The 40,642-nt window shown below is 62.8% G+C and carries 44 protein-coding genes and 3 pseudogenes; 12 read left to right on the forward strand and 35 right to left on the reverse strand.

Translation table 11 applies throughout. The features are described 5' to 3' along the window. Together AC1DRE_RS23670 and AC1DRE_RS23675 are read right to left on the reverse strand one after the other, a co-directional pair. The coding region (locus AC1DRE_RS23670) for an NADP-dependent oxidoreductase (protein WP_476986925.1) at positions 1 to 890 on the reverse strand (890 nt) is incomplete at its 3' end. A 339-nt stretch (positions 891 to 1,229) separates the two neighbouring features. Further along, on the reverse strand, positions 1,230 to 1,682 hold the full coding sequence (locus AC1DRE_RS23675) for a DUF5709 domain-containing protein (RefSeq protein WP_476986926.1): 453 nt from the start codon (positions 1,680 to 1,682) through the stop codon (positions 1,230 to 1,232). Positions 1,683 to 2,346: 664 nt separating this feature from the next. On the opposite strand from AC1DRE_RS23675, the pseudogene AC1DRE_RS23680 reads away from it, so the two are divergent. The 3 genes and pseudogenes from AC1DRE_RS23680 to AC1DRE_RS23690 all read left to right on the forward strand — a co-directional run. Then, positions 2,347 to 2,694: pseudogene (locus tag AC1DRE_RS23680) on the forward strand (GNAT family N-acetyltransferase); the annotation flags it as partial. A gap of 132 nt (positions 2,695 to 2,826) precedes the next feature. Next, on the forward strand, positions 2,827 to 3,204 hold the full coding sequence (gene trxA / locus AC1DRE_RS23685; RefSeq protein ID WP_476986968.1) for a thioredoxin: 378 nt from the start codon (positions 2,827 to 2,829) through the stop codon (positions 3,202 to 3,204). Positions 3,205 to 3,879: 675 nt separating this feature from the next. Beyond that, positions 3,880 to 4,542, forward strand: a complete 663-nt coding sequence (locus tag AC1DRE_RS23690) for an RraA family protein (RefSeq protein ID WP_476986927.1) — start codon at positions 3,880 to 3,882, stop codon at positions 4,540 to 4,542. Positions 4,543 to 4,731: 189 nt separating this feature from the next. Here the strand turns inward: AC1DRE_RS23690 and AC1DRE_RS23695 are convergent, their stop codons facing one another. From AC1DRE_RS23695 to AC1DRE_RS23735, 9 genes are all read right to left on the reverse strand, one after another. After that, entirely contained in the window at positions 4,732 to 5,811 is a 1,080-nt protein-coding gene (locus AC1DRE_RS23695) for a sodium:calcium antiporter (RefSeq protein WP_476986928.1), read from the reverse strand. Next, positions 5,808 to 6,272, reverse strand: coding sequence for a hypothetical protein (locus AC1DRE_RS23700; protein WP_476986929.1), 465 nt, complete (start codon positions 6,270 to 6,272; stop codon positions 5,808 to 5,810). Before AC1DRE_RS23700 ends, AC1DRE_RS23695 begins: the two co-directional genes overlap by 4 nt. A gap of 24 nt (positions 6,273 to 6,296) precedes the next feature. Beyond that, entirely contained in the window at positions 6,297 to 6,572 is a 276-nt protein-coding gene (locus AC1DRE_RS23705; RefSeq protein ID WP_476986930.1) for a DUF6510 family protein, read from the reverse strand. Then, positions 6,572 to 7,297, reverse strand: coding sequence for a ferredoxin reductase (locus AC1DRE_RS23710; RefSeq protein ID WP_476986931.1), 726 nt, complete (start codon positions 7,295 to 7,297; stop codon positions 6,572 to 6,574). The genes AC1DRE_RS23705 and AC1DRE_RS23710 overlap by 1 nt, the downstream gene beginning before the upstream one ends. After that, positions 7,294 to 7,875 carry a sulfite oxidase-like oxidoreductase gene (locus AC1DRE_RS23715; RefSeq protein ID WP_476986932.1) on the reverse strand — a complete coding sequence of 194 codons (582 nt, stop codon included), beginning with the start codon at positions 7,873 to 7,875 and terminating at the stop codon, positions 7,294 to 7,296. The genes AC1DRE_RS23710 and AC1DRE_RS23715 overlap by 4 nt, the downstream gene beginning before the upstream one ends. A gap of 38 nt (positions 7,876 to 7,913) precedes the next feature. Next, complete coding sequence (gene msrA / locus AC1DRE_RS23720) at positions 7,914 to 8,435, reverse strand: peptide-methionine (S)-S-oxide reductase MsrA (RefSeq protein ID WP_476986933.1); 522 nt, start codon at positions 8,433 to 8,435, stop codon at positions 7,914 to 7,916. After that, positions 8,432 to 8,893 carry a peptide-methionine (R)-S-oxide reductase MsrB gene (gene msrB / locus AC1DRE_RS23725; protein WP_476986934.1) on the reverse strand — a complete coding sequence of 154 codons (462 nt, stop codon included), beginning with the start codon at positions 8,891 to 8,893 and terminating at the stop codon, positions 8,432 to 8,434. The genes msrA and msrB overlap by 4 nt, the downstream gene beginning before the upstream one ends. Before the next feature lie 86 nt (positions 8,894 to 8,979). Further along, on the reverse strand, positions 8,980 to 9,345 hold the full coding sequence (locus AC1DRE_RS23730) for a hypothetical protein (RefSeq protein ID WP_476986935.1): 366 nt from the start codon (positions 9,343 to 9,345) through the stop codon (positions 8,980 to 8,982). A gap of 55 nt (positions 9,346 to 9,400) precedes the next feature. Beyond that, complete coding sequence (locus tag AC1DRE_RS23735; protein ID WP_476986936.1) at positions 9,401 to 10,321, reverse strand: ferritin-like domain-containing protein; 921 nt, start codon at positions 10,319 to 10,321, stop codon at positions 9,401 to 9,403. Between the two features lie 442 nt (positions 10,322 to 10,763). Between AC1DRE_RS23735 and AC1DRE_RS23740 the strand changes: the two genes are divergently transcribed. After that, the gene (locus tag AC1DRE_RS23740) at positions 10,764 to 11,453 is read left to right on the forward strand and encodes a sigma-70 family RNA polymerase sigma factor (RefSeq protein WP_476986937.1); all 690 of its coding nucleotides are present in this window, start codon (positions 10,764 to 10,766) and stop codon (positions 11,451 to 11,453) included. Positions 11,454 to 11,728: 275 nt separating this feature from the next. After that, positions 11,729 to 12,382, forward strand: coding sequence for a peroxiredoxin-like family protein (locus AC1DRE_RS23745; RefSeq protein WP_476986938.1), 654 nt, complete (start codon positions 11,729 to 11,731; stop codon positions 12,380 to 12,382). Between the two features lie 96 nt (positions 12,383 to 12,478). Here the strand turns inward: AC1DRE_RS23745 and AC1DRE_RS23750 are convergent, their stop codons facing one another. The 14 genes from AC1DRE_RS23750 to AC1DRE_RS23815 all read right to left on the reverse strand — a co-directional run bounded on the left by AC1DRE_RS23750 (position 12,479) and on the right by AC1DRE_RS23815 (position 24,616). After that, positions 12,479 to 13,147, reverse strand: coding sequence for a TetR/AcrR family transcriptional regulator (locus AC1DRE_RS23750; protein ID WP_476986939.1), 669 nt, complete (start codon positions 13,145 to 13,147; stop codon positions 12,479 to 12,481). Then, complete coding sequence (locus AC1DRE_RS23755; RefSeq protein ID WP_476986940.1) at positions 13,147 to 13,503, reverse strand: hypothetical protein; 357 nt, start codon at positions 13,501 to 13,503, stop codon at positions 13,147 to 13,149. The genes AC1DRE_RS23750 and AC1DRE_RS23755 overlap by 1 nt, the downstream gene beginning before the upstream one ends. 415 nt (positions 13,504 to 13,918) lie before the next feature. After that, complete coding sequence (locus AC1DRE_RS23760) at positions 13,919 to 14,908, reverse strand: Ldh family oxidoreductase (protein WP_476986941.1); 990 nt, start codon at positions 14,906 to 14,908, stop codon at positions 13,919 to 13,921. A 9-nt stretch (positions 14,909 to 14,917) separates the two neighbouring features. Next, on the reverse strand, positions 14,918 to 16,417 hold the full coding sequence (locus AC1DRE_RS23765) for an NAD-dependent succinate-semialdehyde dehydrogenase (RefSeq protein ID WP_476986942.1): 1,500 nt from the start codon (positions 16,415 to 16,417) through the stop codon (positions 14,918 to 14,920). After that, a complete protein-coding gene (locus AC1DRE_RS23770; protein ID WP_476986943.1) occupies positions 16,414 to 17,187 on the reverse strand; it encodes a carboxymuconolactone decarboxylase family protein in 774 nt (257 codons plus the stop codon). The genes AC1DRE_RS23765 and AC1DRE_RS23770 overlap by 4 nt, the downstream gene beginning before the upstream one ends. Before the next feature lie 114 nt (positions 17,188 to 17,301). Then, a complete protein-coding gene (locus AC1DRE_RS23775; RefSeq protein ID WP_476986944.1) occupies positions 17,302 to 17,994 on the reverse strand; it encodes a GntR family transcriptional regulator in 693 nt (230 codons plus the stop codon). Between the two features lie 42 nt (positions 17,995 to 18,036). After that, positions 18,037 to 18,927: an NAD(P)-dependent oxidoreductase gene (locus AC1DRE_RS23780; protein WP_476986945.1), complete on the reverse strand. Its 891-nt coding sequence runs from the start codon at positions 18,925 to 18,927 to the stop codon at positions 18,037 to 18,039. Beyond that, positions 18,924 to 19,328, reverse strand: coding sequence for a 4-carboxymuconolactone decarboxylase (gene pcaC, locus AC1DRE_RS23785; RefSeq protein ID WP_476986946.1), 405 nt, complete (start codon positions 19,326 to 19,328; stop codon positions 18,924 to 18,926). The genes AC1DRE_RS23780 and pcaC overlap by 4 nt, the downstream gene beginning before the upstream one ends. Before the next feature lie 2 nt (positions 19,329 to 19,330). Then, entirely contained in the window at positions 19,331 to 19,735 is a 405-nt protein-coding gene (locus AC1DRE_RS23790) for a cupin domain-containing protein (RefSeq protein ID WP_476986947.1), read from the reverse strand. After that, positions 19,732 to 20,670, reverse strand: coding sequence for an NAD(P)-dependent oxidoreductase (locus tag AC1DRE_RS23795; RefSeq protein ID WP_476986948.1), 939 nt, complete (start codon positions 20,668 to 20,670; stop codon positions 19,732 to 19,734). Before AC1DRE_RS23795 ends, AC1DRE_RS23790 begins: the two co-directional genes overlap by 4 nt. After that, positions 20,667 to 21,524: an SDR family NAD(P)-dependent oxidoreductase gene (locus AC1DRE_RS23800; RefSeq protein ID WP_476986949.1), complete on the reverse strand. Its 858-nt coding sequence runs from the start codon at positions 21,522 to 21,524 to the stop codon at positions 20,667 to 20,669. The genes AC1DRE_RS23795 and AC1DRE_RS23800 overlap by 4 nt, the downstream gene beginning before the upstream one ends. Further along, positions 21,521 to 22,339, reverse strand: a complete 819-nt coding sequence (locus tag AC1DRE_RS23805) for an N-acyl homoserine lactonase family protein (protein WP_476986950.1) — start codon at positions 22,337 to 22,339, stop codon at positions 21,521 to 21,523. Before AC1DRE_RS23805 ends, AC1DRE_RS23800 begins: the two co-directional genes overlap by 4 nt. Before the next feature lie 15 nt (positions 22,340 to 22,354). Further along, complete coding sequence (locus AC1DRE_RS23810; protein ID WP_476986951.1) at positions 22,355 to 23,707, reverse strand: MFS transporter; 1,353 nt, start codon at positions 23,705 to 23,707, stop codon at positions 22,355 to 22,357. A 714-nt stretch (positions 23,708 to 24,421) separates the two neighbouring features. Further along, positions 24,422 to 24,616 carry a hypothetical protein gene (locus tag AC1DRE_RS23815; RefSeq protein WP_476986952.1) on the reverse strand — a complete coding sequence of 65 codons (195 nt, stop codon included), beginning with the start codon at positions 24,614 to 24,616 and terminating at the stop codon, positions 24,422 to 24,424. 352 nt (positions 24,617 to 24,968) lie between these two features. On the opposite strand from AC1DRE_RS23815, the gene AC1DRE_RS23820 reads away from it, so the two are divergent. After that, positions 24,969 to 26,225: an MFS transporter gene (locus AC1DRE_RS23820; protein WP_476986953.1), complete on the forward strand. Its 1,257-nt coding sequence runs from the start codon at positions 24,969 to 24,971 to the stop codon at positions 26,223 to 26,225. Positions 26,226 to 26,927: 702 nt separating this feature from the next. On the opposite strand, the gene AC1DRE_RS23825 is transcribed toward AC1DRE_RS23820, so the two are convergent. The 4 genes and pseudogenes from AC1DRE_RS23825 to AC1DRE_RS23840 all read right to left on the reverse strand — a co-directional run bounded on the left by AC1DRE_RS23825 (position 26,928) and on the right by AC1DRE_RS23840 (position 31,366). Next, complete coding sequence (locus AC1DRE_RS23825) at positions 26,928 to 27,164, reverse strand: hypothetical protein (protein ID WP_476986954.1); 237 nt, start codon at positions 27,162 to 27,164, stop codon at positions 26,928 to 26,930. 40 nt (positions 27,165 to 27,204) lie between these two features. Continuing rightward, a complete protein-coding gene (locus AC1DRE_RS23830) occupies positions 27,205 to 28,680 on the reverse strand; it encodes a C69 family dipeptidase (RefSeq protein ID WP_476986955.1) in 1,476 nt (491 codons plus the stop codon). Continuing rightward, the gene (locus AC1DRE_RS23835; RefSeq protein WP_476986956.1) at positions 28,677 to 30,089 is read right to left on the reverse strand and encodes a purine-cytosine permease family protein; all 1,413 of its coding nucleotides are present in this window, start codon (positions 30,087 to 30,089) and stop codon (positions 28,677 to 28,679) included. Before AC1DRE_RS23835 ends, AC1DRE_RS23830 begins: the two co-directional genes overlap by 4 nt. A gap of 21 nt (positions 30,090 to 30,110) precedes the next feature. After that, positions 30,111 to 31,366: pseudogene (locus AC1DRE_RS23840) on the reverse strand (glycerate kinase). 502 nt (positions 31,367 to 31,868) lie between these two features. Here AC1DRE_RS23840 and AC1DRE_RS23845 point away from each other — a divergent pair. After that, positions 31,869 to 32,021 (forward strand): hypothetical protein, encoded by a 153-nt coding sequence (locus AC1DRE_RS23845; protein ID WP_476986957.1) that lies wholly within the window; start codon positions 31,869 to 31,871, stop codon positions 32,019 to 32,021. Positions 32,022 to 32,217: 196 nt separating this feature from the next. Here the strand turns inward: AC1DRE_RS23845 and AC1DRE_RS23850 are convergent, their stop codons facing one another. The 4 genes from AC1DRE_RS23850 to AC1DRE_RS23865 all read right to left on the reverse strand — a co-directional run bounded on the left by AC1DRE_RS23850 (position 32,218) and on the right by AC1DRE_RS23865 (position 34,827). Next, a complete protein-coding gene (locus tag AC1DRE_RS23850) occupies positions 32,218 to 32,613 on the reverse strand; it encodes an MmcQ/YjbR family DNA-binding protein (RefSeq protein ID WP_476986958.1) in 396 nt (131 codons plus the stop codon). Between the two features lie 117 nt (positions 32,614 to 32,730). Further along, positions 32,731 to 33,378 (reverse strand): nitroreductase family protein, encoded by a 648-nt coding sequence (locus tag AC1DRE_RS23855; protein ID WP_476986959.1) that lies wholly within the window; start codon positions 33,376 to 33,378, stop codon positions 32,731 to 32,733. An 80-nt stretch (positions 33,379 to 33,458) separates the two neighbouring features. Continuing rightward, a complete protein-coding gene (locus AC1DRE_RS23860) occupies positions 33,459 to 34,283 on the reverse strand; it encodes an isocitrate lyase/PEP mutase family protein (protein WP_476986960.1) in 825 nt (274 codons plus the stop codon). Position 34,284: 1 nt separating this feature from the next. Next, entirely contained in the window at positions 34,285 to 34,827 is a 543-nt protein-coding gene (locus tag AC1DRE_RS23865; protein ID WP_476986961.1) for a carboxymuconolactone decarboxylase family protein, read from the reverse strand. Between the two features lie 107 nt (positions 34,828 to 34,934). Here AC1DRE_RS23865 and AC1DRE_RS23870 point away from each other — a divergent pair, with 107 nt between their 5' ends. From AC1DRE_RS23870 to AC1DRE_RS23880, 3 genes are all read left to right on the forward strand, one after another. Further along, the gene (locus AC1DRE_RS23870; protein WP_476986962.1) at positions 34,935 to 35,582 is read left to right on the forward strand and encodes a TetR/AcrR family transcriptional regulator; all 648 of its coding nucleotides are present in this window, start codon (positions 34,935 to 34,937) and stop codon (positions 35,580 to 35,582) included. Between the two features lie 94 nt (positions 35,583 to 35,676). Continuing rightward, on the forward strand, positions 35,677 to 35,991 hold the full coding sequence (locus AC1DRE_RS23875; RefSeq protein ID WP_476986963.1) for a DUF4192 family protein: 315 nt from the start codon (positions 35,677 to 35,679) through the stop codon (positions 35,989 to 35,991). 815 nt (positions 35,992 to 36,806) lie between these two features. Further along, positions 36,807 to 37,295 (forward strand): hypothetical protein, encoded by a 489-nt coding sequence (locus tag AC1DRE_RS23880; RefSeq protein ID WP_476986964.1) that lies wholly within the window; start codon positions 36,807 to 36,809, stop codon positions 37,293 to 37,295. A 665-nt stretch (positions 37,296 to 37,960) separates the two neighbouring features. Here the strand turns inward: AC1DRE_RS23880 and AC1DRE_RS23885 are convergent. Continuing rightward, the gene (locus AC1DRE_RS23885; protein ID WP_476986965.1) at positions 37,961 to 38,209 is read right to left on the reverse strand and encodes a hypothetical protein; all 249 of its coding nucleotides are present in this window, start codon (positions 38,207 to 38,209) and stop codon (positions 37,961 to 37,963) included. A gap of 396 nt (positions 38,210 to 38,605) precedes the next feature. Between AC1DRE_RS23885 and AC1DRE_RS23890 the strand changes: the two genes are divergently transcribed. Both AC1DRE_RS23890 and AC1DRE_RS23895 read left to right on the forward strand, forming a co-directional pair. After that, positions 38,606 to 39,007, forward strand: coding sequence for a DUF7793 family protein (locus AC1DRE_RS23890; protein ID WP_476986966.1), 402 nt, complete (start codon positions 38,606 to 38,608; stop codon positions 39,005 to 39,007). 571 nt (positions 39,008 to 39,578) lie between these two features. After that, positions 39,579 to 40,370: a response regulator transcription factor gene (locus AC1DRE_RS23895; protein ID WP_476986967.1), complete on the forward strand. Its 792-nt coding sequence runs from the start codon at positions 39,579 to 39,581 to the stop codon at positions 40,368 to 40,370. 32 nt (positions 40,371 to 40,402) lie between these two features. Here AC1DRE_RS23895 and AC1DRE_RS23900 read toward each other — a convergent pair. Next, positions 40,403 to 40,642, reverse strand: a pseudogene (locus AC1DRE_RS23900) (Hpt domain-containing protein); the annotation flags it as partial.

The following is a 40,642-nucleotide window of genomic DNA, read 5'->3' on the forward strand; positions in this document are numbered from 1 at the left end:
CCGCCCCGTCGTTCGGTCGGGTTGAGGGCAGCGACGGCATCGTCGAGGTTGGCGATGTTGCCGATGTTCGTCCGCAGTCGTCCGTCCCGCACCCGCTGTACGATCTCACCGAGTTGTGCACGATCAGACTCGACAACGAAGTCGACTGCCAGGCCATCCGTAGGCCGCGCTTCGACCGGCCCAGTGACGCTCACCAGCGTTCCTCCGGGCCGAATCAGACCCGCGGACTGCTTCTGGATGTCACCACCAATCACGTCGAACACCAGATCGACTCCCCCGACGTCTTCCAGGGTGTCGTTGGCGAGATCGACGAACTCGTGTGCGCCGAAGTCAAGTGCCTTCTGACGGTCGGCGGCGCGCCCGGTGCCGATGATGTAGGCGCCGGCCTCGCGGGCCAGCTGCGTCACCATCGACCCGACAGCGCCGGCCGCCCCGTGCACGAGGAGGCTCTGCCCCGACTGAAGACGGCCGTGTACGAACAATCCCTGCCACGCCGTCAGGCCCGAGATCGGCAGACTCGCACCCACTGTAAAGTCGACGTCGCCCGGCAACGGCGCGAGATTGCGTGCCTCGATCGCCACATACTCCGCCAGGGTGCCGTCTCGATGCCAGTCCGAGAGGCCGAAGACCCGCTGTCCCACAGACAGCCCCGTCGTACCATAGCCGAGCGCGGTCACCACCCCGGCCAGCTCGTGCCCGAGGATCGACGGTGTTCGATCACGGTCGGCGCGATCAGTCCAGGTCGAGGACCACTCGACCTCCGTCGGGACGAACCCCGACGCATAAATCTCGACGATGACGTCGTTTATCGCTGCCGACGGCTGGGGGCGCTCCACCAACGTCATCCCCGCCGTTCCCCCGGCCTGATCCGTCACCACAATTGCTTTCATCAAGTACCTCCCTGTATCAAGACCTTGCCTACACGGCCTTTTTACACCGCATTTTTTGGTCCGTTACGTTAGCGGCACCAAATCTCGTTGTCTTACCACCCACGTCGTTAGAAGTTCTGGCACGAGAGCCCGCTCAGGAGCGACACCTCGACGCTGTCCGGCGTGTTGAGCATTTGACACGTCTTCCGCTGCCGGTCCGCCGTCGTGGAAGATTCAACAGTACGGCACACAAAAGGGCTGATGACGCTGAATTCGATGCGGACCAGCCGACTGAAGAGTTCGCTCGGACGCCCAGCAAATACCCTAGACGAACGTCCGCGGGGCAAGTGCGAATCTTTGTCAGCGCAGGTCGTCTTGATCTATAACGACGTGGACTGCGGCTTCTTCCGCTGATGCACCTCCCCCGTCAATGCCGATGTCATTCGCCCAGTAGTCCGTCGCCGGGTCATAGCTCTCCGGGGAAGCCCAGGCCAGACGGCCAGCTCGGACCGAACCGACCTGATCGTCGATAACCTCACCGTCAGTGTCAGTGGTGTCTCCGATACCATCTCCGAGAATTTCTTCTGTCTCGTCGGGGATCTCTCGGGCAAGCCGGGCGGACAGGGGCTCGTGGGTCCGGGCCTCGCGTTGTGTGAACCCCCAGGAGAGGTCGGCCGGCCAATCCAACGGGGAGTACCCGGTTTCGTCTATGTCGTCGCCAAGTTCATCGGTGTCGAGGCTCTCGTCGGGTGGAAGCAAGCCGTAGTCATCGGCCGCATTCTCGAAGCCGTTGCCATCATCGGTGCTGTTCATACTCCATCGCCTCCCTCATCAAGTTCTTGAAGCGTTAGCGGCGCAAAACCGCGGCGTCTTACAACGCTGGTCGGACGGGGTTGTGGCAGACGTGGTTGGCGAGGACAACGCGATAAGGGTCTTTGGTAAGACGGCGCGAAAGATCGACGCTGATGAGGTAGGTGCAGGTGACAGCTGTTGTGCTTCTCCTTCATCGGACCGCGTGGAGCGCCATGTGGTCCTGGTAGGCCGTGCTACACATCGCGTGAAAGGAACCTTCAATCATGACAGCTGGTCTTGCTGGCAAGACCGCACTGATCACCGGCGCTGGCCGGGGCATCGGCGCAGCGATCGCGACCGGGCTTGCCCAGCCGGAGCCTATGTAATTCTTCTCGCCCGTACTCCCGACCAGCTCGACGAGACGGCCAACACGATCAGAGCGAGTGCGTCGTGTGTTCAGGTCTACCGGCCAAGGGGTGCCGACACCGACACTGCTATGCAGGGTGGATCCGTAGCCAGGGTCCTGAACGCACCGGTGCCGGCCTCGCGACCGATTCGTCAGCAGGTACGGCGATCGGACAGGCGCCATCTGGGACCTCGGCGACACCGCCACGTAGAAGAACACGTCATCCGGGTGGTCGGGTGCCCCCGGACACGCCCGCAAGCCGAACGACTAGGAGCCAGCATGGCAGGAACGGATGAGAGCAGCGTCACCACCCTGACCGGCACAGAGGAGGAGGGTGCGGACGTGGATCTTTCCACCGCGTCCGGTCCGGAAGATCTCATCATCATCGAAAACAGTGCTCTCAGCATCTATGAAGCCGTATTGGGAGGTGAAATCGTCGCTGGCGCCATTTACAGCAAAGCGGCCAATGGAGTCGCACTGCTGGCGACCTCTGTGTTCCCCGAGCACCGGGGTAAGGGGATCCCTGCAAGGCTCCTCAGCGGCATCTTCGACAGGCTTCGGGCGCAGGGAGCGACCGTCACTATCACCTGCCCGTTCGCCGCAGAATTCGTTATTGCCCATCCCGAGTATGCCGATGTTCTTGATTTGGCCGTCCCGGGGCAGCAGCGGCGCGAGGCGCGGGCTGAACTTACACCCGATTTCACATCCAACAAACGTGAAGACCGCTTGTATGACAGATGTATCGAAGAGAGGAACATTATGACAACCGTCGAGCTCACGGACGACAATTTCGAGACCACTATTAGGGACAACGACATAGTCCTCGTTGATTTTTGGGCCACGTGGTGCGGCCCTTGCCAGCAGTTCGCCCCGATCTTTGAACGATCTGCAGAAGTTAATCCTGACATCGTTCACGGCAAGCTCGACACCGAGGCCGCGGAACGCATTGCGGCGGCCGCTGGGATCGCGGCGATTCCGACTCTGATGGCGTTTCGTGAGGGGATCCTCGTTTTCAGCCAGCCGGGCGCTCTTCCGGCCACGGCCCTCGCGCAGGTCGTAGAGTCCGTTAAGCGCCTCGACATGCGCGAGGTTCGCAAAAACGTAGCCGTTCAGAACAATAAGTCTGCGCCGGAATGACGTACTCGGGTAGGGACGCGTTTCCCTTCTGGACAAGGCTCTTCCGGAAGCGTGGAAGGCGGCGGCCTATACGACCGAGGTTTCGGGCGAAGCCCTCCCGCAGGGGCTGGCTCGCACCGAAAGCTCACTCATCAAGCTGTGCGTGTCACAGGTCGGTGACGGGACGTTCATGGCGGCGGAGTGGGTTGCTGGAAGGATCAACGCGTTCAACGGAACCTCGATCCTGAGTGAGCACCTGGTAAGCCCTCGTGACGCGGAAGGAAACTGCTCTGACAATCATCCGTGCCGTTGCACTATGTCTGCGGGCGGGGTGGCGGCTTCATGTGGCTCCGTTGAATCCGTGTTCGCACGGCGGCTTGATTTTGCATACTGCCGTCGCGCGGAATATGGGTCTGAACCCGGCCAAGGCCAGCTCACCTTGCGAGCTGGCGAGAGAGCACTATGTTCGCTGAAGACGGGGCGCGGCTCTCGCATACACGGAGGCGCTCACGGCATTCGACGTGTCCGCTTTCGCTGAACATCACGAGCGATCGCCCGATTTTTTAATGACAAGTCTGTCGCTGAATCCGCTGCTGTGGATATCTATACAAATGTCTGGACTAGGTTGAAACTTGCCCAGGAGGCTGTACCGGTGCTGGACAAAGTGGCGCCGAACGACGTGAGGCGGACCGGACGGTGACCGATCTTAACGGTCCGCGGAAGGGCGGCGTATCCGCGGCATCGCTGACGGATGCGCTCGGCCGCGTCTCGACACATAGGGCGCATGTTCTCGATCTGGTATCGCCCACACCGGGGCGCGTATTGTGCGGGAGGGCTGTCACCATCCGGTTTGTTCCGTTTCGGCAGGATGTTTTTGACGCACAGGTGAACAGTTTCGGGCGCCTCTTCTATGAGGCGGTTCCCACTGATCCGGAGGGGATAGTGTTGGTGCTGGACAGCGGCGGCCTGCCTGATATCTCCGTCGGTGGTGGGACGAAGTTTTCGCGGCTACAGAATCTGAAACTTGCGGGGCTTCTCACAGACGGACGGCTTCGGGATTTTGGTGAGCTCGAACGGTATGAGCCTGTTTTCTACTGCACCGGCGAGACCGTGAAGGCGGGTACGGCTGATCTGATGCCCATCGCTGCGAACGTGCCCGTGGTTGTTGGGGGTGTGACCGTTCTCCCAGGCGATTTCGTCTATGCCGACGCCGCGGCGGCCGTGATTATTCCATCCAGGCTTGTTGACGAAGTATTTAAGCTCGCAGCAAGGATTGAGCTTGAGGACGTTGCCTTTCTGACAAGTATCCGCGCCGAAGACCCCGATGAAATACGTGTTCGCGGAAGTCGGGAGACCTGAGTTGTGCCCACGTGTTCGGGTGGAGATCAGATAACCAGAGCGAAACGGACGTCCTTCTGATATCGCATCGAAGTGTCGCTGGCGCAGTTCGAGCGTTGACTCAGGCTGCTCGTAGGTAGGGGGTGGGTCCTTCGGAGAGATGTGGGCTGTGAGGTCGTCAAGGGCGGCGCTCGAGAGTCCCTGACGCGGTCAAGTTCTGCTGATTGCGAAGAGTCCGGCCGTGCCGACCGCGTAGAGGATGAGGACGAGCAGCGAGTCGATTCCCATTCCGAAGACTTTCCGGCGGGGGCGAAACGCGATCCCCAGCAGGTATACGAGGGTGAGCAGGATGGCCAGTGCGGTGAGGTAGATATCGGTAGCCTGCGCTGAGGGCAAGACAGCCTTCCCTGAGATGGCGGTCGCGAGGAGGAACAGCACGGGCAGGAATGCGTTGCCGCCGAAGATGTCGCTGACGGCGAGTTTGAAGTCTCCCATCTTGACTGCGGCGAGCCCCGTCGAGATCTCGGGAAGGGACGTGGCAAGAGCCAGTACTGTGGCTCCGAAGAGGATGCCGGAAAGGCCGGACTGGTCGGCCATGGCGCTTCCGCTGCGTTCGAGCGCGATGCCGGCTACGAGGGTGAGGAGCGCCGCGCCGATGAAAATCGCGGCTGCCTTGGCAGTGCTGGTGCCGGTTGAGGTTGCGATCTCTTCCTGCATCGCACGGCTGTGTCCCATCGGTTCAGGTTGGGAGCCGGGCGCGTGGCCGTCGTCGTACCACGACATGCCTCTCCCGGCGCGATTGACCAGCAAGAGGCCGGTGACCCAGATCGCTGCGATGAGAACGGTGTCTGGGGTAAGACGGAAGAATATGAGGTCCGCTGGCATCTGGCTGCCGGCGATGACGACGGACAGGATCGCGATGACGAGCGCTGCTTCGACGATGAGCGATAGCGACCCGGCCCGGTAGGTCAGCGATTTAGCGCCGCGTACCCCGACCAGGTCAAGAAATGCCAGCACTGCGGTCTGGATGGCGATGCCGCCGAGGATGTTGCCGACAGCGATCGAGAGATCACCTTGGATCGCGGCGCTGACGGTTATTGCCAGCTCGGGAAGGTTTGTGGTGATGGCGAGAAGGATCAGGCCGCCGAGTGCCGCACCGAGATGTAAACGTTCGGCCAGAACGTCGGTGTAGCGACTGAGTTGAATGCCGGCGACCCAGATCGCGCCGACCGCGGCGAGGAAGACCAGGACAAGGAGCCAGAACGGAAACAACAACATCGGCCGCTTCACCCCGCCGAGGGCAGCGAAAACTGAACGGGCGCACAGTAGCAATGGGCACCGTGCTCAGCGAGAACCTGGCATAGTTGCTGCTCGCCGAGGCCCGCGGAGAATTCGCGCGCGAGCTTGCGGTACGCAGAACCGGTCGCGAAGATCAGCGAGAGAACTCCGTACACATCACCCTTGCCAAGGATGACGGGCTTGACATCGCCTTCAAGTTGAAGGTCCACGACATCGTCCAGAACAGCCTCGGTGCCAAACCTTTCGGCTTGGGCTTTGATGTTGACCACGAGGTCAGCGGCCCAGGACGCCGTCCGGAAACCCGGAAAAATTCTCGACCTCAATGGTCTTGACCAGCGCGCCGCCGGCGTCAACTGAGCTTGCGAGGAGTAGCGGATCGAGGTTGGCGCGGCCGGTGTAACTCCCGGCTGTGTAGCCGGCGGGACCGGAGCGTTGATGATGGTCTGGCGCACCGGGAACTCCTTCTACTGATGGGTTTAGATGCGGTTGTGCTCGACGGGGTCCGCAACCCGCAACCAGCGGAGCCCTCGCATGTTGAGAGATTTCTGTCCAGCGTGTTCGACGACGACGAGGAGGACGTTGTCGCAGTTGCGACAGCGCGCGACGAAGCCCATGGGCTGGCCATACACCATCGCTTGTCCCAACGCGGCGATGTCGGCGCAGGACTGGCATTGGCCCTGGGCCGTTGTCGGTTCGAAGGCGAAAAGATCGGTGGTCGGTCCAGCGAGGACATTGCCGTCAAGGTGGTCCATCAGGTTCCTCCGAATCGCTCGGTGCGGATGGCCTCGGGTGCGTGCCCGAGGCTGATTAGGGCACGGGAGACGGCTTCGACGAATCCAGTGGGGCCGCAAATATAGGTCAGCGGGGCCTTTTCCGGGGGAAGTGTCTCCCTTTGCAGGTCCTCAACCGTCAGCCGCCCGGCTGAGCGAGACCAACCCGGCGGCACAGCACCGGTGTAATGCCACGTCGTTCGAACGGTTGCTGTGGGTTGGGAGAGCTCGTCGCGGAAGAACGCGTCCTCCGGCGTCCGCAGCGAATAGAGAAGCTGCATAGGCACGGTGCTGCCGACGCTGGCGTGAGCGCGGGTCATCGCGACGAACGGCACGACACCGGAGCCGCCAGCGATCAGTTGGACCGGTTGGGTCTGTTCCGGCCGCCACACGAACCAACCACCCAGTGGGCCCCGGAGCTCGACCGTGTCACCGAGTTCGAGGTCGTCGACGAGGAATGGGGAGACTTCACCGTCTGGCAACCGGTCGATGGCTAGTTCGATCTCCTCACCTACGCCAGCACTGGCGATGGAGTATGAGCGGACAGCCTGATACCCGTCCGGCGCGGTGAGCCTAACATCGACGTGCTGCCCCGCATCGTTACCTGGCCATCCGGGCACTGTTAAGGTGGTGCTGCGCGCAGAGGCGGTCAATGGGTGTGCACTCGTGAGACTGCCGGTGAGCCAGCCGACGGCCCGGCTGGTCACGCGTAGCGCTCTTCCCGCCAAGGGTCCCCGTGCAGGTTGTAGCCGTACTCTTCCCAGAAGCCTGGGTTGTCTTCGCTCTGCATGACAAGTCCCCGCACCCATTTGGCGCTCTTCCAAAAATAGAGATGAGGCACCAGGAGACGTGCCGGGCCGCCGTGTTCGGGGTCAAGCTCGCTGCCTCCGTACTCGTAGGCGATCCAGGCCTTTCCGTCGAGAAGTTCCTCAAGTGGGAGGTTGGTGGTGTAACCGCCGTACGAGTGCGCCATCACGAAATCAAAACCCGTCTCGACCTCACCGAACAAGGTGTCCAGTGACACGCCCCGCCATCGGGTGCCGAACTTTGACCAGCTGGTCACGCAATGGATATCGACGGTAATGTCCTCGGAAGGGAGGGCGAGGAATTTGTCCCAACTCCACCGATGGGTCTGTCCTGTTTCGGTTTTGATGAAGAACTCCCAGTCCTCCGTATCGATCGACGGGGTCGAGCCTGCCGACAGCACGGGGAATGACGCCGTCAGGTGTTGCCCAGGCGGGAGCCCAGGGTTGTCGTCGCCGCGGCGACCTCCGAAAACTGCCATCTTTTCTCCTTTCAGCGGATCAGCAAGTCTCTCGCCGACTACCGGGTTAACGCGGTCTGGTCCTCGCGGTGCGGGAGCTTCCAACCAGGGCGGACGTAGTGACAGGTGTAGCCGTCGGGGTACTTCTGCAGGTAGTCCTGGTGCTCCTCTTCTGCCTCCCAGAAATCTCCGGCTGGTTCCACCTCGGTGACGACTTTCCCTGGCCAAAGCCCGGACGCGTCGACGTCCTTGATGGTGTCCAGCGCGACCTCCTTCTGCTCATCACTGGTGTAGAGGATCGCTGACCGGTAACTGCGGCCGACGTCGTTGCCCTGCCGGTCCAGAGTCGAGGGATTGTGGATCTGGAAGAAGAACTCGAGCAGATCCCGAAACGAGATGATGTCGGGGTCGAAAACGATCTCCACGCTTTCAGCATGATCGCCGTGGTTTCGGTAAGTGGCATTCGGTGTGTTGCCACCGGAATAGCCGGCGACGGTGGAGATCACGCCCGGCTTCTTCCGGAGCAGCTCCTGCGCGCCCCAGAAACACCCGCTGGCCAAAATGGCCCGGTCGCGGCTCATGATGCTGCCTCCGTGGTGAAGAGACTGAGAAACTGCCCATAACCGGCGGTCTCGAGCTGGTCCAGAGGGACGAACCGCAATGCTGCCGAATTGATGCAGAAACGGAGGCCGCCTTCCGCGGTTGGTCCGTCATCGAACAGGTGGCCGAGGTGGCTGTCGCCATGCTTGGAGCGCACTTCGGTACGGACGATGCCGTAGCTGCGGTCTTCGTTCAGCACAACGTTGTCCGGGTCGATGGGGACGGTGAAGCTGGGCCATCCGGTATGGCTGTCGAATTTGTTGATCGATGCGAAGAGTGGCTCGCCGGAGACGATGTCGACGTACAGACCGGTATCGTGGTTGTTCCAGAACGCGTTGCGGAACGCGGGTTCGGTGGCCGCCTGTTGGGTGACCTCGTACTGATCTGGGGTGAGTTTCGCAACCTTCTCTGGATCTTTGCGGTACTCGGTGGCGGACATGTGGTCCCTTCTTTCTCTGAGCGGTTACTAGAACGTGGATCGCGCGCCCGGGTCAAAGACGCGTCTGGTCTCTGGCGTGCAGGCTGCTACTGGTGAGCCTCATCCCGGCTTGAGGTGAGCTGGTGCGCGTATCGTCCTTCGGACGTCGCTCCGCGATTGAGTTCGGCGAACCGGACGCCGACGACCTCACCATCGGCATCTGTAATCCAAAAGAGGTCGTAGGTAGCGTGATAGGTCGGTGGCCAGAAGGACCAGAACTGTCCCTGATCGTCTACTCCCCACTCTCCGGATGTAGGGCTCGCATTCTCGGTGTAGGTCGTGCGACCATCACGAGTGAACACCTGCGTTGCCTCGTCGGTGTAGGTGAATGGTGCTCTTGTCAGGGCCTCCGCTATGTCGCGTGCGTCAATGCGGTCGCCGTTCTTGACGGTAGGTTCCTCAGCTCCGGACATGGGATGCTCCCTTCGAAGGGTGTGTTCGGCACTGCTGATTGGCGATGGCACACAATCAGTCCGCGGTTGGTCCGGTGCCGTGAACGATGTCTCCGTTGAGCCCATCCGGGTAGAAGCCTCCGGCGCTTCCCGCTTGGGCGTCGAGGTAGACGATGTTGAGGATCTCCGCTGTGCTCCGTCCGAATGCCCGGCCGTATTCGTCGGTGGGAACGAGGTTGGCTGCGTCCTTGGTGCCGAGGTCCTGATCATCCTCGGCTGGGCCGCTCACTGCGTTGCGAACCGCGGAGATCTTGTGCACGACGTCGAACACGGAATCGTCCGCGAGTCCTTCGTTGAACAGCGTGGCGCGCACGATTCCGGCGTGGTAGGCCTCGGTGGCCAGCAGGCCTGCTGCTGCGTCCAGATAGGTCTTGTTGGAGATGAACGGTGCCGCACCCTTGAAAGCGGTGACTCCCACGTCTTCGAAGAGGAAAGCAGCGAAGAGGAAGTTGCGGTCGTTCGCGTAGGCGTCGAAGGTCTCTCCGGGCTTGATCAAGCCGGCAGCCAGCGCGGCCGCGGTAAAGCTGTGATCGAGAGAGATCCGTGGGCGCGCAACGGCCGCGTTACCGAGTGCGCCGCGGAGGAACGCGACATGGGCTCGCTCGTCCATGGCGATCTCACGGGCAATGTTCTTGATCAAGGGACTCCGGAAATCGACCTGCCGGCCGCCGGAAACTTGACCCGGCGTCCCCACCCCTCCCACCATGTCGTCGGGAAGTCCCTGCCCCGTTGCGCCACGAAGGTAGAACTCGGCTTCAAGGTACTCAAGGTTGAGCGCGAAGTTCAGGATCGAAGCATCGCTGGGCCCGTCTTCGCCTGTTGTAGCCGCCGGCGCGTCGGTCGCAGCTTCGGCGACCATGTCGGTCAGCTTGACGCGGTCCTCTGCGGTCTCCGCGCTGGCGTTGATGGCGTCGCTGAGAAAGCGGTTCGTAGACATCGTGACTCCCGTGCTGTTCGGTGACTCCGGCCGCGCCAGAGGCAGACTGCTGGTGCTCGAATCGGCTGTCGAAGCACTTTTACAGTTCTACCGCAAATAGGACCTTTTAGTCCAGAGCTGGGATGTTGAAGGTCTGCTGAAGATGGGGTGATGGTCGATGCTCGTGGACTGAGTTGGGTACTCATTTGTGATGAAATCACAATGAAACGGTCACGGACTCCGGGCAGTACGCCTGCTTGCCGAACGACGTCACGACGTCCTAAGCTGGACTAAATAGTTCTATTATCGTGGTGGACATCGACCGAATTCATCTGTCCAACCACCCACCGCGACTCGAATACGGAGTACGCAGGAGCCATCAGCCTCAGAGCAGACTGCGCCGATGCTGAACCACCGACGACAGATATGCGCCGGCCCACTCACCGAATTTGGACTTACCGATATGGATATTGACTCATCATCCTGGCTGACTGCCCTCGACGATGCCGCCACCAAACGGGACGCGGCGTTGTCCCGCTTGCACGAGATGTTACTGAGGGTCGCCATGCATGAGACGTATCGGCGTGGGCCCGCTTTCCACATTGGTGGGCCGGAACTCGAGGACCTTGCACATCAGGCAGCCAACGATGCGATGGTTTCCTTGCTCGGAAAGCTCGAGACGTTTCGCGGGGAGAGCCGATTCACGACCTGGGCGTACCGCTTTGTCGCGCTGGAGGTCTCCAACAAACTGGGCCGCCACTTTTCGCGCAGACCACCTGTGTCTCTGGACGTCGACGACTGGGAACGACTCCCTGCACGGTTCGCTGCCGACCCGCTCGCGCTGACACAGCAACGGGAACTGATCACGGCCGTGCAGCGGGCAGTGAACGAGACATTAACCGATCACCAGCGACACTTCTTCATCGCGATCGTCGTCAACGGTGTCCCGATGGACGCGATGGTGTCTCAGTCTGGATCGAATCGGGGCGCGATCTACAAGACCGTTTTCGAGGCACGCCGTAAGATCCGCGCCTACCTGACCGCTAACGGATATCTGGAACGGGAGCCGACGACTACCCAAGCTAATGACCAACAGGTAGAGGGGGATGGTCAGGACCGGGTGATGGGAGCGGTTCGAGCAGTTCCTGGATAGTGACCCGCATGACATCGGTAGTGATGCGGCGATGGCTGTTCTTCACGTCCACGTCGGCCTACTGGCGACCGGAGTCCGATGCTGCCAAGTACTATCCGGGATTGGCGTCACATCATGCTGCGTGCGGATCGTGCGCGGAGGATGTGCACGGCCTCTTGGCCGCTGCGCGGGACGGTGATCTGCATATTTGAGACTGGGATTACAACGGCTGACCGTGGTACCCCCGTCATCCACGCCAGGCGGTCGTGGATGCCAACGCCGTACAAAGGAGTGACATGAATCTGAGAGACGACCTTCAGCGCATCTACAAGGAGGGGCGTGCTAAACGCCCGGCCGATGAGGCGGAGGTCATGGATCGTGCGGCGAAGGAGCTCTTCGACACCGGCCAGGCGGAGCGGGCGACGAACGTCGGCGACTTCGCGCCCGGTTTCTCGCTTCCGAATGCGACCGGAGACACGGTGACCCTCAACGATCTGCTGCGTGATGGACCCGTCGTCTTGAGTTTCTATCGAGGCAGCTGGTGCCCGTACTGCAATCTCGAACTGCGCAGCCTGCAGGCGAACATCAGCGAGTTCGAGGCCCGCGGCGCTCGTCTCGTGGCGATCTCGCCCCAGATACCCGACGAATCACTGTCGGTTACCGAGAAGTACGACCTCACCTTCGATGTCCTGAGCGATGTCGGCACGACCGTTGCCCAGGACTATGGCTTGTCTTTCGACATCCCGGCTGAACTCGCCGCCATCTACGAGAGCCGCGGCCACGACCTCATTCGCACGAACCGTGGACATGATCGCACGCTCGTGATTCCGGCTTCGTACGTGGTCGGACAAAACGGGGACGTCTCGTGGGCGTTCGTGGACAGCGACTACACCAAGCGGGCCGAACCGTCAGACATGATCGCGGCACTCGATGCCCTGCGCCGAACATGACGCGGATGCGCCGGGCACGCTACCGATTCGGGCCCGGCACTTTCCGCACGGACGGTCGCGGAACGCGTTCCTCGAACGGGATGGGTCGCAGCGGTGTCATTGCACTTGTTCGATAGTGGGACGCTGTCGCTGCCCGACTTCGTGCTTCTGAAGGTTCTCGATATGCGCTAGCGCCATGTCGATTGATGTTGCCATCGGGGTGACATCGCGCGCAGTCTGGGCCAGCATGTACCCGCCTTGGAGGGCGCCCATGAGTCCTGTCGCAAGCTGGTCGATCGAGGCCTCGGGCGGAAGCGCACCACCGTCCTGAAGCCTGTGCAACACGCCTGCCAGGAGCTCCTGCCATTCGATGAAGAGTTGAGATGCGGCCCGGCGGGCGGCATCGTCTTGATCGGAGACCTCGGAGGCCAGTGAGCCGAGCGCACAGCCATAGGCGCCATGCCTTAGGGCGTTGTTCTGTACCAACGCATCGCGCCAGCGTCGCAGGCCTTGGATCGTCGAGACATGACCCAGGGCATCGCGTTCACGCTGGATGATGCGTTCTCCTACATGGTCGACAACGGCCCGCACGAGCGCATCCTTGCCTGCGAAGTGGTGGTATAACTGCGACTTGCTCACTCCACTTGCCAATATCACGTCGTCGAGCGTGGTAGCTCCGACTCCCTGGACATTCATCAGATCGGCCGCTGCAGCCACGATCCTTGCCCTCGTCTTTTCACCACGCGCCGTCAGGCGCCTGCCATTGCGCGAGTCAAGGGTTGTCATCACACTATTTTACTTGCCGAGATGCTCGTTCCCGTTTTTGCGATGCTGTTGTCCTGATCTGCCCACGCGAGCGCCAGGTCGAGAGCAGCGTTGAGAGGCCGAGGGTCTCGTGCAAGCAGACTCAGGGTGCTGCCTCCATGAAGCGCCGCAAGAATCAGCACAGCAGTCTTCTGAGCGTCGACATCGCAGTTCGGGCGCTTCGCGGAAGAGCAGAGTGTGTCACCTGTGGCGCCGGACTGCACCAAACGATCCACCGTCTCGGAGATGAGCTCGCGCCACCGATCGAGGAAGTCGGCGCGGTCGCGCACATTCCCTGTCTGTCGCAACGCCAGCACGTAAGGCGACTGCGGGGTCATGAGCTCCTTGACGACGCCACGACGCCATTCGGCAAGCATCGTTCTGTCATTGACTCCAGCCAGACAAGCCCTCTCGCGGGCCAAGACGTCCGTAAAGTATGTCCTCATCCATCCACCCAGCCAGTCGGCATCATTCAGCTATTCTTGCACAATTTAGGACTATTAAGTCCACTTTTTTTCGGCAACATCCCCGACGGCGGAAGCCACCGATACATGGGCCGGCAAGACGGCGGGATGGACTCCGGCCTAGTATGGCGCTGTCTCCAGTGCGAGGGCGATGACGTGAGCGGTGGACGTAGGCTACCAACTGCGCGGCTGGACGTGGTGACCGCGGGTAAAGGTGCAGCTCTTGGAAGGCGTCAGGCCCTTCCGGAAGCTGCATGGCACCGCCTTGTTCCCCGGCTGTTCCTGCCCATTAATCCTTCTGCGCAAGGACCCTTACGGCGGCAAGAACCGCAGCGTTGACGTTGAACCCACCGGCGACGAGCTGCTCGGCCCGCCGGGCGGCCGACCGTTCGAAGGGCATCCGGACGGGCACCTCCTCATCCGCCCGCCGGGTTTTCCGCATTGCCTCGGAAAACGCCGAGACCTTCTTCGCGAATTCTTCCCTTGGGGTCAGCAGGTCGGGCTGCATGGCGAGGACAAAGAAACCGAAGTCCTCCAACTGCTCCGGGAAGACCGGCGAGCCGGCCAGAATTCCCAGCAATTGGATGCTCACGCCGAGACCGCTACCCTTGTGTCCGCCCCACGCTGTAAAGGCTCCGACCATGGCTCGTGCCGGATCTGTCGTAAGTTGACCGTCAGAGTCATAGGCGACACCGGGTGGCAGTTGTTGTCCCTGTCGCTGAGCGAGGACGGCTTGGGCATGAATGATTTCCGAGACCCCGATGTCCCAGATCACTGGCGTTGAGGTGCTGGGAAACCCGAGGCAAAAGGGGTTCGTGCCGAACCGGCCTTCTGTCCCGCCGAAGGGCGCCACCCAGGGGGAGGCATTCGAGGCGATGACGGCCACGAGCCCTCGGGCCGTGATCATCTCCGCGTAATAGGACAGCATCCCCGTGTACCAGGTATTGTTCGCTCCGACGACTGCCAGGCCCACGTCCGTGGCCTTGCCGATGGCGATCTCCACGGCTTGTTGCGCTACGACGTAGCCGAGTCTGTCCCCGCCATCCAGCTGGGCTGATAAAGGTGTCTGCCGCGTGATTCTGATGTCCTTCGTACCTATGGGCTTCACAGCCGACCGCTCACTGATGCTGAGGATCCGGGCCAGTCCGCTGAACGACAATCCCCTCAGTTCACAGTCGACAAGGTGCCGGAGGGTGATGTCTGTATCCGGAGCGGACAGCCCCACCCTCCTCAAGGCAGCGGTACCCACCTCAGCGGCGTCTTCCAAGCTGATGAACATCTCCCGCCCTTAGCCTGCGTAGGGGTCGGCGATGCCGATGTACTGGGTGTAGAGGTACTCCTCGATGCCTTCGAGGCCGCCTTCGCGGCCCAGGCCGGACTGCTTGACACCGCCGAACGGTGCAGCCGCGTTGGACACGACGCCGGCGTTCAGGCCCAGCATGCCGGTCTCGAGGCGTTCGCCCATCCGGATGCCGCGGTTCAGGTCCTTGGTGAAGACGTAGGCGACCAGGCCATATTCGGTGTTGTTCGCCAGCCGGATCGCGTCGTCCTCGGTGGAGAAGGTGATGATCGGCGCGACGGGTCCGAAGATTTCCTCGGACAGGATCCGGGTGCCCTCGGTGACGCCGGTGAGGATGGTGGGCTCGTAGAAGTAGCCCGGCCCGTCCACCGGCCCGCCGCCGGCGACAGCCACCGCACCGGAGTTCACGGCATCGGTGACGAGCTCGTGGACCTTGTCCCGGCTCTTCGCATCGATCAGCGGACCGACCTTGGACTCGGGCTCGGTGCCGCGGGCGGTGGTCATCTCCGCCATCTTCGCGGCGAACTTCTCCGCGAACTCGGCCGCGACGGACTCGTGCACAATGAACCGGTTCGCCGCGGTGCAGGCCTCGCCCATGTTCCGCAGCTTCGCCAGCATCGCCCCGGCGACGGCGGCGTCAATGTCGGCGTCCTCGAAGACCACGAACGGGGCGTTCCCGCCAAGCTCCATCGAGGTCCGCAGCACCGTCTCGGAGGCGTCCGAGAGCAGCCGGCGGCCCACCTCGGTGGAGCCGGTGAAGGAGAGCTTCCGCAGCCGGGAGTCCTTGATCAAAGGCCCGGTGGTGGCACCGGCCGTCGAGGTCGGGATGACGTTCAGGACACCGGCGGGCAGGCCGGCTTCCTGCATCACGGCCGCGAACAGCTGCGAGGTCAGCGGCGTCAGGTTCGCGGACTTGAGGACCATGGTGCAGCCGGCGGCCACCGCGGGGGCGATCTTCCGGGTGGCCATGGCCAGCGGGAAGTTCCACGGGGTGATCAGCAGGCACGGGCCCACAGGCTTCTTAGTGACCAGGAGCCGGGATTTGCCGTCCGGGGAAACCGAGTAGCGGCCGAACGCGCGGACGGCTTCCTCGGAGAACCAGCGCAGGAACTCGGCACCGTAGGTAACCTCGCCGCGGGCCTCGGCCAGCGGCTTGCCCATCTCCATCGTCATCAGCAGCGCGAAGTCCTCCGCACGGGCGGTGACCATCTCGAAGGCGCGGCGCAGGATCTCGCCGCGTTCACGGGCCGGGACCTGCGCCCAGGAATCCTGCGCGGCAGCGGCCGCATCCAGGGCGGCCCTGCCGTCCTCCGGGCCCGCGTCAGCGATGCTCAGCAGGACCTTCCCGGTGGCGGGGTCCTCGACGTCGAACGTCTTACCGGACGCCGCCGGGCGCCACTCGCCGTTGATCAGCAGTCCGGTCGGAACAGAAGCGAGCAGCTCGCTCTCGCGCTCCGCAGTAACGGTGGGCTGTGCAGCGACACTCACAGGGCTGCCTTTTCCGCTTCGAACGCGACGACTTCTTCGAGGATGATCGGGGCCGCGGTGGTGGCCGCATGGATGCCGATGACGCTCACGATTTCCATGACCTCTAGGATCTCCTCGACCGTGGCGCCGTAGCGGAGCGCGTTCTCCATGTGCAGTTTGGTGCCGCGCTCGTAGAGGTGGGTGGCGGCAATGTCGAAGGCGATGTAGATGAATTCCTTGACTTTGGGCTCCAGCGGCCCGTACTTCCAGGACGCGGAGGAGAACTCGGTGTACGCCTCAAGGTATTCCGGGTCGAGTTCCAGGGTGTCGTCCCAAGTTTTGTTCCAGTAGCCGCGGTTCTGGGTGAATTCCGCCTTGACCCGTTCCTGGTACTCGGTCAGGGGCTGCTTGGCCGGGCGCGCCCCGGTTTCATCCAGGACCTCGCAGAGAATCGGCACTCCGACATTCATGGCGTGCACGCCGAGGGTGCTGGCCAGTTCCACCACCTCCATGATCTCCGCCGACGTAGCGCCGAACCGCAAGGCGGCCCGGACATGCTGCCGAACGCCCGCGAGGTACATGTGCGTGGCCGCGCTGTCCACGGCAATGTAGATGAATTCCTTGACCTTGTCTTCCAGGTGGTTCTTCTTCCAGGGAACGGAGGACATGGACAGGTACCCGGCGAGGAACTCGGGGCTGAGCGCCAGGATAGCCTCCCACGAGTCGCCCCACGTTCCGCGGATGCTGATGAAGTCTTGTTTGATTTGCTGCTGGCGGGCTGTCAGCTCCATGGTTTTTCCTTCACTGGGAGGGGTCGCACGGCCAGCGGGTTACCTTGGCTGGACCGTTTTCGGGCATGGCGGAGCAACTCTCGTTGCCGCGGTGTTGCTGTGGTGTTAGTGGGGTTAGTCGTCGAAGTCGGCGAGGGCCGTGCGTGCAGCACGCCGGACGTGGGCCGCGTAGAGGGCAGTGGCCAGCGGGGCGTCCCGTTTGGCTACCGCCGCGGCGATGGCTTCCATCTCTTCCACCGCTTCCATGGCACGGCCGGGGTGTGAGAGGGACGCCGCTCGCAGTACGTGCACGCGGGCCTGGATCTGCTCGATGAGCTGACGCAACGGTTCGCTGCGGGCGCCCGCGATCAGCACTGCGTAGATGCCGTCCTTGGCCGCGAGCACCCCACGCATGTCATCGCTGTGCTCTTCCGTCACCTTCCGGTAGTGCGCAGTAGCCCTCTGAAGATCACCAATCTCCGGGTCAGTCCCCCGTTCGATGAACCGCTGGACAATGAGTGACTCCAGGGTGGCGCGCACCTCGTAGAGGTCCTCGGCTTCCGAGCGCGTGGGCCTGCTGACGATTGCGCCTTTCTGCGGAACAACAGTCACGAGCCCCTCGGAGGAAAGCTCCCGGATCGCTTCCCGGATGGTGGTCCGGGAGACGCCGAGCTGCTCCATCAGCTCCCGCTCCACGAGGCGCTGCCCGGGTTTGAGCTGAAGCCCGGTGATGGCGCTCCGGAGCCGGTCGGCAACTTGCTCGCGCACTGGCGCGGCCACGCGTCCCAGCGGCTCGGACGCCCATGAGTCGGCCAATGAATTGGTCACGGTCATCGTGCTCCTTCTTCCTGCGCGCGGATCTCAGCAATCCTACCTGTGGCTGACGGCGGACTCTTGTGAAGTCGCGGCCACCCACCGGGCTATTTCTGTGTGGTCGGCGTTGTCGGGCAGTTGTGCAGCCGCTTCTTCCCAGAGCAGAACCGCGGCGTGGCTGAGCCTCGACGCGGCGTGGACCTGGTCGGCGAGGTCCACCGCAATCCTCATGTCCTTGAGCATCAGCTTCAGCGCGAAGCCGGAGTCGAAAGTGCCGGGGAGGATGAAGTTGGGCCATTTGTTCTCGGTCGAGCCGCTCTTGCCGCTGGAGCCGTTGACGATCTGCAGCAGGAGCTCTGGATCCACGCCGAAGCTCTGCCCGGCTAGGATTGCCTCGCTGCTGACCAGCAGGTGGGTGGCGGACATGAGGTTGTTCAGTGCCTTCGCGGCGTGCCCTGCCCCTACTTGCCCGGCACGCTTGACGGTCCCGAAACACTCCAGAATGAAGGCTGCCTCCGCCAGGTCTTCGTCCGATCCACCTGCCATGACGGTCAGCACCCCATTTTCCGCCCCCTTCACGCCTCCAGATACCGGGGCGTCGACGAAACGGATCCCTTCTTGCCGCAGCCGTTGCTCGAGGGCCCTGCTGCGAAGCGGCTCGCTCGAGCTCATGTCCATAACCAGAGTGTTGGCGGCCAGTTCGGCATTCACTTCGGGGTTTGTGATGACGCCTTCAACGACGTCGGAGTTGGGCAGCATCAGGATGACGGTGGACGCACCCGTCACGGCTTCCGCCGGGGAGATGCAGCTGATGCCGCCTGCCTCCGCCAGCTTGGTCATGGCCTGTTCGGAGAGGTCGAACCCCCTTACGTTGAGGCCTGCCGCGAGCAGTCGCTGCGCCATCGGGGTGCCCATGTTGCCCAGGCCGATAAATGCGATCGTGGTCATGGCGTCGGGCTTACCTTCATCTCATTAAGCACTTTCTCGGCGATCCGGAACGAATCTAAAGCCGCGGGGACGCCGACATAGATGGCTGTCTGCATCAGGACCTCCTGGATTTCCTGCTCCGAGACGCCGTTGTTGATGGCGCCGCGGACGTGGACTCCGAGTTCGTGGGGCCGGTTCAGGGCGGTGAGCATCGCAAGGTTGATCATGCTGCGACTGCGGCGGTCAAGGCCTTCGCGGGTCCAGACGGCGCCCCAGCAGTATTCGGTAACCAGTTCCTGGATGGGTCGGCTGAATTCGGATACCTGCCCGAGGGAGCGCTCCACGTGGCTCGCGCCAAGGACCTCCTTGCGCACCGCCAGGCCCTCTTCGTATGTGGTGGCGTGGGTGTCGTTAGTGTCCATGGTTATTCCTTTCGAAGCTCTGGGATCGTGGTGTAGTCGGATTCCTCGACGGGTTCGGCCCAGTGGGTCTGGCCCAGGGAGATCGCGGTGTGCGTCATGAATGAGTCCGCTGCGGCCCCGTGCCAGTGGCGTTCCCCTGGCGGGCACCACACGGTGTCGCCGGCGTTGAGCACGCGAGGGTTGTCCTCCCCTTCTGCCTGGATCAGGCCGCGCCCCGCAAGGACCTGGAGGATCTGGCCGTTTTCGTGATGGTGCCAGTACGTCCTGGCGCCCGGGGTGAAGTTGACCGTGTTGATGGTGACGCCGTCCGTGGATGACATCGTCAGGTACGGGAAAGCAGTGCCGCTGAACTGCGAGCCGGCTTTGCCTGCCGTGCCGTCCTGCCCGGGTCCGTTGATGATCCTCATGGCTGCTCCTTTTTTGCGTCCGGCACTTCGTCGCCTACCGGCACCGGGTCGAAGAGCCGCACGCCGCCGGACACATCTCCGATGGCGTCGACCACGGTGTTGCTGATCAGGTCGGCGTAGCCGAGGGCGTTGGCCAGGCCGAAGCTCGCCAGCGGCCCCGCGGAATTCGGGCTTGCCACCCCGAGGTCTCCGGCCAACTCAACGTAGGCCAGCACGTCCTTCATCATCAGGGCGTTGGTGAGGCCGCCCTTTAGGTAGTCCCCCTTGATGATCTTCGGGAATCTGTTCAGCGAGGCGAAGCTGACCCCTGAGCTGTTGTTGATGACATCCAGCAGCACCTCCAGGTCCAGGCCGGCCTTCTTGCCGGCGACCATCGCTTCCGCCGTGGCGGAGAGGGTGATGGCGTTCAGAAAGTTGTTGATGAGCTTCGTCGTGTGGCCTGCCCCGGATGCTCCGGTGTAGAAGATCTTGCTGGAGAAAAGTTCCAGCGCCGGCCGTGCGCGTTCAAGGGTGCTTTCCTCTCCGCCCACCATCAGCACCAGTTCGGCCTTTTCCGCGGCTGCCGCACCGCCGGAGATGCCGGCGTCGAGGTAGTTCGCGCCTGCGGCGGCCACCTTTCCGGCAATCATGCGGGTGGAGGCGGGGGCGGACGTGCTCAGGTCGACCACGATCTGCCCGTCCCGGAGGTGTTCCAGGACGCCGCCGTCACCGAGCATCACGGCCTCCACGACGGCACTCTTGGGGAGAGAGAGGAGGATGATGTCCGAGCCGGCCACCACGTCTGCCGCGCTGCGGGCTGCGGTGGCGCCAGCGGCGGAGATGTTTTCTGCAATGGGGTCGTAGCCCAGCACGTCTTTTCCGGCCTTGGTGATGCAGGTGGCCATGCGGCCGCCCATGTTGCCAAGGCCAATGAATCCAATACGGAGTTCGCTCATTGTCCTGTCCTCTGGAAGGTTTTGCCGTAGATGGCCTCGTCCACGCTGGTGGTGTCCCAGGCTCCGGCGCCGCCGCTGGGCCGGACGGTGTTCACAATGGAGGCACCGCCGTCGGCCGCGATCACCTGGCCAGTGACGTATGCGGAGTCATCGCTGAGCAGGAAGGCCACGACGCCGGCGATTTCCTCGGCGGTGCCTGCCCGGCGCAGCGGGGTGGTGGTGGCGCGCTGCTCCATGTCGTTCTTGCCGCCGCTGGTGGTTGCGGCAGCGGCGAAGAGTTCGGTGGGGACGATGCCGGGCGCCACCGCGTTGACTCTGATGCCCAGCGGGCCGCCGTAGACGGAGCCGCCGTGGACCAGTCCCACGACGGCGTGTTTGGACGTGTGGTAGGCCAGCAGGTCCGCCGCCCCCGTGAGGCTTGCGATGGAGGCGGTGATGGCGATGTTGCCGCCGGTGCCCTGCGCGGCGAACTGCCGGAAGGCCGCCCGCAGGCCCAGGAACTGCCCGCGGACGTTGACGTTCATAACGTGGTCGAAATCCTCCACCTCGACGTCCGGGAGTGCCGCGAACTTGCCGAAGATCCCGGCGTTGAGGTGGTGCAGGTCCACCCGGCCGAAGGCGTTCAGCGCCTCCCGCATGTAATTGTGGACGTCGGCTTCCTGGGCCACGTCGGCCGCAATGGCTATGGACCGGGTGGGCAACGATCGCGCTACGGCGTCGGCGGCGTCGGCGTTGATGTCGACGACGACGACGTGCGCGCCCTCCGCGGCGAGCCGCCAGGCCGAGGCTTTACCCAGGCCCCCGGCCGCGCCGGTAACGACGGCTACTTTGCCGTCAAAACGCAGGATACTCATGTCTGTTCTTCCTTTCTGCCGATGGTTGCTGCCAGTCCGGCCAGCGGGCCGGAGGTGACGGGGGTGAACCGCTCCAGGGTGGAGGGGTCGTGGCCTGTCACGAGATGGCTGGCTGTTGTGTCCATCAGCCGCCGGATCGTGTCGAACCCGGCATACATTTCCCGCACGTCGTTGACGAACATGAACGGCAGGTCCTGTTCGAATTCTTCGTAGTAGTGGATGGCGTCGGAGGCGAGCACCACTTGGCCCTCACTAGTTTGCACGGTGACGATCGACTGGCCCGGTGTGTGGCCGCCGACGCGTGAGATGTGGATGCCGGGGGCAACGGTGTGGTCGTCGTCGAAGGTCGTGACCCTGCCCTCCCCCGCCGCGCGCTTCAGGTAGTCCAGTTCTTCGGTTTCGATCGAATGCTGGAACTGCTTGCGGGCGGCGAAGCTGCTGAGCCAGAACTCCAGTTCAGCGCGGGCCATCATGATGTTCGAGTCCGGGAACAGGTCCAGGTTCCCGATGTGGTCGTAGTGCGCGTGGGTGACCACGACCTGCGGGGCTTCCCGGGGATCCACGCCCAGGGCGGCGAATGCCGCGGCCGGCTCGATCAGGAAGGTGCGGTTCCGCACCTCCCCGCCGTGCCGGGAGAAGCCGGTATCGACGACGACGGTACGTTGCCCGTTGCGGATCACCCAGAAGAAGTAGTCCATGTCCACGGGCTCGTCAGGCGTTTTATAGATGTGGTAGTTCAGGTACACGTCGCTCTTCACTGTGGATCGGGTACCGAACTTCACAATGCTGACTTGATACGTATCGCTGTTCGTCATGCTCGCTATCCTCGCTTAGGCAGTGACCTTGGCTGACTCAACCGGGCCGGGCGTTTTGGCGTGCCAGTCGATCTCGTCGCTGAAGATATCCTGCTTGCTGCTCTCTGGAAGCCACTTGAGCAGGACCACCAGGGCGACGAGAGCGATGAAGACCTGGTAGAAGGCCGGAGCGATGGCATTGCCGGTGCTGGAAGCCAGGAACGCGCCGATGTAGGGCCCGGGGCCGGCGATGAAGGCGAGGGCGATGTTGAATCCGATCGCGCTGCCGGTGGCCCGGGTGGACGCCGGGAAGAGCTCGACCAGCATGACCACCGTGGTCACTGAGACCAGGCACTGGATGGCGCCCAAGAGGACCAGGCCGAGGATGATGAGGGCCGGGTTGCCGGTGCTCATCAACAGGAAGACCGGAATGGGCAGCAGGACGTAGCCCACCGTGCCCACGAGGTTGGGGATCCGCCGGCCGTATTTGTCCGAGATCATGCCCGCGATGGGGCAGAAGACCATGTAGATGAGCAGGCCGATTGCGCTGAGCATCAGGGCATTGGGGCGCTGGATCTTGAGGGTCACTTCGAGGTAGTTCACCACGTAGGTGGCCAGGTAGTAGTAGCCGAGGCCCTGGACCGCCGCGAAACAGATGGTGAGGGCGACGGCCTTCAGGTTGCGCTTGAGCTTCGGCGCAGGAACCGCGGCCGAGTCGCGGGTCTTCTTGATTTCTTTGAAGACCGGGGTGTCGTCCAGCCGGAGTCGGACGAACAGTCCGATCAGGGCAAGCGGCGCGGCGGCCCAGAAGGGGATCCTCCAGCCGAAGTCCATGAGCTGTTCTTTGGTCAGGATGTTGTTGAGCCAGAGGGCGAATCCGCTGCCGGCGACGGTGGCCAGTGCTGCCGTTGCCGAAATGACGCTGGCATAGGTGGCGCGGCGGTGCCGGGGGGCTCCCTCAATCAGGAAGGCAGCGGAGCCCGTCCACTCTCCGCCCGCGGAAAGCCCCTGGACGCAGCGCAGGAGCACCAGCAACAGAGGAGCGGCGACGCCGATGGCCGCGTAGGTCGGAATAAACCCAATCATCGTGGTGGCTAGGCCCATGGCCAGGACCGAGAAGCTCAGGGCCGCGCGGCGGCCGTACTTGTCACCGATCGGTCCCAGGATGAACCCGCCGAGCGGCCGCATAAGGAAGCCGACTGCAAAAACGCCCAGGGATGACAGGAGAGACACCACGGGGCTCTGGTCCGCAAAGAAAAGCTGGCCGATGATGACGGCGAAGAACCCGTACACGGCGAAATCGAACCACTCCATGAAGTTGCCCACGCCAACTGCGAAAGCGGCCTGGCCCAACTTCTTGTGCTGCATATCAGCTTGATTGATGCTCACTAGTTACCTCCTCGTAACTCTCTGTGGAGCGGCCGCTACGGTGCGATGGCTCCCTTCTTAGATTGTACGACAATCGTACAGTCCGTCAATACCTCGCCGGGATACTGTGCTTACAGCCAGGCCCGCGGCCAACACTCGGCGGTCAAGGCCTGCCCGGATTGGACTGAGCAGCAGCGTCGGTCGTTCCCCGGACATGTCGTGACTCACTGGCGCCCGCGCCCCCTCTGCCCGCAGACTACGCAGCCTTGCGAAAGGGATAGAAACGGGACGGGACAGGAACAGGGCCGAAAAGCCTCTCGCGCTCGGCGTTACCGTCGAGCCCCTGCACGTCGCCCGCGTGCAGGGGGCCGCGGTACTTTGGCTGGCTGTGCACCACAGCCACCCGAGGCTCCAACCGGCTGCGAGCATCGGGCCGACGATGAACGGCCAGCGATGCCGCCGACCCGACCCTGCTCGGGCGGCAGCTGTAGCAGGATCCTCTGCATCCGCGGCCGCCGTGCTTTCAACCGCTTGCGAGCGGTTTGAACCAAACCGCTGGTGGATGACATCGGGGGTAAGACGGTGCCGCGAACCGACGCAAATTACTCGCACAATGGCGCCGTTCGTTGTGCGCACCTACAGCTAACGCCGAACCACGCGCGAAAGGAGCAGGAAAATGAATGACACCTAGCAGTCTTATGAAGATCTGGCGGTTCTCGATTAGCTCAACATTGACTACAACCATGCGGACCAGGTCAGAGATGCCAAGCGCTTCAGAGAGTTGCTTGCTGAAAATTTCGTCGTCCAGACACCGGTGTCACCCGAAACCGCGACGAGTACCTCGAGTACATCGCTAAGCCGCGCCCTTTCAAGGATCTCGCTCTGCTCGAAGTCAAGATCCGCATCCTCGGCGACGTTGCTCTGATTCATGGCCGTGGAGCGTACATCTTGCTGGCTAATGGCGCAGAGCATGAAGCTCTGTACAACGACGTGTCTCAGAAGTGTGAAGGCACGTTGGTCTGCGTCTCAGCCTGCGCGGCCGCTCCCGGTGCCTAACCGGCGCCCGTGAGGCTGCTGGCCGCGAGATAGCCCGGGCCTCGGGTAGGCGCCAAACCCAAGATCAATCCCAGTGCGGATCTGGCGCACCGAAACCGCCACAACACGCAGCTGCGCTGACCGCGGCCGTCATGCCCCTGCGCAGCTGACCGCTGAGGAACGTCGGGGTTTTTAAAAACAATAGGAAGGGCACGACTCAATGCAAAAAGTGGCACCAGCGGTCGACATGACTCGCAGGGGCAGAACGCTCCGCCTGGCCTTCGTTTCCGCGGTGGTCTCTTTGGTGGCCGTGTTTGCCGCAGTGGGGTCGACGATCCCTCTTTTCAACATCTACCGGGCCGAGGACGGGTTCACCAACGCCGACATCTCGCTGACCGTCGTCGCCTACTCCGCCGCCACCCTCACGACACTGTTGGTGCTGGGACGACTGTCCGGTCATGTGGGCCGACGGCCCACTTCGATCGCCAGCCTCGGCCTGCTCCTGCTCGGCTGTCTGGTGTTGCTGAACGTGCACGACGTCGGCACCCTGATCGCCGGCCGGCTCCTGATGGGCCTCGGCGCCGGGCTGGCCAGCAGCAGCCTCACCTCCTACATCGTCGACGCCGCGCCGGCCAGCCCGACCTGGCTGGCCTCCGTCGCCTCCAGCCAGACAGTCATGCTCGGCCTCGCCGTCGGCGCCATCGCCTCTGGCGCCCTGGTCCAGTTCGGCCCCTGGCCCCGCGAGCTCATCTATCTGGTTGTCATCGGCCTCCTCCTCCTGTCCATTGCGCTTATCGCTATCAGCCCGGAAACCGCCACTCCGACGCCGGGTGCTTGGCAATCACTGCGACCCCGGGTCCGCATACCAGCCCGGGCCAGGCACCTGCTCCTCGCCGCGGCGTCGGTGTTCCTGGCTACTTGGGCGACCGGAGCCTTCTACCAAGCCTTCGTGCCCGCGCTGGTCGAAGATCAACTCCACACCAGCAGCCCGCTCATCCTCGGACTAGTGTTCGCCGCCTACATGGGTTCCAGCGTTCTCGGCGCTCCCCTCGGTGGCCGATTCTCACCGGGGGCGGCCCAACGCCTCGGCATGTTCGCCTTCCTGGCCGGAACAATCGGCATCCTTACAGCCATCGCCACCGGCACACTGGTGGTGTTCATTGTCGCGACCATCCTCGCCGGCGCCAGTCAAGGCATCGCCATCAGCGCCGCCACCCGCGGCCTGCTGCACGGCAGCTCCCCGGCAGACCGGGCCCCGATCTTCAGCGTCATCTACCTACTCTGCTACAGCAGCGCCACGATCCCCGCCCTCATCGCAGGCAAACTCTCCAACACCTTTTCGCTTCCGCAGATCGCCCTCGGATACGGCTCGCTGGCGCTAATCGGCACCCTGCTCACCGCGATCGCTGCACGCAACCCGCACACCGACACGACCAGGGACAAGGCCCTTGATGAGGCCAGGGTTCAGCGGGACTCGAACGGTCCTCACAATAGCCCGCCGTAGTATCGTCAGTCTTTACGATGGCCGGTTCCTGCAGCCGGCCTACTGGAGGTCTTCATGGGAGTGGAGACGGGTGATGCGGTCGCTGAGCTGTTCAGATATGAGCGGCGGCGACTGGTCGCTCTGGCCTACAGAATGCTCGGCACTGTCAGCCAGGCGGAGGACGCAGTCGCATATGCCTTGATTTGCTCGGCACTGCTGGTGTCCGCAGGAAGAAAGTACGTCGGCCAGTGGCTTCCCGAGCCAGTACCGGCGAACGTTTCCCTGGTACGACGACAGATAAGAGCAGGCCGGTCGCCCGGGCGACGGTCAGCGACCGAGCTTGGTTAGTCCCGCGCCCTGGTCGGGCCCAGGAACAGCGGGAGGAGCAACAAGAATCTGATGACAGCCTGGACCCGTTAAACTTCCAGACCGTCCAGCTGGAGCACAACCGAACCTGACCTCAGTTACGCCTCTTAAGGCGTGTCACATCAGGGCTCGAACGGACTCTCCCCAGAGGACGCAAATGCCGCAGGACCGGTTCGGATGCCACCGGTGTCATACTGACAGCTTTCCGTAGAGTTGGTTGCGGTGGCAGACCAAAGAATAGGCTATGCCGAGGGTCAGACCGGGAATTGTTGCGCCCTGCAGTTCCTGCGGGGGCGTCCTGCTGCGTCTCGTTGAGACTCCGACCAATTCTGGCTCGACATCAGCGGACTCGGCTAACTAGGATTCGTTGGCGAAGATGCAGGGCGTGACCGATGGTTTTTGGACGGCGTCGTCGATCTCTTTCTGCATGGGTTTTTCTGGGCCTGTAACTGCGATGGTGAGTTTGATGCCTGTTGCGCCTGTTGTCATCTCGGTCGTCGCTTTCTTGCTTGGTTCGAGAGCGGAATTTGCGTCGACGCTGCTGTGTTCCCGATGTGTGCGGTCGGACCCATGGCAGGCAGGAACGTCTGCCATGGGTCCGTGATGGTGGTGGTGTTTCGCCGGGACCGGCGGGTCAGACTGAGGCGGTCTGGTTGCCGAGCCACCGTTGATCCAGTGGTTCGGACAACGCTTCCGGTGCATATTCGGCAAGATACGAATCGATGTGGCGTTGGACGTCGTCAACAGCTTCCGCCGTGAGATTTCTGAGGTCGGGGACGAGGTCGTCCCTTTCCATGGCACCGGCACGGTTCCAGGAGTTGCGCAGCTCCGACACCTTTTCGGCCCAAATCTTTTCCAGTGTGTCGAATTGTGCCCGGATTACCGGCTGCCGTTCCGGGAATTGAGTCCCCAAAGGGTCGCCTTTTGCCGCGTCCAGCAGGTTTTGGAACTTCCACCAGTATCCGGTCGGGTCGAATGGTGCCTGCTCCCAGGTTTCCGGAGGACGGATGTCGGTGGGTTGTTCCGGTGTCTGGACTGCTTCAGGTAGTTCCCGGGACTGCATGAAGATGGGGATGTAGGCTCCGATGCATGGCGGAAGCGGTGTCCACCAGATGACGGTGAGGTCGTTTTCGTCCCGTGCAGATTCGACGATGATCGAGCCTGCAGTGTTGCCCCAGGTGAATCCGGCGGGATGTTCGTGCATGCACAGGGAGAGGAAATCCGGTCGTGCGGCATTGAAGTAAGGTCCGTCCAGGAAGGTTCCCTCGAAGTGATCCCTGAGGATCGTTTTGGCACAGTCCAGACCTACTCCGCCGTCTGCTTTGGCGTCTTGCAGCAGTTGCTGTGACCGGCGCTGCCTCATATGCGAGACCTGTAGTGAGGTGCCCGGGTCGGCGTGTGTTTCTGCATAGTCGAAAGACCGGTCAGGGCTGAGCCATCCCTTGGCTCTTGCTGCGGTGAGAAGTCCTTCGCTGTTCCGGTCGTAGTCGGTTCGGATGGAGGGTTCGTTGCTGATGGAGTAGGCGCCGGTGTCGATGCAGCGGCTGATCCATTCGCGGCCGCTGGTTTCGAGGACCCAGGCCTCCTTGCCGTCCGTGATGAGGAACGAATTGTCGTAGGACCCGTCCGAGGGGTTTTTCCCTTGGAGCCCTGAGGCCCATTGGCCGTGTTGTTCGAGCAGCGTCGTCATGATGTCCAGTGCCTCAGTTGCTGTCCGGGCGCGTTCCAGTCCCAGTCGGAGCAGTTCCATTCCGATGAGGCCGGCGGCCGGCGGCCGACCGTTCTTGGCTTCGGCAAGGGATTCTGCCCAGGCCCGGGTGAACTGGGCCTCATTGCCGATGGTGACGTTGTGTTCATTGATGCCGAATTCGTATCCCCAGCACCAATAGGGGGCGGCTCCGATGTGGGCGTAGGCAGGTTCGTCTTTGATCGACACGTAGGCAAGATCAAGTTGCCCGTGGCCGGGGCGTGCCGGGACGAAACGGAGCGGTTGTGCCTCACCGGCGGGCCGGTCGCTGTTCTTTCCGAAGATGATCCGTCCATGTGTTGTAGCGTCTGCCTGGGCCACGAAGGTGTCGCAGCTCCAGGCCCTCGTTTGGCTGGCTTTCACAGGAGAGCTCCCTCGAGTTCCGCGCTCTTCTTGGGCAGGTAGTACTTACCCTTGGTGGCTGCGGTCAGTGCGACGTGGAGTATCGGTCCAAGGATCATGGAAATGAAGGAGGCGTAGGCGATCGGGTAGACCTCGATGATTCCGAGGGCACCAACGGCGACAGCGACGCCGAGGGAGATGAGGCCGCAGGGGTTCCAGGGGCGGACGTCTTCTTCACGGTATTCGATGTCTTCTCCACGGCCGAGCTTGAGCCAGCGGCGGCAGATGAAGTAGTCCGCCAGGATGATGAGGACCCATGTGTTGGTAAGGACACCGGTGATGGCGAGGAAGGTCCCCAGGTGATTGATGACGTTTGTGGCGTAGAAGATGACCCCGAAGAGCCACACGGCGAACATCCACCAGGGGCGTCCTGGGCGGAAGTGCGCCGCGACATCGAATCCGCTGGAGAGAGTGATGGAGCCGCCGTAGAGGTTCATGACGTTGATGCGGATCTGGGTAACGATAACAAAGAAGACACCGGCCAGGCCGAGGAGGTGGACGAATACGAATCCGGGGTCCTGTGCCTTTTCGACGCCGAATTGTCCGACGAGTGAGGCCCCCAGGAATGCGCCGATGAAAATGACCGCGAACATTGGGATGAGTTCCAGGATCATGATCGTGGCGGTGCCGCGGTATCGAATGTTTTTCGCTGCGAATCGTCCGTAGTCGGTGGCCATCAGGCCCTGGAAGATCATCTGGCCGTTTGCAAAACTCATGGCTGTCCACATCGCAGCTCCGCCAGAGACTCCCGTCGCGGCCCAGCCTTCGAGGCCCACGCTCGCGCCGCTGCCGTTCAGTTCGAAAAGCGCCCAGATGAGCAGTCCGACGAAGATCGGGAAGCCCCAGGTCTGCAGAACCGACATGGCATACATGCCACGCCAGACGAAGGCGATGGTCACGAGTCCGATCGAGGCGAAGATGAGGATGCCGCCGATGGAGTTGATCTCGATGTTGAAGTAGTACGCCACGGCGTGCGAAACGATCGTTCCCTCAAAGAGGAAGTAATAGATGAAGTTCACGGCGTAGATGAATGACGTCAGGGCAGCGCCGCGGCTTCCGAAGCCGAGGCCCCGGGAGATGAGGCTCTGGGAAAGTCCTTCCCGGCTGGCCATGCGCATGGTCAGCGATCCGATCAGGATGGCGCCGAAGAAAAAGTATCCGATCGGGATCAGCATCATGGGCCAGCCGACCAGGAACGTTTGCTGGGCGCCGAAGGAGAAGAAGAACATTGCGGTGGCATTGCCAAGCAGAACTAGGCTGATGGCCGGAATGGACCAGCGCTTTTCAGCCGGTACGCGTTCGATCGCATAGCTTTCGATCTGGTCATCAATGGAGGCTTCGGGCCCCTTGAAAATCTGCAGAAAGGACATGATGGGTTTCCTATAGGTGTCTCAGTTGGTCTTATGCACTACAGAGCTTGGAGTGCACGGTGTGTTGCATCTGGTTCCAGCCTTCGTGGGGCTGGGAAATAAGGACTTCCGCGATTGGTTCCCTAATGGGGCCGAGTACCTCGCAGGAAGTACCGGGCTTAGAGCGGTGTCCCCGTTGATGTCGGACATCGCCCACACGGTTCTCAGGGATGTCAGCGGCAAGTCGCTGAGACGGATCAGGTTCTGACCGACCACTGCGACGGCCGGCACTCCTGCTTCTTCCGCGAGCCTGGCGATAGCCACCGGGCCTTTGCCTTGGAGTGACTGGTAGTCCAGCCGGCCTTCTCCCGTAATGACCAGATCGGTTTCTTTCAAGAGCCGACGGACGTCCAGGAGGTCCAGAACGAAGTCTGCTCCGGAGGTGAACCGGGCGTTCAAGAGCCGGGCACCGAATCCAAGGCCCCAGCGGCGCCGGCTTCGGCGGCGAGCAGTTGAACGGGTGCCGTTCTTGCCGGCGGAGGGAACGCTTCGGCCACGCGGGCGAGGTTTTTGCAAGGCCTTCCTCCAGGATCCCGACCATGTTGAGGTCGGCGCCTTTTGCGGACCGAACATGTGGGCTGCGCCCGTCTTGCCAGGAGCGGACTTTCGACGTCGCAGGCCACGGCAATATCGAGCAGGACTACCCGCAGGTCCACCCGATCCCAGTCGATGCTGGCGAGCCCCACCAGCTCCCCTCCCTCGGGACGAATCGGGATCCCCTCTTTGTCAAGGAACCGAACCCCGAGGGCTGAGAGCATACCCGTCCCACCGTCCGTGGTCGCACTTCCCCCGAGCCCCAGGACAACTGAGCTGACGCCCTGATCGGCCAGCCCAAGAAGCAGCTCGCCGACACCTGCCGAAGAGCCATGATAAGGAGCTGCTGTGTTGCCAGGTAGCCTGCGGAGTCCGCAGATATCGGCCACCTCGACGACGGCGGTGTGGTCCCGCAACGCCACTTCGGCCTTTAGCGGTATTCCGGTGGGGCCGGTGACGGTAAAAGGAATTCGCTCGTAGCCGGCGCTAACGGCAGCGTCCACGGTTCCGTCGCCGCCATCAGCCAGAGGAACGATGGTGACGTTACTCAGGAAGTCGCTGCGGACCATGCCCCGTGTCAAGGCCTCTGCGGCCTGATGAGAGGTCAGAGTTCCTTTGAACTTATCCATGGCCACCAGAAGTCGCGGTGTGGGCCCCGCGGTTGGGGGCGAACCTGCAACATGGATCGCGGACGTCATGGCCATTCACACCTCCGGCAAAAGTTGTTCACTGCTCATCGAGTCCCCTCCAATATGTGGGTGAGTCGAGCATCCGTGTTAGCCCGAAATGGGACTATATCGTCCAACTATGCCACCTTTCCTCCCACAGTGCTACGACGGCGTGCAATAAATTGGACTAACTGGGCCATTGTGCGCCTATGGTGGGGTGCTCGGGGGACAGCTCGCCTCTACGAGGGGCTGACCGATGGTCGGGTCGTCGGTACCCTGGCTTACTAGACGACCGGCGGCCGGATTACGCTTACCCACTCTTACGTGGACCCAGACGAACGACATCAGGGCACTGGGTCGGCTGGCAGCTATGCCCTGGAAGACCTGACCCAAAGTCAGACCAAGGTTGGCATCTACTGCGGGTTCGGTGCCGACTACGTCCAAGGCCACTCCGAGTTCAACGCCCCAGTCGACATTAACCGCTCGGCATTCATCGCGACTCGCACCACGCGAGTCACGAACAGCCGGCGCTGGGGCCATGGACGACCTGCACATCACCATCGAGCCGGAGCGCATCGTGGCTGCGACCCTCATCCTGCAGTCTTGGTCTGCCGAAGATGCCCAAGGCGCGTTCGAGATCTACGGCGACCCGAGAGCCGCCTGGCGATCGGCAGACCGCATCTCAGCGTGACCTCGCAGAGATGCGGGGGTCATGCTCCCGCACACCAAGTATTTCTCGCCAACGACATCGAGGATGTCTTCGGTGCGACGCAGGCACAAAACGCCGGCAGCCTCGCCGTCGTGGCGAATCGATTGTGTCGTCTGAGGCGCTCTTGCGAGCCGGATCAATGTTGCGTGTCATCCGACCCTTAGTTGGTCGAACTCGTTCAGCTTCGCGGCTGAGCAAGTCGGAACGTCTCCGGGTCTACCGGCCGCTGCTCCTTGGGAAGCCCCTCGACGACAAGCAGGTACGATTCGGTCACGAGGTCGTCGACGAGCCCCGCGTCGATGCCGTCTCCAGGATGCAGCGTGATCCAGTGCGTCTTGTTCATGTGGTAGCCAGGGCTGATCTCCCTGTGAGCTTCGCGCAGCGATAATGCATCGGCGGGATCTGCTTTGAGGATCACGACCGGTTCCCCGGGCATCGCGGTCTGCAGCATGAACACTTTGCCGCCGACCTTCCACACCTCCCAGTCCCCAGTAGACTGATGGGTCCGCTCCGCGCCAGGGAGTTCCTCGGCGCGCGTGGCCGACCGCTCCTGCCGGCTCATATCATGTTGCATTTCACTCTCCTGGATGTTCGTGTGGGTGCACGCGCCGCTCGCGAGCGGGAGGCGCCCGCGCGCGGTCGCACTCCGATTCAGATGGACCCGGCGCCCTGGAGGCGCCGGGTCCGCGGTTCAGGCGAAAGTGAACAACCGGTCGGCGTCGAACCGGGAAATCGGCGTGGCATAGGCCTTGGCCGTATCAGGGTAGCCGAGCGCCAGGAGCACCGTTGTCGTGTATCCGGTCTCGCGGATGCCGAACGCCTCGTCGACGCTGGCCCGATCGAACCCCTCCAGCGGCGTGGCGTCGACGCCGAGCTCGGCGGCCGCCATCATCGTCATGCCCAACGCCATGTAGGTCTGCTTCTCCATCCAGTGGTCCAGATCCTTGTAGGTGGAGTTGCGAATGTTGAGGAAGTCACGGGTCATCGACTCCCACAGCTCCTGCTTCGCGGGGTCGGGGAACCGGCTGTCCGCCCGCTCCTTCGCGAAGACCGCACCGAGGTGCTCCTCGGGCACGTCCGTCCGCGTGGTGAGGATGACGGCGTGCGACGCGTTCAGGACCTTCTCGGCGTTGTCCTGGAAGCGTTCGCCCAGGTTGGTCGCGAGCTGGCTTTTCCCCGCCTCGGTGGCAAGCACGTAGAAGTGATTCGGCTGCACGTTCACCGACGACGGCGTCGAGCGCAGGAATCGCAGCAGCTGCTGGAGCGTCTCCTCCGGGATGGTCTTGCTGCCGTCGAAATAGCGCGTGAGGTGCTTATTCATGAGCTTGTTGAGATCCATGATTGGTCTTCTTTCGTCGTTGAATGGTTGATGGGGAGTGAGAAGCTAGAGGTGTAAAGCAACGGCTGATCTGATGAAGATCAACGCGCGCCGCGGCCGAGCAGGGCGTCTATCCGCCCGAAGTCCATGCCTGTCGTCGCGGTCGCGAGGTCGCCGCGCACGAGCGCGCCGACCGCCTCTTCGAGGGCGCCCATCGCGTGGACGTACAGCGCTGGCCCGAGGCTGATCCGCCTGACGCCCACTGCCCGCAGCTCGGTGACGGTCAGTACCGCGTCCGCCGGCGCGATGAGGACGTTGACCGGCGTCGGTGCAACCGCAGCGACGATCGCACCGAGCGAATCGAGGTCAGACGGGTACGGCGCGTAGACCACATCGGCCCCGACCTCGGCGAAGGCGGTGAGGCGGCGGATCGTATCGTCGAGATCGGGCCGCCCATGCAGGTAGTTGTCTGTCCGCCCAGTGACTACGATGCGGCCCTTGGCCGCCACGACGGCCGCGCGCACGCGAGCGACCGCCTCGTCGAAGTCGCGGATGGGCCGGTCGGGATCGCCGGATGTGTCCTCGATGGCGATACCGGCCAAGCCGTGCTCGACCGCTGCGTTCACGGTCGCCGCGATGTCCCGGGGCGTGTCTGCATAGCCGTCCTCGAAATCGCCGTTGACAGGCAGGTCAGTCAGACGAGCGAGTAGCCCTGCGTGCGCGAGGTGCTCGTCGCGGGTGACCAGGTGACGCCCGTCCAACCGACCCAGCGACGCGGCGAGAGCAAAGGACGACGTCGCGATCGCCTCGAAGCCGGAAGCGGCGAGGAGCTGCGCCGAGAGGCCGTCCCAAGCGTTCGGCATGACCAGACCACCCTCGCGGGTATGCAGGGCCATGAACCTCTCGTAGATCTCGGAGCCCGACACGTCAGACCGCCTGTCCACCGACGGCGGGGACGTCGACGACTGTCTGGTTGACGTTGTTGAGGTAGTTCGTGAGAAGGAATACCACCGCGATCGTGACGATCGCGAGGATCTCCGTGTCGCTGTAGCCAGCCCCGCGCACCGCAGCGATGTCGGCGTCGCCGACCTGACCGCGGGTCTCGATCACTCGCTGCACGAAACGAGCCACGGCTGCGCGACGGGGGTCGGTGGAGCTTCCTGAGCGCGCAAGCTCGATGTCGTCGCTCGACATGCCGCCGAGCTCCGACGACACGTACGTATGCAGGGCCTGGCAATAGGAGCAGCCGTTGGACTGTGAGACAGCAAGTGCAATCGTGTGCCGCGTCTTGGCGTCGAGAAGACGGCTGATGCTGCCCTGCAAAGTCATCACGATCTCGAGCACGGTGGGGTTCGCCGCGAGCGTGTTGAACATGCCCGGCGCGAAACCGAACTGCTTGCGGATTCCGTGGAGGATGCTCTGCGCCCCGGCGGGAACGTCTTCGAGCGTGGGAGCGGTCAATCGGGACATGGCAGGTGATCCTCCAGAGATAAGTTTTGGACTATTTCGTCCACTTTAGGAGTGAACACCATGTGAAAGTGGGTTGTCAAACCCAGTTTCTTGCTAGGGTGGGTGCCATGAAGGGCAGCGTGGGATCTCGGGTGCCGCAGAAGCTCACAGATAAGGGGCAGGCGACACGCACCCGCATCCTGCGGCACGCCGCGGAGCTCGTCTACGCCAACGGCTTCCGCGCCACGAACAACGAGCTCCTCCGCAAGGCCGCCGGCGTCAGCGGGTCGCAGCTCGCCCACTACTTCCCGAACAAAGAAAGCCTCGTCCTCGGCGTCATAGAATGGCAGGCGGAAAGCATCCTCGAATTCCACCGCAGCGAACGGTTCGCAGGCTTCGACAGCGTCGACGCGTTTCAGGACTGGGCGGACTTCTACGTCCTCGCCGGGCGCCCGTTCGAGGACGGTTGCAGCCTCGGCTCCCTCGCGAGCGAGATCGTCAAAACCGATCTCGACATTCACGACCAGCTCGCGCGCGTCTTCGAGCAGTGGCGAGACATCTTCCGTAAAGGACTCGAGCGGATGCAGCAGCTCGACCGCATCGACTCGTCAGCCGACCCTGTGCGGCTTGCCCACATGTTCGTCGCCGCCTACCAGGGTGGCGCGCTCCTCGCGCAGGTTGCTTGCGACATCGCGCCGCTACGGGACGCGCTGTACGCCGCCGTTGACCACCTGCGGACGCTTGCGAAGACGCCCGATGACGCCGACTCCGACTGACGCGGGCCCGTCTATACCACCCCGCCCGAACAGGCCGCGAAGGACCGAATTATCAACAGCGGACGCAGCCGACCGCGTGAAAGCGATTCACACGATGAACCCGGTCGAGGCCCTCGAAAAAGCCAGAACGCAGTGCTCCCGGGTCGAATGGGCACAGCAGCTGCTGCTCCACGCGTACACGCACAGCAGCACCAAACACTCGGCCCCCATCCTCACCGCCATCGCCTTCGTCAACTGGTGGGAAGGACGAGGCAGCAAAGCCCACCAGTTCCTCCAACTCGCCCTCGAAGCAGACCCCGCCTACCGTTTGGCCAGGCTCAGCGACCTCATGATCGGCTCCGGAATGGTGGCCGGCTGGAACATGGACAAAGACCGGGCCTTCCGGCCCTGGGGCCTCGAAGCCTCCTGACCCGCTGTCAAAGGGATACGGACGACGACGGCGGGACGTTCCGGGGCCAGTCCACCACCGCCGCGTCCCACCCGTCCGGATCGGCATTCCACTGCTGCGTATGCTCCGCGGAAGGAAAAGTGACCAGCGTTGCCAGCTCGGGTCGCAGGACTCTGGCGGATCAACCAAACCAGCGCTGCCCGGAAGAAGAGTCCGGATCCCACACACCTCCGCTCTGTCGACGGATCGCACGCCAGCCACAGACGCCACCGACGACGTTCCCGCTGACCCCGGAACGTCCTACGAAATCGACTGTCCAGGCCGCCAAGTCATGTCGCCTGAAGCAGAGACCTGCATGAAGTGGTGAAGGCAGGACCAGGAGGAGGGGATCAAAATGCAGGCCCAAAAGTCGCCCGTGCACGAAGGTGTGCACAATGTGCACACCCGCTTTGGCCGGACAAACACGCGATGAGCGCACTCTGGCTGGTGCGCAGAAAGCAGCTATCCGAGGAAGATCCTCAAAGAAGAGTCGGCTTCGTCATGTCGTCACCACAACTCCTGGCAATGAATGAGTGAGGCCAACAACTGGCCACCGGAACAGCCAGATAGGACGGCACATACCCCAGATTCCAGCAGGCGGAGGCCCACAGCTGGGTCTTGACACGGAATTTCGCTGCGCGAAAACTTGGCGTAACGGGCCGGGTGAGCCGTTACGCTGCCCCGGCGCACGGGTTGGCTTCCGGCTCCGGACGGAGGGTGAGATGGCGGCGAACGTGGCCCCGGTTCGAACGCGGAGGCAACGGGTTTGGTTACGGGTTCTTCTGCCCGATGCCCTAGTGGTTATCGGTGCCCCGCTCATAGAACTGTGGTCGTGGAACTACCTCCCGGGATTCCGGGACCTGGGCTATGTTTTGGGTCTGGGGTCGCTAGTAGTCTTCACGTTCTACGGGATCTGGTCCTACGAGCGGACCGTCAGAGACGAACCCGGGGCCATCGCGATGAGGGACGCTATCGCCGCGACGGTCATCGTGCTGTATCTGGTTCTGCTCTCCTGGGCCGTCTTCTTCAGCAGCGGCGCAAGCACTACAAGTCCGGCGACGGACGGCGCGGCGAACCAGGCAACCGAGTCGATCAACAAAGTAACGTCCGAGCTCCTGACGAGCTTTACCTCCATCACTGCTGTCGTCGTAGCCTTCTACTTCGGCTCAGTCACCATTGACCAGGTCACACGCCACCGGAAGGAGCCAGGCAATGCCGCGGCTGCCCAGAACTCGCCCCCGGAGAAAGACGTCGCGGACTCCAACCGCAAGGACAGTGACGGGTAGGTTCCTCTGACGGGAAACTGCGCCCATGCCCTGTGACACCGGATTCATTTTTCTGGGGGATGCGAGCCCGCCCGCAGGGGCATGCGGTTAGGACGGGCCCGCCGGAAATATTTGCGCGCATTCATCCAGGGAGGGTTGTCCGGGGGCACAATAGTCATGCCGGGCCCTCACTCGCATGTATTGGGGGGGGTCTAAGGCTCCGCCGCACATGGGGGCACCGCCGCGAACGATGGTGTGTGGGGAATCTACCCTGGCTATAGGGCCCTCCCGGGCTCAGCGTCGGACAAGGGCCGGTCTCAAGCCGCAGGGGGAAGCGGAGCCGCTTTCGTTCGCCCTTTCAGGGAGGGCGGAAGCGGCTGCGTTTTTTCTCCGGGCTGGGCGAAATTTGTGGCTCGGGGTCCAGACTCCATGTGAGCACACGTCAGGGAAGTCTGCCGAGTCGTATGGCCAGGATGGACTCCGGGTCGAGGGCCTCAGCACTTCGATCAGACGGCTCGGTGGTCAGCGATGCCGTTTGTGACGAGGACTTCCCGGCCGCGTTGCGGGGCCTGATGCAGACTCTGGCGAGGCGTTCACGGCCGGCGGTGCGGTACAGGTCATGCGCCCATTCCAGTTCGGCTGCCGCGTCCCGGTAGAGGGCTTCCTCAAAGAGGCGCCGGCAGATCTCATACCAACAAGCGCTTCCCTGGCCGGCGAGTGGGCCAGACGCGGGGCATCTTCCTGCAGCCGTGCGGCCTCGTGCCACCGGTACCGGCGCTGATATAGGCACGTGCCAGCACGAGCAGGGGCCGGAACCGGTCCGTCGAATTAGTCAGCAGTGCCCGGCCTTCCGCGACGGCCTGCTGTCCGCGGTCCAGCAGGGACAGCGCCCAGATCCGCTCCAGGCTCGGGTACTCCCCCAGTCTGGCCGTCATGGCGTTCCGGTCCAAGACTACATCGCGCAGTGTCGAGAGGTCAGTACGCCAAATCTCCCCCTCACGTCCCACCGACCTGCCACCCTTTCCGAAGACACCGGTCGCCATCAGTTGCCAACTCAAGCCATCATCACCCAAGGATTCCACACCCACCGTAGGCCCCGCCCCGGCGCGGACCGCGGGGACGACGCCAGGTTCGTGACGTTGAGCGGTGCATAGTCGAAACCGGCGACAACCTCGTCTTCTGCGGTTTACCGCAGCGTTTTTGGACCGTTTGTCCCGTGCAGGAACCCAGTGATTCCTTGGCTCCGGCTTGAGCAGCCTGTCCGGAAACGGGGAACGGTCATCTAAATGCGATAGGTTCAGGATGGCGGGCATGCCGCCGTGGGGGGACAAATGATCCGGGACATGCTCGACGGGGCGAAAGCCGCTGTTAAGTTGCGTGAGGGCGTGCTGTATCTGCGATGGGTCCGAGGGGCAGTTATTGACGAGAAAGACGCGATGGCTGCGATGGCTGCCGCAAGCCGCCTCTGTCATCAGGGACGCGGCCGCCCGATGCTGGTCGAGATGGCAGGGACGGCATGGTTGGGTTGCAACGCCCGCAAAGTCTTTGCCCGGCCCTGGCCGGTGACCCGCATTGCGCTGGTCGGGTCATCGCCGGTGGACCGCGTGATCGTCGACCACTTCCTGGCCCGGTGCACCCCGCCCTGCCCCGCCCGCTACTTCACCTCGCATGACGAGGCCATGACGTGGCTGACAGCCACCGCTCCCGGCACGTCGGAGTCCAGGGGCCAATGATGTGCCGGCGAGGGTTTCCTGCGGACCCGCCGTCCCCGGACGTGAACACCGTGCTTGATTCTCTCCTCGGACGGCTTGAGCAGCGCTGTCCGAAACCAGCTCGGCTTCGCAGGGGCGGGCTTGGGCTTGCGCCGCATATGTCGCCGCAGAAGTCAGTGGGCGCAGACCACGAGCACCAGAGAGGTGCCCAGAAAGATGCCGAGGGCGGTGACTAGCGGAGGAAATCCACAGCGACCTCTCTGAGTACAATGCACTGATCGTAGCCGGAAACTCCCCTAACTGTTATGCCGATTATGCCGTGGGGCCCCTGCGCACGGGCAGCAGCCGACAAAAACCGTATTGACACCCGGCCGCGGCCTGACGAATTCCCGAAAGTGAGCTGCGTTATGGATGGCACTCAGTGGAATCCAATTGTTTTGAAGCCACGTCCCTGAAATTTAAGGCTATCCATTTCAGGGACCACTAAAGTTATGCAAAAGGACCCGTTCCTTGTAGCTTGGAAACGGTGGCATGAATACCGCAGCGGTGCTGGGCCGGACGCGGACTGCCCGGGCAAAATTGGGGGGTGGCCATGAGCGATTTAGGCGTGGCTGTAGTCATCGAGGACGACGCCGACATGCGCAATCTTCTGGAGGCTGTGCTCCTTCAGGCGGGATTTGAAGTCCATACAGCCTCCGACGGCCGCGAAGGCGTGGACGTCGCAAGGGATAAACAAGCCAACATTGTCACCTTGGATATCGGGCTCCCGGACATTGACGGTTACGAGGTCCTGCGGCGGATCCGTCAATTCAGCAATGCCTACGTCGTCATGCTCACAGGCAGGACCGAAGAACCCGACCAGCTGACCGCCCTACATGGTGGAGCCGATGACTACATCACCAAACCATTCCGGCCCCTGGAGTTGCGGGCCCGGATAACGGCCATGATGCGCCGGCCCCGCCAGCAGCCCACTGGCGGCGTTCCTCCTGCGCTTCAACCCCAGCCTGCGGCCTCCGGGGCCAACGGAGGGGAGTCCGTGATCCGGCACAACGGTCTGGCCCTGAACCACAGGAGCCGGACGGCAGCTCTTGGCGGGGCTCCTGTTGAACTGACGCGCAGCGAGTTCGATCTCCTCCACGAGCTGATGACTGGAGCCGGAGCCGTGAGGTCGAAAACTGAACTGGTCCGGGTGGTCCGGGGCGAGAACTCCCGCGCTGACACGTATGTCAGCGAAGCCGACGAGCGGGCAGTGGAAGTCCATATCGGCAACCTCCGCCGCAAGCTCCGGGACAACCCGGAAGCGCCGCGCTGGCTCCAGACCGTCCGCGGCGTGGGTTACCGGCTGGCGCCGGACAGACCGGACCGGCCCGACGGGCCGTCGTAAGTCTCACGCGGACCGGCCGGTCAGCCTGCCCGCTACCCGCCCTTCGTGATGTAGCTGACCTGCAGTTCGTTCACGGTGGCACCGCCGTGGTGCGCGAGCATCTCCAGCGCCCGTCCGCCCGGAAAGTCACCGCTGCGGATGAAAGCCTCGACCGCCTCCGCGAGCAGTGCCATTCGCAGTCCTCCCACCATGGCCGAGGAGACTTTCAGGCTGATCACCGCATCAAGTGCCCGCTCGCGGTCCTGACGCTCAACTGCGGCAACGAGGTGACC

The organism is Arthrobacter sp. P4_H3 (assembly GCF_056400885.1).

Excerpts from the sequence above, each read along its gene's own strand:
- AC1DRE_RS23675 (WP_476986926.1), bottom strand. The coding sequence starts at position 1,682 with ATGAACAGCACCGATGATGGCAACGGCTTCGAGAATGCGGCCGATGAC.
- trxA (WP_476986968.1), top strand. The coding sequence starts at position 2,827 with ATGACAACCGTCGAGCTCACGGACGACAATTTCGAGACCACTATTAGG.
- AC1DRE_RS23705 (WP_476986930.1), bottom strand. The coding sequence starts at position 6,572 with ATGGACCACCTTGACGGCAATGTCCTCGCTGGACCGACCACCGATCTT.
- AC1DRE_RS23715 (WP_476986932.1), bottom strand. The coding sequence starts at position 7,875 with ATGGCAGTTTTCGGAGGTCGCCGCGGCGACGACAACCCTGGGCTCCCG.
- msrA (WP_476986933.1), bottom strand. The coding sequence starts at position 8,435 with ATGAGCCGCGACCGGGCCATTTTGGCCAGCGGGTGTTTCTGGGGCGCG.
- msrB (WP_476986934.1), bottom strand. The coding sequence starts at position 8,893 with ATGTCCGCCACCGAGTACCGCAAAGATCCAGAGAAGGTTGCGAAACTC.
- AC1DRE_RS23730 (WP_476986935.1), bottom strand. The coding sequence starts at position 9,345 with ATGTCCGGAGCTGAGGAACCTACCGTCAAGAACGGCGACCGCATTGAC.
- AC1DRE_RS23735 (WP_476986936.1), bottom strand. The coding sequence starts at position 10,321 with ATGTCTACGAACCGCTTTCTCAGCGACGCCATCAACGCCAGCGCGGAG.
- AC1DRE_RS23740 (WP_476986937.1), top strand. The coding sequence starts at position 10,764 with ATGGATATTGACTCATCATCCTGGCTGACTGCCCTCGACGATGCCGCC.
- AC1DRE_RS23745 (WP_476986938.1), top strand. The coding sequence starts at position 11,729 with ATGAATCTGAGAGACGACCTTCAGCGCATCTACAAGGAGGGGCGTGCT.
- AC1DRE_RS23750 (WP_476986939.1), bottom strand. The coding sequence starts at position 13,147 with ATGACAACCCTTGACTCGCGCAATGGCAGGCGCCTGACGGCGCGTGGT.
- AC1DRE_RS23755 (WP_476986940.1), bottom strand. The coding sequence starts at position 13,503 with ATGACCCCGCAGTCGCCTTACGTGCTGGCGTTGCGACAGACAGGGAAT.
- AC1DRE_RS23760 (WP_476986941.1), bottom strand. The coding sequence starts at position 14,908 with ATGTTCATCAGCTTGGAAGACGCCGCTGAGGTGGGTACCGCTGCCTTG.
- AC1DRE_RS23770 (WP_476986943.1), bottom strand. The coding sequence starts at position 17,187 with ATGGAGCTGACAGCCCGCCAGCAGCAAATCAAACAAGACTTCATCAGC.
- AC1DRE_RS23780 (WP_476986945.1), bottom strand. The coding sequence starts at position 18,927 with ATGACCACGATCGCATTTATCGGCCTGGGCAACATGGGCACCCCGATG.
- pcaC (WP_476986946.1), bottom strand. The coding sequence starts at position 19,328 with ATGGACACTAACGACACCCACGCCACCACATACGAAGAGGGCCTGGCG.
- AC1DRE_RS23790 (WP_476986947.1), bottom strand. The coding sequence starts at position 19,735 with ATGAGGATCATCAACGGACCCGGGCAGGACGGCACGGCAGGCAAAGCC.
- AC1DRE_RS23795 (WP_476986948.1), bottom strand. The coding sequence starts at position 20,670 with ATGAGCGAACTCCGTATTGGATTCATTGGCCTTGGCAACATGGGCGGC.
- AC1DRE_RS23800 (WP_476986949.1), bottom strand. The coding sequence starts at position 21,524 with ATGAGTATCCTGCGTTTTGACGGCAAAGTAGCCGTCGTTACCGGCGCG.
- AC1DRE_RS23805 (WP_476986950.1), bottom strand. The coding sequence starts at position 22,339 with ATGACGAACAGCGATACGTATCAAGTCAGCATTGTGAAGTTCGGTACC.
- AC1DRE_RS23815 (WP_476986952.1), bottom strand. The coding sequence starts at position 24,616 with ATGAATCAGAGCAACGTCGCCGAGGATGCGGATCTTGACTTCGAGCAG.
- AC1DRE_RS23820 (WP_476986953.1), top strand. The coding sequence starts at position 24,969 with ATGACTCGCAGGGGCAGAACGCTCCGCCTGGCCTTCGTTTCCGCGGTG.
- AC1DRE_RS23825 (WP_476986954.1), bottom strand. The coding sequence starts at position 27,164 with ATGGCAGACGTTCCTGCCTGCCATGGGTCCGACCGCACACATCGGGAA.
- AC1DRE_RS23835 (WP_476986956.1), bottom strand. The coding sequence starts at position 30,089 with ATGTCCTTTCTGCAGATTTTCAAGGGGCCCGAAGCCTCCATTGATGAC.
- AC1DRE_RS23845 (WP_476986957.1), top strand. The coding sequence starts at position 31,869 with ATGGACGACCTGCACATCACCATCGAGCCGGAGCGCATCGTGGCTGCG.
- AC1DRE_RS23850 (WP_476986958.1), bottom strand. The coding sequence starts at position 32,613 with ATGCAACATGATATGAGCCGGCAGGAGCGGTCGGCCACGCGCGCCGAG.
- AC1DRE_RS23855 (WP_476986959.1), bottom strand. The coding sequence starts at position 33,378 with ATGGATCTCAACAAGCTCATGAATAAGCACCTCACGCGCTATTTCGAC.
- AC1DRE_RS23865 (WP_476986961.1), bottom strand. The coding sequence starts at position 34,827 with ATGTCCCGATTGACCGCTCCCACGCTCGAAGACGTTCCCGCCGGGGCG.
- AC1DRE_RS23870 (WP_476986962.1), top strand. The coding sequence starts at position 34,935 with ATGAAGGGCAGCGTGGGATCTCGGGTGCCGCAGAAGCTCACAGATAAG.
- AC1DRE_RS23875 (WP_476986963.1), top strand. The coding sequence starts at position 35,677 with ATGAACCCGGTCGAGGCCCTCGAAAAAGCCAGAACGCAGTGCTCCCGG.
- AC1DRE_RS23885 (WP_476986965.1), bottom strand. The coding sequence starts at position 38,209 with ATGACGGCCAGACTGGGGGAGTACCCGAGCCTGGAGCGGATCTGGGCG.
- AC1DRE_RS23890 (WP_476986966.1), top strand. The coding sequence starts at position 38,606 with ATGATCCGGGACATGCTCGACGGGGCGAAAGCCGCTGTTAAGTTGCGT.
- AC1DRE_RS23895 (WP_476986967.1), top strand. The coding sequence starts at position 39,579 with ATGAGCGATTTAGGCGTGGCTGTAGTCATCGAGGACGACGCCGACATG.